The 56,780-nt window shown below is 47.9% G+C and carries 59 protein-coding genes (2 of these 59 cut by a window edge); 19 read left to right on the top strand and 40 right to left on the bottom strand.

Annotated features, from left to right (window positions below; genetic code table 11):
• The 3 genes from BM318_RS12970 to rho all read right to left on the bottom strand — a co-directional run.
• Positions 1-272, bottom strand: the 5' portion of a protein-coding gene (locus BM318_RS12970) for a hypothetical protein (RefSeq protein WP_092983006.1). The gene continues 451 nt to the left of window position 1, outside the view; the window shows 272 of its 723 coding nt (coding positions 1-272); its start codon is at positions 270-272; its stop codon lies beyond the left edge, outside the window.
• Between the two features lie 4 nt (positions 273-276).
• Positions 277-921: a hypothetical protein gene (locus tag BM318_RS12965; protein ID WP_092983005.1), complete on the bottom strand. Its 645-nt coding sequence runs from the start codon at positions 919-921 to the stop codon at positions 277-279.
• Between the two features lie 140 nt (positions 922-1,061).
• Positions 1,062-2,708 carry a transcription termination factor Rho gene (gene rho, locus BM318_RS12960; RefSeq protein WP_092983004.1) on the bottom strand — a complete coding sequence of 549 codons (1,647 nt, stop codon included), beginning with the start codon at positions 2,706-2,708 and terminating at the stop codon, positions 1,062-1,064.
• Positions 2,709-2,936: 228 nt separating this feature from the next.
• Between rho and BM318_RS12955 the strand changes: the two genes are divergently transcribed.
• The 4 genes from BM318_RS12955 to BM318_RS12940 all read left to right on the top strand — a co-directional run bounded on the left by BM318_RS12955 (position 2,937) and on the right by BM318_RS12940 (position 6,459).
• Positions 2,937-3,347: a DUF4293 domain-containing protein gene (locus BM318_RS12955; protein ID WP_092983003.1), complete on the top strand. Its 411-nt coding sequence runs from the start codon at positions 2,937-2,939 to the stop codon at positions 3,345-3,347.
• Between the two features lie 71 nt (positions 3,348-3,418).
• A complete protein-coding gene (locus BM318_RS12950) occupies positions 3,419-3,916 on the top strand; it encodes a metallophosphoesterase family protein (RefSeq protein WP_092983002.1) in 498 nt (165 codons plus the stop codon).
• Positions 3,917-3,950: 34 nt separating this feature from the next.
• Positions 3,951-4,700 (top strand): tRNA pseudouridine(38-40) synthase TruA, encoded by a 750-nt coding sequence (truA, locus tag BM318_RS12945; protein WP_092983001.1) that lies wholly within the window; start codon positions 3,951-3,953, stop codon positions 4,698-4,700.
• On the top strand, positions 4,693-6,459 hold the full coding sequence (locus tag BM318_RS12940; protein WP_092983000.1) for an ABC transporter ATP-binding protein: 1,767 nt from the start codon (positions 4,693-4,695) through the stop codon (positions 6,457-6,459). Before truA ends, BM318_RS12940 begins: the two co-directional genes overlap by 8 nt.
• Before the next feature lie 2 nt (positions 6,460-6,461).
• Here BM318_RS12940 and BM318_RS12935 read toward each other — a convergent pair whose 3' ends face one another.
• Genes BM318_RS12935 through folP form a run of 3 tightly spaced genes read right to left on the bottom strand, consistent with a single transcriptional unit; the run spans position 6,462 to position 8,992 of the window.
• Entirely contained in the window at positions 6,462-7,295 is an 834-nt protein-coding gene (locus BM318_RS12935) for a DUF3667 domain-containing protein (RefSeq protein ID WP_092982999.1), read from the bottom strand.
• 30 nt (positions 7,296-7,325) lie between these two features.
• Positions 7,326-8,111 carry a diadenylate cyclase gene (locus BM318_RS12930; RefSeq protein ID WP_092983539.1) on the bottom strand — a complete coding sequence of 262 codons (786 nt, stop codon included), beginning with the start codon at positions 8,109-8,111 and terminating at the stop codon, positions 7,326-7,328.
• 53 nt (positions 8,112-8,164) lie between these two features.
• On the bottom strand, positions 8,165-8,992 hold the full coding sequence (gene folP, locus BM318_RS12925; protein ID WP_092982998.1) for a dihydropteroate synthase: 828 nt from the start codon (positions 8,990-8,992) through the stop codon (positions 8,165-8,167).
• A gap of 62 nt (positions 8,993-9,054) precedes the next feature.
• Between folP and BM318_RS12920 the strand changes: the two genes are divergently transcribed.
• The 8 genes from BM318_RS12920 (at position 9,055) to bglX (ending at position 18,699) form a co-directional block, all read left to right on the top strand.
• Positions 9,055-9,603 (top strand): DUF1599 domain-containing protein, encoded by a 549-nt coding sequence (locus BM318_RS12920; RefSeq protein WP_092982997.1) that lies wholly within the window; start codon positions 9,055-9,057, stop codon positions 9,601-9,603.
• Positions 9,600-11,285, top strand: coding sequence for a BT_3928 family protein (locus tag BM318_RS12915; RefSeq protein WP_092982996.1), 1,686 nt, complete (start codon positions 9,600-9,602; stop codon positions 11,283-11,285). The genes BM318_RS12920 and BM318_RS12915 overlap by 4 nt, the downstream gene beginning before the upstream one ends.
• Positions 11,286-11,314: 29 nt before the next feature.
• A complete protein-coding gene (tpiA, locus tag BM318_RS12910; protein WP_092982995.1) occupies positions 11,315-12,067 on the top strand; it encodes a triose-phosphate isomerase in 753 nt (250 codons plus the stop codon).
• A 4-nt stretch (positions 12,068-12,071) separates the two neighbouring features.
• Positions 12,072-12,917 (top strand): 50S ribosomal protein L11 methyltransferase, encoded by an 846-nt coding sequence (gene prmA, locus BM318_RS12905; RefSeq protein WP_092982994.1) that lies wholly within the window; start codon positions 12,072-12,074, stop codon positions 12,915-12,917.
• A 39-nt stretch (positions 12,918-12,956) separates the two neighbouring features.
• Positions 12,957-13,235: an ATP-dependent Clp protease adaptor ClpS gene (locus BM318_RS12900; RefSeq protein WP_092982993.1), complete on the top strand. Its 279-nt coding sequence runs from the start codon at positions 12,957-12,959 to the stop codon at positions 13,233-13,235.
• A 126-nt stretch (positions 13,236-13,361) separates the two neighbouring features.
• Positions 13,362-14,918 carry a sugar porter family MFS transporter gene (locus BM318_RS12895; RefSeq protein WP_092982992.1) on the top strand — a complete coding sequence of 519 codons (1,557 nt, stop codon included), beginning with the start codon at positions 13,362-13,364 and terminating at the stop codon, positions 14,916-14,918.
• 25 nt (positions 14,919-14,943) lie between these two features.
• Entirely contained in the window at positions 14,944-16,263 is a 1,320-nt protein-coding gene (locus BM318_RS12890; protein WP_092982991.1) for a glycoside hydrolase family 2 TIM barrel-domain containing protein, read from the top strand.
• 42 nt (positions 16,264-16,305) lie between these two features.
• Positions 16,306-18,699: a beta-glucosidase BglX gene (gene bglX / locus BM318_RS12885; RefSeq protein WP_092982990.1), complete on the top strand. Its 2,394-nt coding sequence runs from the start codon at positions 16,306-16,308 to the stop codon at positions 18,697-18,699.
• Between the two features lie 17 nt (positions 18,700-18,716).
• On the opposite strand, the gene BM318_RS12880 is transcribed toward bglX, so the two are convergent.
• The gene (locus BM318_RS12880) at positions 18,717-19,187 is read right to left on the bottom strand and encodes a lipocalin family protein (RefSeq protein ID WP_092982989.1); all 471 of its coding nucleotides are present in this window, start codon (positions 19,185-19,187) and stop codon (positions 18,717-18,719) included.
• Positions 19,188-19,317: 130 nt separating this feature from the next.
• On the opposite strand from BM318_RS12880, the gene BM318_RS12875 reads away from it, so the two are divergent.
• Together BM318_RS12875 and BM318_RS12870 are read left to right on the top strand one after the other, a co-directional pair.
• The gene (locus BM318_RS12875; protein ID WP_092982988.1) at positions 19,318-19,836 is read left to right on the top strand and encodes a 5' nucleotidase, NT5C type; all 519 of its coding nucleotides are present in this window, start codon (positions 19,318-19,320) and stop codon (positions 19,834-19,836) included.
• A 51-nt stretch (positions 19,837-19,887) separates the two neighbouring features.
• The gene (locus BM318_RS12870; RefSeq protein ID WP_092983538.1) at positions 19,888-21,222 is read left to right on the top strand and encodes a YfcC family protein; all 1,335 of its coding nucleotides are present in this window, start codon (positions 19,888-19,890) and stop codon (positions 21,220-21,222) included.
• Here BM318_RS12870 and BM318_RS12865 read toward each other — a convergent pair.
• From BM318_RS12865 to BM318_RS12850, 4 genes are all read right to left on the bottom strand, one after another.
• Positions 21,219-21,683: a hypothetical protein gene (locus BM318_RS12865; protein ID WP_092982987.1), complete on the bottom strand. Its 465-nt coding sequence runs from the start codon at positions 21,681-21,683 to the stop codon at positions 21,219-21,221. The two genes, BM318_RS12870 and BM318_RS12865, sit on opposite strands and share 4 nt — an antisense overlap.
• A gap of 59 nt (positions 21,684-21,742) precedes the next feature.
• Positions 21,743-23,248, bottom strand: coding sequence for an alpha/beta fold hydrolase (locus BM318_RS12860; protein ID WP_092982986.1), 1,506 nt, complete (start codon positions 23,246-23,248; stop codon positions 21,743-21,745).
• The gene (locus BM318_RS12855) at positions 23,241-23,642 is read right to left on the bottom strand and encodes a hypothetical protein (RefSeq protein ID WP_092982985.1); all 402 of its coding nucleotides are present in this window, start codon (positions 23,640-23,642) and stop codon (positions 23,241-23,243) included. Before BM318_RS12855 ends, BM318_RS12860 begins: the two co-directional genes overlap by 8 nt.
• Before the next feature lie 88 nt (positions 23,643-23,730).
• The gene (locus BM318_RS12850) at positions 23,731-24,846 is read right to left on the bottom strand and encodes a helix-turn-helix domain-containing protein (RefSeq protein WP_092982984.1); all 1,116 of its coding nucleotides are present in this window, start codon (positions 24,844-24,846) and stop codon (positions 23,731-23,733) included.
• A gap of 123 nt (positions 24,847-24,969) precedes the next feature.
• On the opposite strand from BM318_RS12850, the gene BM318_RS12845 reads away from it, so the two are divergent.
• On the top strand, positions 24,970-25,731 hold the full coding sequence (locus tag BM318_RS12845) for a hypothetical protein (protein ID WP_092982983.1): 762 nt from the start codon (positions 24,970-24,972) through the stop codon (positions 25,729-25,731).
• Here BM318_RS12845 and BM318_RS12840 read toward each other — a convergent pair.
• From BM318_RS12840 to BM318_RS12815, 6 genes are all read right to left on the bottom strand, one after another.
• The gene (locus BM318_RS12840) at positions 25,718-26,266 is read right to left on the bottom strand and encodes a DUF3124 domain-containing protein (protein ID WP_092982982.1); all 549 of its coding nucleotides are present in this window, start codon (positions 26,264-26,266) and stop codon (positions 25,718-25,720) included. The two genes, BM318_RS12845 and BM318_RS12840, sit on opposite strands and share 14 nt — an antisense overlap.
• 37 nt (positions 26,267-26,303) lie before the next feature.
• Positions 26,304-27,584: a TrkH family potassium uptake protein gene (locus tag BM318_RS12835; protein WP_245759833.1), complete on the bottom strand. Its 1,281-nt coding sequence runs from the start codon at positions 27,582-27,584 to the stop codon at positions 26,304-26,306.
• 197 nt (positions 27,585-27,781) lie between these two features.
• Positions 27,782-29,179 carry an alpha/beta hydrolase family protein gene (locus BM318_RS12830; protein WP_092982980.1) on the bottom strand — a complete coding sequence of 466 codons (1,398 nt, stop codon included), beginning with the start codon at positions 29,177-29,179 and terminating at the stop codon, positions 27,782-27,784.
• A 75-nt stretch (positions 29,180-29,254) separates the two neighbouring features.
• A complete protein-coding gene (locus BM318_RS12825) occupies positions 29,255-30,127 on the bottom strand; it encodes an aminotransferase class IV (RefSeq protein WP_092982979.1) in 873 nt (290 codons plus the stop codon).
• A 45-nt stretch (positions 30,128-30,172) separates the two neighbouring features.
• A complete protein-coding gene (locus tag BM318_RS12820; RefSeq protein ID WP_218155005.1) occupies positions 30,173-31,438 on the bottom strand; it encodes an MFS transporter in 1,266 nt (421 codons plus the stop codon).
• A gap of 63 nt (positions 31,439-31,501) precedes the next feature.
• Entirely contained in the window at positions 31,502-32,098 is a 597-nt protein-coding gene (locus BM318_RS12815) for a TetR/AcrR family transcriptional regulator (RefSeq protein ID WP_092982977.1), read from the bottom strand.
• A gap of 100 nt (positions 32,099-32,198) precedes the next feature.
• Between BM318_RS12815 and BM318_RS12810 the strand changes: the two genes are divergently transcribed.
• Entirely contained in the window at positions 32,199-32,624 is a 426-nt protein-coding gene (locus tag BM318_RS12810; protein ID WP_245759832.1) for a cupin domain-containing protein, read from the top strand.
• Between the two features lie 8 nt (positions 32,625-32,632).
• On the opposite strand, the gene BM318_RS12805 is transcribed toward BM318_RS12810, so the two are convergent.
• Genes BM318_RS12805 through BM318_RS12790 form a run of 4 tightly spaced genes read right to left on the bottom strand, consistent with a single transcriptional unit; the run spans position 32,633 to position 35,390 of the window.
• Positions 32,633-33,583 (bottom strand): endonuclease/exonuclease/phosphatase family protein, encoded by a 951-nt coding sequence (locus tag BM318_RS12805; RefSeq protein WP_092982976.1) that lies wholly within the window; start codon positions 33,581-33,583, stop codon positions 32,633-32,635.
• A gap of 14 nt (positions 33,584-33,597) precedes the next feature.
• Entirely contained in the window at positions 33,598-34,140 is a 543-nt protein-coding gene (locus BM318_RS12800; protein ID WP_092983536.1) for a DUF4287 domain-containing protein, read from the bottom strand.
• Between the two features lie 53 nt (positions 34,141-34,193).
• On the bottom strand, positions 34,194-35,021 hold the full coding sequence (locus tag BM318_RS12795; RefSeq protein WP_092982975.1) for an MBL fold metallo-hydrolase: 828 nt from the start codon (positions 35,019-35,021) through the stop codon (positions 34,194-34,196).
• A 9-nt stretch (positions 35,022-35,030) separates the two neighbouring features.
• The gene (locus tag BM318_RS12790; protein WP_092982974.1) at positions 35,031-35,390 is read right to left on the bottom strand and encodes a bleomycin resistance protein; all 360 of its coding nucleotides are present in this window, start codon (positions 35,388-35,390) and stop codon (positions 35,031-35,033) included.
• A gap of 124 nt (positions 35,391-35,514) precedes the next feature.
• On the opposite strand from BM318_RS12790, the gene BM318_RS12785 reads away from it, so the two are divergent.
• Complete coding sequence (locus BM318_RS12785) at positions 35,515-35,952, top strand: hypothetical protein (protein WP_092982973.1); 438 nt, start codon at positions 35,515-35,517, stop codon at positions 35,950-35,952.
• Here BM318_RS12785 and BM318_RS12780 read toward each other — a convergent pair.
• Both BM318_RS12780 and BM318_RS12775 read right to left on the bottom strand, forming a co-directional pair.
• Entirely contained in the window at positions 35,949-36,920 is a 972-nt protein-coding gene (locus BM318_RS12780) for a DUF3179 domain-containing (seleno)protein (protein WP_092982972.1), read from the bottom strand. The two genes, BM318_RS12785 and BM318_RS12780, sit on opposite strands and share 4 nt — an antisense overlap.
• Position 36,921: 1 nt before the next feature.
• The gene (locus BM318_RS12775) at positions 36,922-38,451 is read right to left on the bottom strand and encodes a carbon-nitrogen hydrolase family protein (protein WP_092982971.1); all 1,530 of its coding nucleotides are present in this window, start codon (positions 38,449-38,451) and stop codon (positions 36,922-36,924) included.
• A gap of 219 nt (positions 38,452-38,670) precedes the next feature.
• Here BM318_RS12775 and BM318_RS12770 point away from each other — a divergent pair, with 219 nt between their 5' ends.
• A complete protein-coding gene (locus tag BM318_RS12770) occupies positions 38,671-39,225 on the top strand; it encodes a fasciclin domain-containing protein (protein WP_092983535.1) in 555 nt (184 codons plus the stop codon).
• A 95-nt stretch (positions 39,226-39,320) separates the two neighbouring features.
• Here the strand turns inward: BM318_RS12770 and BM318_RS12765 are convergent, their stop codons facing one another.
• From BM318_RS12765 to BM318_RS12695, 15 genes are all read right to left on the bottom strand, one after another.
• Positions 39,321-41,420, bottom strand: coding sequence for an acylase (locus BM318_RS12765; protein WP_177218315.1), 2,100 nt, complete (start codon positions 41,418-41,420; stop codon positions 39,321-39,323).
• A gap of 45 nt (positions 41,421-41,465) precedes the next feature.
• Positions 41,466-43,181, bottom strand: a complete 1,716-nt coding sequence (locus tag BM318_RS12760) for an amidohydrolase (RefSeq protein ID WP_092982970.1) — start codon at positions 43,179-43,181, stop codon at positions 41,466-41,468.
• 2 nt (positions 43,182-43,183) lie between these two features.
• Positions 43,184-44,851, bottom strand: coding sequence for a SulP family inorganic anion transporter (locus BM318_RS12755; protein WP_092982969.1), 1,668 nt, complete (start codon positions 44,849-44,851; stop codon positions 43,184-43,186).
• Between the two features lie 43 nt (positions 44,852-44,894).
• A complete protein-coding gene (locus tag BM318_RS12750; protein ID WP_177218314.1) occupies positions 44,895-45,803 on the bottom strand; it encodes a sugar phosphate isomerase/epimerase family protein in 909 nt (302 codons plus the stop codon).
• Between the two features lie 36 nt (positions 45,804-45,839).
• The gene (locus tag BM318_RS12745; RefSeq protein ID WP_092982968.1) at positions 45,840-46,493 is read right to left on the bottom strand and encodes a DUF6090 family protein; all 654 of its coding nucleotides are present in this window, start codon (positions 46,491-46,493) and stop codon (positions 45,840-45,842) included.
• An 11-nt stretch (positions 46,494-46,504) separates the two neighbouring features.
• The gene (locus BM318_RS12740) at positions 46,505-46,870 is read right to left on the bottom strand and encodes a DUF2200 domain-containing protein (RefSeq protein WP_092982967.1); all 366 of its coding nucleotides are present in this window, start codon (positions 46,868-46,870) and stop codon (positions 46,505-46,507) included.
• A gap of 6 nt (positions 46,871-46,876) precedes the next feature.
• Positions 46,877-47,314, bottom strand: coding sequence for a hypothetical protein (locus BM318_RS12735; protein ID WP_143099985.1), 438 nt, complete (start codon positions 47,312-47,314; stop codon positions 46,877-46,879).
• 29 nt (positions 47,315-47,343) lie between these two features.
• Positions 47,344-47,778 (bottom strand): hypothetical protein, encoded by a 435-nt coding sequence (locus BM318_RS12730; RefSeq protein ID WP_092982965.1) that lies wholly within the window; start codon positions 47,776-47,778, stop codon positions 47,344-47,346.
• 86 nt (positions 47,779-47,864) lie between these two features.
• Positions 47,865-48,500 (bottom strand): hypothetical protein, encoded by a 636-nt coding sequence (locus BM318_RS12725; RefSeq protein WP_092982964.1) that lies wholly within the window; start codon positions 48,498-48,500, stop codon positions 47,865-47,867.
• A gap of 7 nt (positions 48,501-48,507) precedes the next feature.
• Complete coding sequence (locus BM318_RS12720; protein WP_092982963.1) at positions 48,508-49,359, bottom strand: DUF2911 domain-containing protein; 852 nt, start codon at positions 49,357-49,359, stop codon at positions 48,508-48,510.
• A 19-nt stretch (positions 49,360-49,378) separates the two neighbouring features.
• Positions 49,379-50,569, bottom strand: coding sequence for an MFS transporter (locus BM318_RS12715; RefSeq protein WP_092982962.1), 1,191 nt, complete (start codon positions 50,567-50,569; stop codon positions 49,379-49,381).
• A gap of 45 nt (positions 50,570-50,614) precedes the next feature.
• Positions 50,615-51,067: a hypothetical protein gene (locus BM318_RS12710; protein WP_143099984.1), complete on the bottom strand. Its 453-nt coding sequence runs from the start codon at positions 51,065-51,067 to the stop codon at positions 50,615-50,617.
• 38 nt (positions 51,068-51,105) lie between these two features.
• Positions 51,106-51,666 carry a hypothetical protein gene (locus BM318_RS12705; RefSeq protein ID WP_092982960.1) on the bottom strand — a complete coding sequence of 187 codons (561 nt, stop codon included), beginning with the start codon at positions 51,664-51,666 and terminating at the stop codon, positions 51,106-51,108.
• Positions 51,667-51,726: 60 nt separating this feature from the next.
• Positions 51,727-52,167: a Dabb family protein gene (locus BM318_RS12700; RefSeq protein ID WP_092982959.1), complete on the bottom strand. Its 441-nt coding sequence runs from the start codon at positions 52,165-52,167 to the stop codon at positions 51,727-51,729.
• A 63-nt stretch (positions 52,168-52,230) separates the two neighbouring features.
• A complete protein-coding gene (locus BM318_RS12695; RefSeq protein ID WP_092982958.1) occupies positions 52,231-52,674 on the bottom strand; it encodes a DUF1572 family protein in 444 nt (147 codons plus the stop codon).
• Between the two features lie 64 nt (positions 52,675-52,738).
• Here BM318_RS12695 and BM318_RS12690 point away from each other — a divergent pair, with 64 nt between their 5' ends.
• Positions 52,739-53,887 carry a DUF819 family protein gene (locus tag BM318_RS12690; RefSeq protein ID WP_092982957.1) on the top strand — a complete coding sequence of 383 codons (1,149 nt, stop codon included), beginning with the start codon at positions 52,739-52,741 and terminating at the stop codon, positions 53,885-53,887.
• An 8-nt stretch (positions 53,888-53,895) separates the two neighbouring features.
• On the opposite strand, the gene BM318_RS12685 is transcribed toward BM318_RS12690, so the two are convergent.
• Positions 53,896-56,376 carry an alpha/beta hydrolase family protein gene (locus BM318_RS12685; RefSeq protein WP_092982956.1) on the bottom strand — a complete coding sequence of 827 codons (2,481 nt, stop codon included), beginning with the start codon at positions 56,374-56,376 and terminating at the stop codon, positions 53,896-53,898.
• 72 nt (positions 56,377-56,448) lie between these two features.
• Positions 56,449-56,780, bottom strand: partial view of a helix-turn-helix domain-containing protein gene (locus BM318_RS12680; RefSeq protein ID WP_092982955.1) — the final stretch only. Its footprint extends 505 nt past the window's final position; only the last 332 of its 837 coding nucleotides appear in the window; its start codon lies beyond the right edge, outside the window; it ends in the stop codon at positions 56,449-56,451.

The raw sequence follows: 56,780 nt of genomic DNA, 5'->3' as shown, positions 1-56,780 counted from the left end.
ACATAGAACCAATAGAGGTAAAAAATGATGTTGTAAATATTGTAAATGAGTACGTTGTACGTGGCATAAATTTCACTGAGGAATAAATCGTACTCATCGTACTTCCGAATAAAGTAACCGAGCATCTCAGTTACCAGGGTGTAGCATACAATTACCGGAAAGTACTTCAAAGGGGTATCAAAATATTTCGGAAACCGGAATACGGCCAGCAAAAGCGTAATACCGTAGGCCGGGATAAAACTATATTCCAATACCCCCAGAAGTAGCTCCATATAATTAGTTATTATAGGGCGGGGGAACTATCTGTGATTCGTTGAGAATCAGGCTTCCGCCTTGAAAGGGGGCAGCCAGTAATTCGGGAAGAATTCCCGCCTGTTCCGCTGGCCCGATAATACTTAGACTATCTCCCAGAAGGATCACTTCCGGCGGTGTTGCGTCCGTGAGCCGGAAGGCATAATCCCTGCCTTTTACTTTTATTGTCGGCATTATCATAAACGTGTTCTGCTTGGGCATGTGGTCCGGCATGCCTTTCTGCCCGTAATTGGCAAAATATATCCGAAGGGTAGAAATGTCCACGTTGGCACGGGCGGCCTCTGACTCGATGTAGTTGATATAATCCTTTATGGTCTGATAATCGTAATAGCCATAACGCGCTACGTCAAAGGGCTTGAATTCTGTGGAGTCTTCCATCTTGGTCCGCCGGTCTTCGTAGTTTTTGATAATGGGGGAGCGGCGCTCACTGTAATTCTTATACAGCACCTGAGCTTCCTCGAGGGAAATGATTTGCTTTGGTGGGGTAATCATTTGGTCGCTTTCCGCCGCAGCTTGGGTTTGATCCTGGCCGCTTTGCTCCCCGCATGCAGCGGCGAGTAATAAAACGGCAAATAGCGCTGAGACGCTAATTTTCTTGAAGTTGGTCATCGCATAGGTTTTTTAATGGAACATTATTGATTGGGGGAATTCTTCTTAAATGTACTACAAAAAAACCCGGCACTGGGCCGGGCTTTTATTTAATGTCCTGAAAAGGACGCTTGATTTTGGTATTCAGGCTTTAAGAAACCTTACTCACTCATTGTCATCAGGAACTCTTCGTTACTTCGGGTAGATTTAATGCGCCCTTCGAGGAACTCCATAGCCTCAATAGGATTCATATCCGCCAGATATTTTCTCAGAATCCACATGCGCTGCAGGGTAGTTTCATCGAGTAACAAGTCGTCGCGACGGGTACTAGAAGCCACCAGATCGATAGCCGGGAAGATACGACGGTTCGAAATACGACGATCCAGTTGCAGTTCCATGTTTCCTGTTCCTTTGAATTCTTCAAAGATCACCTCGTCCATTTTGGAGCCGGTTTCGGTCAGTGCCGTGGCAATGATAGAAAGGGACCCTCCTTTTTCAATATTCCGGGCCGCTCCGAAGAAGCGTTTTGGCTTGTGCAATGCATTGGCATCCACACCCCCGCTCAAGACCTTACCAGAAGCCGGTTGGACCGTGTTGTAGGCGCGGGCCAGTCGCGTAATGGAATCCAGCAGGATAACCACATCGTGACCACATTCTACCAGGCGCTTGGCTTTTTCCAATACGATATTCGCCACGCGAACGTGCTCGGTAGCCTCCTTATCAAAGGTAGAAGCGACCACTTCCCCGCGTACATTGCGCTGCATATCCGTTACTTCTTCAGGACGCTCGTCGATCAACAGAATAATCTGGTAAACTTCAGGGTGATTGGCTGCAATAGCGTTGGCAATATCCTTGAGAAGCATGGTTTTACCGGTCTTAGGCTGCGCCACAATCATTCCGCGCTGTCCCTTCCCGATCGGGGAGAACAGGTCAATAATACGGGTGGAAATATTGCTTTGTTTTTCTGCCAGGGTAAACTTTTCTTTCGGGAAAAGCGGCGTCAGGTGTTCAAATGCAACCCGATCACGAACAACCTGAGGATCCAGACCGTTGATCTTATTTACCTTAATCAGAGGGAAATACTTTTCTCCTTCTTTAGGAGGACGGACATTCCCCAGAACGGTATCCCCTGTTTTCAACCCGAAGAGTTTTATCTGGGATTGGGAGACGTAGATGTCGTCGGGAGAGCTGAGGTAGTTGTAATCGGAGGACCGCAGGAAGCCGTAGCCGTCTGACATGATATCCAGAACTCCTTCACTCTCAATAATGCTGTCAAATTCGTACTCCGGGCGCTTGTATTTATTTTTCTGCGAAGCGTCGTAGTTGCCGTTGTTCCGCTTGTCGTGCCCGCCTTGTTTGTCGTTGCCGTCTTTAGAGCGTCCGCGCTTGTTCTGATTTTGCGAATTGTCTTTTTTCTGGGAGCGGTTGTCGCGTCCTTTGGTATTATCCTTCCCACCAGACTGCTGTTCTTTGCTGGCGGAATTGTCTTCCTTGCCTTTATCAGAACTGTCTTTTTGCTGACGTGTGGATTGGCCGTTATTTTGATGACGACGTTGGTTACTTCCTCCTGAATCTTTGGAGGACCGTTGATTACGGTTACCGGAGGATGGCTTGTCTTCCTTCTCGGAAGAAGTGCTGCTGCTGGCTTTCTGATCGCGAACAGCTGCTGGGTTGCTGGCCTGCAGATCCAGGATTTGGTAGACCAGGTCTAGTTTTTTGAGGCTGCGAAACTTGGGAACGTTCAGGTTTTTTGCAATGTCCTGAAGCTCAGGAAGCTTCTTAGCTTTCAACTCGGAAATTTCAAACATGAAATGGGTAAATGATTAAACGATATAACCTTGTAAGTAATAAAAAAGAAGAAATGTTATTGGGATAGTTCCAGGAAAAGAGATTTCCCGTGGTAAGTGCTAAATCTAATAACGATACAAGTATACGAAATATTTTGAAATATCAGACGCACAGGGGTTTAAAATAGTTGTGATATCCGGTGATTTCTGATTACTTTTGGGGCCTGAATGTAAGTTTCAGTTTTAGCAATGATTCAACGTATCCAAACGGTTTATTTATTGATCGCGGCGATTTTGTCCGGGATTTTGCCTTTTTGGTTGAATTTGTGGACCTCCGCTTCGGGCGAACCGGTTTACGCCAGTGCTGAGCTTCCTGTTTCTATTGCCTTTTACGCGTCGGCCCTGCTGTCGGTTATTGCCATCTTGAGATTCAAGGATCGCAAATCGCAGTTTGTGCTGAATCGTCTGAATATCCTATTACACCTTTTTTTACTAGGATTTTTCGTTTATCGTTCCCTAAATCTATCCGGAGAAACCGAGGTTTCAGAGAAGGGTATTGGGATGATCATTCCTATTTTTTCTATCGTTTTTTTAGTGCTGGCCAATAAGGCCATTAAGAGGGATGAAGATCTCGTAAAATCTGTGGACCGATTGCGATAAGCCTTATATCTTAGTAGTATTAGTGCGAGGAACCCCGGCTTTTGGCCGGGGTTCTTGCTTATTTTTGTTTTATGACTCGAATCCTCCTGCTCTCCGATACCCATGGCCATATGGACGACCGCATTCTTGAATATGCCGCTCAGGCCGACGAGATCTGGCATGCCGGAGATATAGGTACCCTGACCGTTGCCGATAAGCTTGCTGCGATACGTCCGCTGCGGGCGGTATTCGGGAATATCGACGGCCACAAGATCCGGGGGGAATATCCCCTGGATAATCGCTTTGAAGTCGAAGGCCTGCAGGTCTGGATAACCCATATCGGGGGATACCCGGGCCGATACGAAGCCAGGGTCCGCCATGGACTTGCAGATTCCGGGGTAGGCCTTTTTATATCCGGCCATTCCCATATCCTGAAGGTGATGTACGACAAGAAGCATGGCCTGATGCATATGAATCCGGGTGCGGCAGGCAAGCAGGGCTTTCATAAGGTGCGTACCATGCTGCGGTTTGGAATTGATCAGGGGGAACTCAAAGACCTGGAAGTTATTGAACTCGGGAAACGGGGATGAGGATATTATCTTTACAGCCATAAATCGTCCTGCCATGCGCTACTTTCTGGAATTTGCTTACGATGGCACCGCCTATCATGGTTGGCAGCGACAACCCAATGCTATTTCCGTGCAACAGGTAATGGAGGAGTGCATGAGCACACTTTTGGGAAGCCCACTGGAATTAGTTGCGGCGGGCCGGACGGATGCCGGTGTGCACGCGCGTAAAATGGTCGCTCACTTTGATTGGGAGGAAGTACTACCCCAAGAAGATATCATTCACCGATTGAATTCCTTCCTCCCGGAAGATATCGCCATCTCAGCGATTCGGCCCGTACAGCCAGAGGCCCATGCCCGATTCGATGCGACCAGCCGAACTTACGAGTATCTGCTTACTCAGGAGAAAGATCCCTTTTTGCATCGGGGGACCCACCGGGTACATCACCCGTTGGATTTTGATGCGATGAATACAGCGGCCAGTCTTTTACTGGAATTTGAGGATTTCAAGTGTTTTTCCAGGACCCATACCGATGTCAAGACCTTCCTCTGTGATATTCGGGAGGCTCATTGGAGTCAAAAGGGGGAAACCTGGGTATTTACCATTACTGCAGACCGCTTTTTGCGCAATATGGTCCGGGCCATCGTGGGTACTTTATTACTGGTTGGAAAAGGCAGCCTGGAACCCGAAGGTGTTAAGACTATTATAAAAAGCAGGGATCGCTCCCAGGCCGGGGCCTCTGTCCCTGCAAAAGGCCTATATTTGATCGATATTCAATATCCTCAGACCACCTATCCAGATGGCTAAAGACAGTGGCTCAGCTTTTGATTTATTTCTGTTTAAAAGGGTGCTGGCCCATACGCGACCCTATCGGGTGACCTTCTATGGAACGGCCCTGGCCGCGATTGCACTTACCGCCTTTTCCGTCCTTACTCCAATGATCCTGCGGAGTATTGTGGACGATGCCATACAGCAGAAAAACGAAGAACTGCTCTGGGAACTCTCCCTGATGATGCTCGCGGTGCTTATCGGTCAGGTAGTCTTTCAACTGGTGTTTACGTATTATGCCAACTGGTTGGGGGAATCGGTAATTCGCGATCTACGAAAGAAGTTATTTGCCCGAATGCTCGGTTTTCGGATGCAGTATTACAACAAATCGTCTATCGGACTATTAGTTACCCGCGCTGTTGCCGATATGCAGCGTATTGGGGAGATCTTTTCCCAGGGTTTCTTCATGATCGTAGCCGACTTGCTTAAGATGCTGGCGGCTTCGGTAATTATGCTGGTCTGGAATTGGCGCCTGGCCCTGATCGTATTTGCCATCCTCCCGCTTATTCTCTATGCCACGCGGGTATTTCAGCAAAAAATGAAGGTGGCCTTTACCGAGGTTCGCGCCCAGGTTTCCAACCTGAATTCCTTTGTGCAGGAACGCCTGACCGGGATGAAGATCGTGCAATTATTTACCCGGGAATCGGCCGAAAGCAAGCAATTCCGGGAAATTAATGAGAAGCACCAGAATGCCTGGCTTAAAACCGTCTGGTATAACTCCTTCTTCTTTCCCATTGCAGATATTGTATCGTCTATTGCCATTGGACTCGTAGTCTGGTATGGAGGCCTGCAGGACATTACCAACCTGGGTGTCGACAACAAAGGGATCATTTTCGGATTCATACTCTTGATTGAGATGTTATTCCGCCCATTGCGTCAGATTGCCGACAAGTTCAATACCCTTCAGATGGGAATGGTTGCGGCCGGTCGTGTCTTCAAAATCCTAGATACGGAAAGTCGTATTGAGGATGCCGGGGAGTATGATCCGGAACGGATCGATGGGGGAATCGCCTTTGAAAAGGTTCATTTCAGTTATGAGCCCGGGGAAGAAGTATTACACGGAATTTCCTTTACCCTGGAGCCCGGTGAGAAAGTGGCCATTGTGGGCGCTACCGGAGCCGGGAAATCCACCATCATTAATCTGCTCAATCGATTCTACGATATCGATTCCGGCACCATTCGCCTCGATGGACGGGATATCCGGGATTATAAATTGGCCAGTTTGCGATCCAATATCGCCGTCGTGCTTCAGGATGTGTTCCTCTTTGCCGATACCATCGGGAATAATATTACCCTTCAGGATTTCAGCATGGGTAAAGCCGAAATTGAGGAGGCCGCCCGGGCCATCGGGGTACACGAGTTTATCAGCAGCCTCCCCGGGGGTTATGCCTACAATGTAAAAGAACGCGGAAGCATGCTCTCCAGCGGACAACGACAACTCATTGCCTTCCTCCGGGCCTACATGAGGAACCCGAGTATTTTGGTTCTCGATGAAGCCACTTCCTCGGTGGATACCTATACCGAGCAACTCATCCAGCAGGCAACGGAAAAGGTTACCGAAAACCGGACTTCAATCATTATCGCCCACCGCCTGGCAACGATTAAAAAGGTGGATAAGATTCTGGTCATGGAAGCCGGTAATATCGTAGAAAGCGGATCGCACGAAGAACTTCTTAAGCAAAAAGGGTACTATCACAAGCTCTACGAAGCCCAGTTTATGGCGGAGGAAGTGCTTTAGACCTAGGCGAGCATCATACTCATTTCCCCTATCCAGAGTAGTGCCGATTCCGCAGCGGGTTCCACCGGTCGGAAATCCTCCAGGGAAAAATAATCGGTTACTATTAGCAGGATCAACAAACCTATGATCAGCATAAAGAATAGGATCACCACAAGTAGTATATAGAGTAACGACCTCCAGATAAATGAAAAGGCTTTATATCGGTTTAATCTCCAATAGATATAAAGCGTAAAAATCATCATCACGGCAAGAGACCACTGGCTGCTGGCCAGGTACGTATCCGGGCCAGTGATTAGTAAAACCATGGAAATAGGGAAGGAAATGATGCTGTATGTAGACAGGCAGTAAATCAGTGCTACATGGTGCTCGGCCAGGTTGTACTTTCTTCTATTGAATAAGAAAAATGCAGGGAGGGCCAGAATAGGGATGTTCATGACATAGAAGACCGCATTGAAATCGAACATAATATCCCCCCATTTGCGGGAAAACTCCGGGTTTACGTTCTGAGCACCTCCGGTAAAATCGATTTCTCCTCCGTACATTTTCTGCATCACAAAAATCATTAGACCAGCCAGGGTAAGGGAAATTCCCAGAACGCTTACAGGATTAAGATAGCGTTTCCGCAATCCGGACAGATACCCGTCGATAACCGCTTCTGGGCGGAGTATCATCCCTTTGATGGTGCGAAACAGCGAATTATCAAGGTCAAATACACGATCTAAAAAGTCTTTGATCAGGGTCTTGAAGGTAACCCTGCGTACTTCGGTTTTAGCCCCACAGTTCGGGCAAAAACGATACTCGTGCTGGATATAGTCGTTGCAGTTTTTGCAGTTCATGCCAGGTTGGTTTTAGTTGGCTATCTGGATTTAACTCAAGTCCTTTCGTATCATCTTACCCAGTTCTTCCAGGTCTTTGTATAAGATAAACTCTCCGTCTTTGATATAGGATACCAGCCCGGTTTCTTCACTAACTACCAGCGCCAGGGCATCGGTGCGTTCTGTTATCCCGACAGCGGCCCGGTGCCGCAGTCCAAAACGGGCAGGGATGGACCGTTCCTGGGAAACCGGAAGGATTACCCGTGTGGCCACAATGGTATTGCCTTTTATAATTGCAGCACCATCGTGCAGGGGGCTGTTTTTGTAAAATATACTCTCCAGGATAGGCTGGTTGAGCTCTATATGCATTTCATCCCCGCTGGAACGAATAAAATCCAGGGAGGTATTCCGCTCGATAACCAAAATGGCACCGGTCCCGGTTTTTCCCATGCGTTGCAGGGCAGCGAGCAAGGCATCTACCTCCAGGGCCAGGGATATCCCTTCCTGCTTGAGAAAGCGAAAATGCTTGACAAATTTTCTCTTGTTTGCAAAATTGGTCGATCCGATCAGCAGGAGGAACTTTCGAATTTCCTGCTGGAATACAATGATCAATGCGATGAGCCCTACTTGCATAAAGCCGCCGACCATGCTACTGGTTAACCGCATATCCAACAACTGGGTCAGCTTCCAGAAAGCCCAGATAATGACAATCCCGATAAAGATGTTGATGGCCACGGTACCGCGGACCAGCCGGTAGAAATAATAAAGCAGAATAGCCACCAGGAGTATATCGATGAGGTCGGTGACACCGAAGTCCAGAAAATTCAGAAATTCCAAGTCTGCGTGGCTTTTTGTAAAAGTAGAAAAATTAACAAGAAAGGAAGGCCGATTTACCGGGCGAGTTCCTTCCAAAGTTGAATACACTGCGAAGCTTCCCGCGGATCGTGGACCCTGAGGATGCGGGCCCCGCGCTCCAGGGCTGCCATATGTAATGCGGTGGTGCCGTTCAGGGCTTCTTCGGGAGCTATCTCCAGGGTTTTGTAGATCATGGATTTCCGACTCACCCCGGCCAGGACGGGAACCCCGAGGATTTTTAATTGATCGAGCTTCGCGAGGAGTTCAAAATTCTGCTCCCGGGTTTTGGCAAAACCGAAGCCAGGGTCCACAATACAATCGTTCACTCCCGCTTTTTTTGCCCGGTCCAACAGACCAGAAAAGTATTGCAATACTTCGCCGATTAAATCCTGATAATCGGTTAGTTGTTGCATGTTGCGCGGGGTACCCCGCATGTGCATCAGAATTATGGGGACGTTCTTCTTGCCCGCCAACTCCAACATGTCCGGGGAGGCAGCGGCTCCACTGATATCGTTGATCAGCGCAGCTCCGGCTTCCAGGGCCTGCCGGGCTACTGAGCTTCTGAAAGTATCAATGGAAATGGGAACTTCCGGATGGGCTTTTGTGATGGCTTCAATGGCCGGCAGTACCCGGTCGGCCTCCTCCTGCTGGGAGATGTCCTGAGCCCCGGGACGCGAACTGTATCCGCCAATATCCAGGAAATCTGCCCCTTCGGAAATAAATTGGCCAGCTTGCTCCAGGGCACTGCCAGCCGAGTTGTGCCGACTTCCGGGATAAAAAGAATCCGGGGTAAGATTAAGAATACCCATGACCCGGGGAATTTCCAGATCAATAAGTTTTCCAAGGCAATTGATAGTCGACATAAAACAGTACTTTTGAAAGCGGCCAAAATGGCTGGTAAATTACGCAAAAAGCAGGTAGAACCATGGAGACCTCTGAGGCCTACGACACGATAATCGCCCAATGCCGGGACCTCTTCAGTAGAAAAATGAAGGATTACGGCGCCGCCTGGCGTATTCTTCGCCTTCCATCACTCACAGATCAGATATATATCAAGGCGCAGCGCATCCGGAGTTTGCAGGAGCAACAGGAACGCAAAATCGATGAAAGCGAGCATGGTGAATTCATCGGGATTATCAATTACTCCATTATGGCACTGATCCAATTGGAACTCGGAGTTAGTGAAATGCCGGATATGGCTTTGCAGGCAGCGCTGGAACATTACGATAAGGAGGCCGCGGAAACCAAATCCCTGATGGAGGCTAAGAATCACGATTACGGTGAGGCCTGGCGCGATATGCGCGTGGCGTCCCTTACGGATCTCATACTGCAAAAACTACTTCGGGTCAAACAGATCGAAGACAATGACGGACAGGTTGAGGTGAGCGAAGGGGTCGATGCCAACTACCGGGATATGATCAATTACGCCGTATTTGCCTTGATACTAATGGAGGAAAAAGAAAGCGAGGCATGAAACTGCTTATAACCAATCTCTCACGCATTGTTGTAGGCGTACTCTTTATTATCAGCGGCTTTATCAAGCTCAACGATCCAGTAGGTTTTTCCTTTAAACTCGAGGAATACTTTAGTGAGCCGGTACTGAATTTGCCCTGGTTGGAACCACACGCATTGGGGATAGCCCTTTTTGTAGTAATCCTGGAAGTACTGCTCGGAGTGGCACTCCTGGTAGGATTTCGATTGAAATTGACGCGCTGGATCTTACTGGGGATGATCGTCTTTTTTACTTTTTTGACCCTGTATTCCGCTGTTACCGGCAAAGTGACCGATTGCGGTTGCTTTGGGGACGCCCTGAAACTTACTCCCTGGCAGTCCTTTTATAAAGATGTGGCGCTGCTCGTGCTAATCCTGATCTTGTTCTGGGGGAAGGATTTGCTGAAACCATTGGGCGGTAAAACATTCCGGTCGGGGATTACAGCGGCCGCCTTGGTGGCCTGCGTCGGTTTTGCCTATCACGTTCTGAATCATTTACCTGCTATAGATTTCAGGGCGTATCATATCGGGACAAATATCCCGGAAGATAAGTCCGTTCCTGAGGATGCCCCCAAACCCGTTATTGAGTACGATTGGAAATTCCGAATCGATGGGGAGGAAAAAATAATTACCACACTGGGGGCTTTTCCGGAAGTCCAGGGGGAATTCATTGAGGTGGCGGAAACCCGCGAAATTGAACCGGGTTACGAACCGCCCATCCACGACTTTACCTTGGAACGGGGAGATACCGACTACGCCGATGCCTTATTGGCCCGGAAAAACCTGCTCATGATCATTTCTTATGATTTGGACCGAAGCCATCGGGAGGCCTTTGCTTCCCTGGCCAGGATTGCCGATTCCGCAACCTCCCTGGGGTATTCCGTTATCGGGATGTCGGCTTCCTCTCAGGCTCAGGTCGACGCGATCAAGGAGGAATACAACCTGAATATCCCCTTCTATTTTAGTGATCAGACTACCTTAAAGACCATTGTACGCTCTAATCCCGGAGTGGTTCGGCTGGAAGCAGGTACTATTGTTCAGAAACTGCATTACAATGATTTAGACCAGCTGCAATTAAGAGAATTGACGGAGGCAGAGCGCTATGATTTGCCCTTGAAAAAAGCCCTGGATAGTGTGTTGGTTCTGGATCAGAAGTATCGCAGTACAGGCAATTTTGGGGATTGGGGAAAACAGATGCAAATAGATAGCTCCAACATACACTTTGTCGATTCCTTGATTGCCGAGCGTGGCTATCCGGGTAAAAGTCTGGTCGGAGATAAGGCAGGAGTGGCCGCCTGGTACGTTATTCAGCATTCCACCAGAATCGACAATTTCCTCCCGGCCATTAAAGAAGCTGCAGAAACTGGAGAATTACCCTATCGTTTGTATGCAATGATGTTGGATCGTTCCCTGATGGACCGGGGTCTACATCAACGATATGGTACCCAGGCTATGTCCTTTGGCATAGGAAGCCCGCAAGAAATCAATGTGATTTGGCCCATTGAAGATTTGGAAGGGGTCGATGAGCGCAGAAAAGCTGCGGGCTTTGAACAAACCCTGGAGGAACAAGTAAAAGGGATGTTTGGAGAAGCCTACGAATTAAAATATTACACCCTGGAGGAGGCTCAGGAAATGAGAGATTTGCTAATGGGAGGTACCAAATAATTAATACAATAATAAATCGCAGAACCACTATGAGAACGAAAATAGTAGCCGGTAACTGGAAAATGAATAAAACCGCGACAGAAACAGCCAGTTTGCTCACTGAATTATCCGGGATGCTGCCCGACACCGGGGCCCGGGTCATGGTCGCACCCACTTTTGTGAATTTGGCCGAAGCGGTGCGCCTGATGGTAAATTCTAAAATCGAAGTTGTTGGACAAAACATGCATTTTGAAGAAAGCGGCGCCTTTACCGGGGAAATTTCCGCAGCAATGCTCAAAGATATCGGGGTGGAAGCTGTAATTCTCGGACATTCTGAACGCCGTGCCTATTTCGGGGAAGACGATGCGTTGCTGGCGAAAAAAGTTGCCCAAGCCATTGCCCAGGGCATGGAAGTAATTTTCTGCTTTGGGGAGGAATTGGAAGAGCGGAAGTCCGGAAAGCATTTTGAAGTGGTAAGCGCACAATTGAAAAATGCCCTGTTCGCGCTTCCCGGCGAAGCCTGGAAACAGATTATTCTGGCCTATGAACCCGTTTGGGCTATTGGTACCGGAGAAACAGCCAGTCCGGAACAGGCTCAGGAAATGCATGCACATATCCGTGCCGTAATCACTGAGAAATACGGGGATGACATAGCAGCAAACTGTTCTGTCCTTTATGGCGGAAGCGTTAAGCCCGGAAATGCCGCGGAGATATTCTCCAAGCCCGATGTCGATGGCGGACTAATCGGAGGTGCCTCCCTGAAGGCCGACGACTTTATGGCTATCGTGGAAGCCGCTTCCTAACGCCATGTATATCGGCTGTACCCTTGAACTCATACCCCGGGAACCGGCTGCTGGAATCTTTACAGCTGTCTTGGCCGAACTGGGCTTTGAGAGCTTTGAGGATACCGAAACCGGTCTGATAGCCTATATCAAGGAGGCTGATTTTGACGAAGCGTCGCTACGGCAGATTCCCTATTGGAAGTCCGATGCCTGGCAGGCCTCTTACACCCTGGAACGCATCCCCGTGCAAAATTGGAATGCCGTTTGGGAAGCGGATTATCATCCCATTCAGGTATCTGATTTATGTGTTGTACGGGCTCCCTTCCACAATCCTCCTGAACCGCCCGTTACCTATGATTTGGTGATTGCCCCGAAAATGAGTTTTGGTACCGGGCATCATGAAACCACCTGGCTCATGCTAAGTGCCCTGCTGGAAAAGACTGTTTCCGGGAAAAGAGTTCTGGATATGGGCTGCGGAACCGGCGTGCTTGGAATCCTTGCACATCGGATGGGCGCACAACAGGTTATTGGAATAGATATCGATGCCTGGAGTGTGGAAAACGCCCGGGAAAATGCCGACAGAAACCAGGGGGAAAGTATCGAATTCCGGCTGGGGGAAGCCGATAGTATCGGAGAGGATCACTTTGATCTTATCCTTGCGAATATTAATAAGAATATCCTCCTGGATCAACTCCCGCGTTATGCCAAGGCTTTAGAGCCCGGAGGGGTCTTATTGTTAAGCGGTTTTTATCCCGCCGATATACAAGACTTAACCGATGCCGCTACTGCCCTTGGCCTTAAGCATGAGAATACCCTGCAGCAGGGCGCCTGGTGCGCGCTGGAACTTAGTAGGTCAACGCACCGCAGCTGAGAACAAAAAATTATTATATTCGTAGCAAACCCTTTGGATATGAGTACCAGGGAACGCTTACAGGAAGAACTTCTCGTAGCTGAGCAGCAGAAGAATCTCAGCGAAATTGTCCTCTTTAACGATGAGGTCAACACCTTTGACCACGTAATTCAAACCCTTATCGATGTATGCGAGCACAGCCCGGAACAAGCCGAGCAATGTTCGCTTATTGTTCACTATAATGGGAAATGCACGGTCAAAACCGGGGAATACACAGATCTTAAACCGCGATGTACCCGCTTGTTACAAGCAGGCTTGAGCGCTGAGATCGTTTCTTAATCGCAACGCCGAGAACTATGGATTGCAACGGATAATCCACGCGCCCTGGTCAATCCTTTACCGAACTTTGTGGAAGCCTAATTGCCTCTCACTGGATAGGTGTTTTTCCAAACCAAACTAAAAACAATGACCAACGAGCAACCGAACGGGACTACCCAGGTAGTCAAAATGAATAAGTCGTATACCGTTTTAATTAGCCTTGTAGTAGCCCTTGGTGGTTTTCTGCTGGGTTTTGACAGTGCAGTAATATCCGGTGCTGTCAAGGGGATTACCACCTATTTTGAAATGACCGACGCCATGCTTGGTTTTGCCGTAGGCTGTGTCATTTTTGGTGCTATGGCGGGGAATTTAATGGCCGGCCCGTTAAGCGATAGATTCGGACGTAAAAGCGTATTGATCATTGTGGCCGCACTTTTTGCCGTTTCCGCAAGCTGGTCGGCCCTGGCAACCGGCTACACGGAATTCATTATTGCCCGTATTATCGGTGGTGTGGGTATTGGTGGAGCCATCCTCATTGCCCCTATTTACATTGCTGAAATTGCTCCCCCCAAACTACGGGGAAGCCTGGTGAGTTTTAATCAACTGAATATTGTTATTGGCATCTCGGTTGCCTATTTCTCCAATTACTTTTTGGTGAATATTGAAGGCGAAGCCTGGCGCTGGATGCTGGGAGTTGAGGCGATTCCGGCTATCATTTATTTTTTAGCACTGTTCACGGTTCCTAAAAGCCCCCGCTGGCTCATTCAGCAGCTCAATAAAATTGAACTGGCCCGTAAGATCTTGGTCAAGATTGGGGGAGAGGCCTATGCCGAAGCCACCATTGTTGAAATTCAAAAGGGTATGGAACGGGAAGATTCCAAAGGGCGTCTCGCGGATTTGTTCCAAAGTAAGTACGGAACCATCATGATCATTGCCCTGGGGATTGCTTTTTTTCAACAAATTACAGGGATCAATGCTATTTTCTATTATGCTCCGACCATCTTTGAACAAGCAGGAGGAAGCACGGATTCCTCTTTCTTGCAAGCCATCGTAGTAGGCCTGACAAACCTTGTTTTTACCCTGGTAGCCATATGGCTGATCGACAAATTGGGACGTAAGCCCCTGTTGATTATTGGTACTTCGGCCATGACGATTGCCCTGCTAATGGCCACCCTTGCCTTTAATAATGCCACCTACCGTTTTGATCAGGAATCCCTGTCAAAAATCAGCAACACAGAAACTCAGGTGGCCCTCGCAGCATTGGAAGGACAGGAATTCGACGGACAAAAAGTCCTGTTCGAAGCTATCGAAGGCCGGCTCACTGCCGATCAGTTTCTGGACTTTAAACGCAACCAAATAACCAATTTTATTCAAATCAATGCCACCCTGGTCCTGATTGCCATCCTCCTATATGTAGCGGCTTTCGCAATATCCCTCGGACCTGTGATGTGGACATTGATATCGGAGGTGTTCCCGACTAAAATTAAGGGAATTGCCATATCTGTAGTTGGCTTTTTCAATTCCCTGGTGAGTTTCTCAGTAACCCAGATTTTTCCCTGGGAACTTTCTAACCTGGGCCCGACAGCAACCTTTGCTATCTATGCCGGACTTTCACTCCTCGCCCTGCTATTTGTGAAGCGATTTGTGATAGAAACCAAGGGCAGGAGCCTGGAGGAAGTCGAAGAACTCTTAATTCGTAAATAAGATTCAATTAAAACGTAAAAAAGCTATGAAGCGTTTCAGTTTATTCCTTTTGGTGATCCTGCTCGGTTTGTCCTGCAAGCAGGCTCCTGAAAACAGCGATGCTTCCTCGGAAGAGGAAATGGCCGGACCGGCTAAGGTTACCCTTAGTGAAGAAAATGGGAAATTCCAATTGAAGGTCAATGGAGAACTCTTTTATATCAAAGGGGCAGGCCTCGAATTCGGGGATGTCCCCGCATTGGCCAGCCATAATGCCAACTCCTTCCGAACCTGGCGTACCGAAAACGGCCAAAAATCCGGGAAAGAAGTCCTCGATGAGGCCTATGCCAATGGACTGATGGTTTCTATGGGCATCGAGGTAGCCCGGGAACGCCACGGATTTGACTATAACGATGAGGAAGCCGTACAGGCACAACTCGAAGAAATTAAGCAGCAAGTGCTTGCGCTAAAGGATCACCCCGCCCTGTTGATTTGGGGAATTGGGAATGAGCTCAATCTCCACTACGAGAATCCAAAAGTATGGGATGCGGTAAACGACATTTCCAAAATGATTCACGAAGTTGATCCAAATCACCTGACCACCACTAGTCTGGCAGGGATCTCACAGAAAGAAATCGCGTATATAAAAGAACGTTGCCCAGATCTGGATCTGTTGGCCGTTCAGATGTATGGGGATCTTCCTGACCTCCCGCGATTGGTGAAAGAATTTGGCTGGGATGGAGCGTATATGGTCACCGAATGGGGGGCCACTGGCCATTGGGAAGTACCGAAAACATCCTGGGGTGCGCCAATCGAAGAGCACAGTTCCCTAAAAGCCGCTAATTATATGAAACGTTACCAGGGAGGTATTGAAGCCGATAGTATGCAATGCATCGGCTCCTATGTATTCCTTTGGGGTAATAAACAAGAACGCACGCCAACCTGGTATGGGATCTTCTTAGAAGACGGACAGGAAACGGAATCCGTAGACGTGATGCACAAAATCTGGAATGGAACCTGGCCAGAGAATCGCACGCCACAGATTGTAGCTTATACCATAGAAGGAGAATCGGCCTATGACAATGTAAAGCTGAGTGCAGGGACTACCTACAACGCGGTTGCCGAAATAACCGATCCCGAAAGGGATGCCCTGACGTATCGCTGGGAGGTATTACCAGAGGCCACTGATCTTGGGGATGGAGGCGATTACGAGGAACGACCTCAGGCCGTAACTGGATTATTTGTTGGACAGACGGGTGGAACTCTGGAATTTACAGCCCCGGAACCCGGACCATATCGCTTGTTTGTCTACGCTACTGATGGTAATGGACATTCGGCGACGGCTAATATTCCATTCCTGGTCGAATAATATAGAAATACTGCCAAGTGCTGATTTATCGCCTCTTCGGTAATGGGTACTGAAGAGGCGTCAGTGTTTCCAAATACCCATTTTTTTAAGATTTCTGCTGTGAGCGCTACCTCTACTTCAAATTCCGATAATTCCAAGTATCTTGTAGACTTCAGAACCTTTGTTTTACTCGTCCTTGCAAACCTGCCTTTTATTGGGTTGTCGCAGGATTTTAGTCTTTCTCAAGAAGTGGAAAACCTTTCAAAACACGATTTTATCGAAAGCCTTCTCAAGGAGATGACCCTTGAGGAAAAGGTGGGCCAAATGAATCAATATAATGGATTTTGGGATGCAACAGGACCAGTGCCCGAAGGAGGTGATGCCGAAGTGAAATATGACGACTTGGCCAATGGGCGGGTGGGATCCATGCTAAATATCACGACCGCAAAGGAAACCCGGAGGATACAGGAAATCGTCGTAGAGGAATCGAGGCTGGGAATTCCACTAATATTCGGTCAGGACGTGATCCATGGTCTAAGGACTATCAGTCCAATTCCACTGGCCGAATCCGCAAGCTGGGATTTGGAAGCCATCCGCGCATCGGCTGCTCTGGCTGCAAAAGAAACGGCGGCTGTTGGAGTTCACTGGACATTTGCTCCCATGGTAGACATTTCCAGAGACCCGCGATGGGGACGCGTAATGGAAGGTGGAGGGGAGGATCCTTATCTTGGGAGTAAGATTGCAGAAGCCAGAGTACGCGGATTTCAAGGTGATGATTTAAGTGACTTACATACCGTCGCAGCCTGCGTGAAACACTTTGCTGCCTACGGATTCGCTGAGGGCGGTAAAGACTACAACACTACAGATATTGGACTTTCCACGCTTTACAATGTAGTATTGCCACCGTTCAAGGCAGCTGTGGACGCCGGGGCTGCAACCTTCATGAATTCATTTAATATCCTGAATGGAATACCGGCAACCGGCGATAAATTCCTTCAGCGGGATTTGCTGAAAGGAGAATGGGGATTCCAGGGTATGGTGGTTTCTGATTGGGGTTCGATAGGGGAAATGATAGATCACGGGTATGCTGAAGATCGGCCAACGGCGGGTCTCTTGGCGGCACAGGCGGGTTCTGATATGGATATGGAAAGTCGCATTTACCTGGAAGAGCTGGCCGAACTTGTACGTACTGGAAAGTTAACGGAGGAAGTGATCGACGATGCGGTACGTCGGATCCTCGGGGTTAAGTATGATCTTGGACTATTTGAGGACCCTTATCGCTATAGCGATGAGGCACGGGAAAAAGCCGTTCTCAATGACCCAGGACGCCTGGCTATTGTCAGAGACATGGCTAGAAAATCAATTGTACTGCTGAAAAACGAAGGCAACTTACTTCCCTTACCCAAATCCGGCAAGCGAATTGCCCTAATTGGCCCGCTGGCAGATGAGAAGGATAGTCCTTTGGGGAGTTGGAGACTTACCGCTGAACCTGGTAGTGCGGTTTCCGTCTTAGAAGGGATGTCCGCTTATTCAGGTAACGTTCTGGATTTTCAAAAGGGAGTCCAGCTAACCCAGGGTCAGCCGCTATTTGTTTTTGAAACCCAAATCAACGAGTCCGACCGCACCGGTATGGATGATGCCGTTGCTCTTGCAAAGGAATCGGATATTGTTGTAATGGTCTTGGGTGAGCACGGATTTCAATCGGGTGAAGGCCGAAGCCGCACCGAACTCGACTTACCTGGATTGCAACAGGAACTACTCGAAAAAGTATACGCCGTAAACCCCAATATGGTATTGGTATTGATGAACGGGCGACCACTAACCATTAACTGGGCGGCCGACAATGTTCCTGCCATAGTAGAGGCATGGCACCTTGGAAGTGAGAGCGGAAATGCGATTGCAGAAGTTCTTTTTGGGGATTACAATCCTTCAGGAAAACTTCCGATGACCTTCCCACGCCGCGTGGGTCAGATCCCGGTATACCACAACAGTTTTTCAACAGGTCGTCCAACCAATCCCGGAAATAATCTGGTATTCTGGGCGCATTACATGGATGAAAGCAATTTGCCCCTCTATCCATTTGGACATGGGTTGAGTTATACCACATTCACCTACAGCGACTTCGAACTGTCTTCCACTAGCATAAACAAAGACGAAAATCTGGAAGTTAAGGTTCAGATTACAAATTCTGGAGACGTGACTGGGAAAGAAGTAGTGCAGCTGTACGTTAAAGATCATTTTGGTTCTCGTGCCAGACCAGTAAGAGAACTAAAAGGTTTTAAATTGGTAGAATTAGATCCAGGCGCCACCAGGGAACTGAGATTTAGCCTAAGTCAGGAAGATCTTGCATTTTACACGGCTTCAGGAGAATGGAAAGCCGAACCTGGAGTATTCAGTGTATTTGTTGGAACCGATTCCACTACCCAGATGGGAAGTGAATTCACCCTAAACGAATAGGTGTACCTAAAGATTGGCTATTGCTTGGTGTAAACTTCCGCCTGTAAACCGGGAAGGGTTTCTCCTATTATATTGCTAATAGTCAGGTCATTCGCGTTCAGGGAAAATTGGGTCAGGACTCCCGTGCTATTTACCAACCGTACGTTATTGCCCTGGACATCCCAGTTGCCCCCTTCAGAAAGCGCATCGCCACAGAAAAATTTAAACAATCCTCCTGTAATGGTGGTGATTACCAGGTCGGTGCCCTGGAAGCTCCAGGTATTATCGGCCCGGAAGGTAATCTGCCCATTCATGCAGGGAAGCTCATCCAGCACATTCGTTGTGGTGTTCCCATCTTCATTGACATCCTGAGCCGGATTAATTTGAAGTTGGGTCAGGTTCCATGTTCCGACCATCAGGTCGATATTTGGATTGGTAGTTCCCCCTCCGTCGTCGTCTGAACAGGCGAACATCAAAAGGAGTATCAAAGGATAAATCAGTTTTTTCATAGCTAGGTGTTGTGGTTAAAAGAACCGCTATCCAAGATACATATTTTTCACAATACCATTTTTCCCCAGGGGAAGCCTCCCTTTCCCCCTGGTATAAATTTCCCGATCTTTGCCGCAAAAAGCTGGCACTATGACCCTATTTGTGGATATGGATGAAGTGATCGCCGATACCTATGGCGCTCATATTAAACGTGTGAACGAACGCTACAATATGAACCTGACCAAGGAAGCTTGCCGGGGTGGGGAGGTATGGCAACAATTACCGGATCACCGGGAGGCCATATGGAGGCACTACTTTGAGCCGGGATTTTTCAGGGAGCTCGATCCCATAGCTGGGAGCCAAGAGGTTTTACGGGAACTATCTGAGAAGTACGAAGTATATATCGCTTCAGCTGCCATGCAGTTTCCCGATTCCCTAAAGGAAAAGCACGAATGGCTCGACGAATATTTTCCATTTATACACTGGAGCAAACGAATACTATGCGGGGACAAACACATCCTGCGTGGAGACGTACTGATCGACGACCGCAGCCATAATTTGGAACATTTTGTAGGTCGCAGTCTCATATTCACTTCACCGCATAATGTAAACACCACTGCATTCGAACGTGTGAATTCCTGGGAAGAAGTTTGTAGTAAATTGCTGTAAGTCCCTAATTTTAGGACAGCAAACCTATACTTGCCGACCAAACCAACCCAGATGAAAAAATTTCCGAATGCTTTTTCCATCATGCTGCTCGTTATTCTGCTGGCATGGGGACTTACCTTTCTTATCCCCTCAGGCAGTTATCAGCGCATTACTGATCCGGAAACAGAGCGCACAACGGTAGTTCCCGGATCCTTTGAATATCAGGAAACAGCGCCTCTGGATTTACTCGATTTATTTGTAGCTATTCCGAAAGGGATAATCGACCGTGCCGATGTGATCGTTTTGATACTTCTAATCGGCGGTTGTTTTTATCTGATCGAAAAGACCGGAGTATTGGGTCAAAGCCTGGAAGCCCTTGTCCGACGCCTAAAGGGCCGGGAATCTCTGGCTATTGTCCTGTTATCACTGTTATTTGCTACAGCAGGGGCAACTATAGGCCTGCAGGAGGAAGTTATCGCGCTTACGCCAATCCTCCTTTTGTTCGGAAAATCCATGGGTTACCGAATTCCGCTGACCATTGCGATGAGTTTCGGTACGGCAATTATTGCGGCTGCCTTTAGTCCCTTGAATCCCTTTGCCGTTTTAATTGCTCAAAAGGAGGCTGGCTTACCGCTATTGTCGGCTGCCGGATTTCGAACAGCGGCACTCTTTGCGGTGCTGACACTTTGGATCCTTTATTTGCTGTATATGGCCCGTAAATACCCTGCGGAGAAAGTTGCCATGACGTCCGGTGGCGAACCTTTGGGAGCCCGGGGATATACCATTTTGGGCCTTACAGCCGGAGTTTTCGTCTGGGTTACTATCGGAATTTTAAAATGGGATTGGGGCTTTAATCAATTATCGGGGTGCTTTTTCGCACTGGGGATTATTTCGGGTTTTATCGCTGGAATGTCCCTGAATCGAATCGGTTCGGTTTTTATTGAAGGGTTTAAGGAAATGATTTTTGCCGGGATAATTATCGGCCTTGCCGGCGCCATCACCCGTATCCTTCAGGATGCTGTGGTTATTGACACCCTGGTACAGGGATTGTTTTATCCGGTGGAATCTCTGCCTAAAAGTCTATCTGTGGTAGGTATGTTATTTTCCCAGGCGATTCTTCATTTACCAGTGCCGAGTTATTCCGGGCAAGCCGTCCTAACCATGCCTATACTGTCACCATTATCAGACCTGGTGGGCATCCCGCGGCAGATTACTGTTCTTGCCTATCAGTATGGAGCCGTACTTATGGATATGATCACGCCGACCAATGGAGCCCTGATGGCCATCCTGGCGGTGAGTGGTTTAAACTACAAAGACTGGCTTAAATTTTTATGGAAACCCTTTGTAGGGCTAATGCTATTGGCTGCCGCCGTCGTGCTAATCGGATTATTCTCCGGAGTAAATTAAAAGCGGCTGATCAGGCGAAGGAATTTACCGCTTTCCTCCTGAGCGGCCCAAAGCGTATCTATAAGGGTACTATCGCGCTCGGAGGGTCGAAGCCTTTGAGTATAGGATTGTAATACCGAATCCCGGTTTTTCTCCGGCGTCATTTCGTTTTCCAGAATTACTGTGAGGGTGGAATCCCCATTATACCAACGTCCTCTTCGGATTGCTTCCAATTGATAATCCGACCAACGACTATCCCGTTCCAGGGTATGTTGTTCGGCCTTGCCATCGGGGGTAAGTAAATAACGGATAGAGGTCAGGCGATTACGCTCTCCGTCTACTCCCTCTACGTAATGTCCCGCATTTTTGGGATCAACAGTACCGGACTTCTGGTACACTTCGGCCTCCTTGCAACTCTGCAGTGGCGATAGCAGGAGGCATAAGAGTAAAGCGATATACAAAGGGGAAAGCCTTTGCTCCATTGTACGATAGATAGAAATACTCCGCCCAAAGATAACCCAAGTGATACGAAATGGATGGTTTAGTTGCTTTTGAAGTTGATCCCTCCAATTTCCTCAAAACAGGGATTATTTGGAATTTTCGAAGGATCATTGAAAAAGGCTCGCGCAGCTTCCATGGCACAGGGTTGTCCCCAATTGGTCGTAGGGCCGTGTTTCCACCCTTTAAAAACAAGATGGTAGCTATTTGAGAGGTTGGATTGCATCGCTGCGGCCCATTTCACCGGGGTTTCAATATCGTATTCCCCGCTGATCAGTAATACGGGGATATCGCTGGATACCGCTTTATTCTCATGGGAGTCCTCAGGGGTAACCCCCCAACAATCACAGACCGCTTTGGGGATGAATTCCGGATCAATACCAGCGGCTTCCGGATACTTCTCAGCTTGTGCAGCCAATGCGTCCCGGTCGATAAATGGTTTCTCCTCAGCACACCAGACCGAAATTCGCATTCCCATCCCATTACCCGGACCGGTGGTCCATTGCTGATTCGCGGCATCTGCTTCAAGGAATGAATTATCCCCATTCAGGAGTTGCTCAATAAGAGCGGGGACCTGGGCCATTTCCTCCGTAGAACCGTTTGCAATCAGACTTAAGATGTCTCCGCCCTGATAGGTCACTGTATCTCGGCTAGCTGCGCTGTCTACAGGCAGCGGGACGGATACGGGATTTGCCTCAAGCTCCTTCAAAAATGAAAAGAACCGACTCTTAAGTTGCGGGTGGGCCGCATTGCATTCGGGATCATCGGCACACTGATCCAACAACCGCCCGGCGAGTTCAACCAGATTAGCCAGCGTTTCTTCTTCATAATTTACCTCCAGGGGTAGGGGGGAATCCATGACAACCGACCGGATCCCGTCGGGATAATCCCGAAGCATTACCTGCGCAATTTTTGTGCTGTAGGATAGGGTCAACAAATTGTACTGGTCAATACCCAAGGCGAGTACCAGGTCGCGGAGGTCTGCCGCGATTTCAGTGGTGCGATAGGTGTCCAAATTTATTTCCTTGGCAACCAGTCGCTTCTTACACTTGAGTGCTGCTTCGGCCAGGATACTATCCGGGTTGATGGGACTATCGCCATCCCCATAAATCTCGGCCAAAGCTGCCGACCATTCCGGGCAGGCCAGGTTGGGTTGTGCGTATTGGGTTCCGCGTTGTTCAAAAAGGATAAAATCCCGATCCTCCCGATATTGATAGGCCCTGATGTATTGGGCAGCCCGCATGCTGGTATATCCCGGTCCACCTACGGTGTAAATCACCGGGTCTTTAGCTTTTTGCGGATTCTTACTCGGGAAGATATATACCGGGAGCTTGATCCATTTTCCACCGGGCTCCTGGCGATTTTCGGGTACCTGCAGGTATCCAAAGGTGTAGTCTTCTCCCTTCGGTACTTTAACAACTGGCTTCTTCGCTTCCTCAAACTTTGGGGTATAACTGCGATTACTTTGCTGGGCCCAACCTTGAAGTGTAACAAAGCCGATAGCTATCAGGAGGAAGAATCGGGAATATAGGGAAGTAGGCTTATTCATCCTCCACCTTGTTTGCGATCCAGGTAGAAAGGAAGTTGCGCCCGGGGGCGTGGGTAGTCCCTACTAACCGACCATCCTCCAGGTAAAAACTGGTGTAATATTCGCCGGTACCATCCCCTGAGATTAGAGCCCCATAGACCTTGCCTGTTTGTGTGTTGATCAGGCCGCTCCGGATGGCTACTCCTTCGCGATAAAAGGTTCCGGAAAAAGACCGCCCTTTAACTGCTGTAATTTCCATCATGGCAAAGTTGTTGTCCTCCGAGTTTTCCGGACTCATGTCCAGGCGCCAAGTGCCAATAAGGGATTCCGGGGAGTCTTGTGCCCGACTGATGTTAGGTGTGGCCAGCGTGATCAATAATGCCAGGGCCAGTAGGTAATCGATAAATTTAAACATGATGTGGTTTTTTGATTCGGGACCAAAGTATGGGCAAAAGCTACCATAAGTCGCTTCAATTTGGAAATTGACACCTATTTTTTCGGGATTAATTAGACCGGAGTTGATTTGGTGTAACCCCTAAATGCTTTCGGATGGCCCGGTTAAAGGAGGACTTGGAATTAAAACCGGCTTCATAGGCCAGTGAAAGCAAGGTGAATTTATCCTTTTCAGGATCCTGCAGCAAGCGTTGCAATTCCTGCGTGCGGAATGTGTTTACGTAGTCTGTAAAGCTTTCAGAACGATATTCGTTAAGGCATCTTGAGAGCAAATAGGACTTAATGCCGAGATGTTCGGCCAGCCGACTCAGGGATAATTCCGGGTCCTTGAATAATTGCTCTTCTCGCATAGCTGCATTCAGCTTTTTCTCCAAGTCGGCAAATAGTTTTTGTTCTTCTGCGGAGTGGGTTATACTCTTGATTTTTTGATTCCTCCTATTAAACCCGGATAATCCCAACCAGTATGTCAATACCGACAAGCCAATGAAGAAGGGATAGTAATAGAACCTGGTGAAGTAGAAATAAGATTCCCCTGTCGCCACTTTGAAAATAAGCAAGTCCCAGATAAGGATCAGCAATACCAATACGAAGTACCATTTGAAGACATCGAGGATGCGCAGGAGCCAACGGAATTGATCGGAGTTTTTGGATTCCAGGTTCGCTTTCAGAAGATTTTTGGCTTTTTGGGCGTAGCCTATGATAAGTATACTGGCAACAATATAAATGGTCGGGTTATTCATCCAAACCACGTATCCCCAATATCCCAGCCAGGAAAGACTCTCCCGACTTCCGTCCCAATACAGGTTTTGCAAGCGGACAAAAATGCTGCAGGCCACCTGGATCACCAAAGGCACAAAATGGATCCAGTCCCTGGATCGTAATTTGAATTCCTTCTGAATGAGGGCCCGCACATAGAAGTAAAGCAAGGCGCCCGTTACCCAGCTCAAATCCAGCATAATGTAATACCACCCGTCGTAGTATCCCAGACCAAACAAGCGCATGATCTGCACCAGGAGGCGATACGAAAGCAATAATAACAAGAGGGCAAGAAACCGATTGGCCAATCGGTTTCCTTTTTTACCGGTAAGGAGAATCACGCCAAAGACAATGCCTTGCAAAGCACCTGCAAAAAGCAATACACTCACCAGAGCTGAAGGAGTATCCATAGCTATAGCAATTTGCTAAAATTTACCTTCTTGAGCAAAACAGTAGGATCGCGATACTTAAGCCTCCTTTAATGCAATAATATTCAGTGGTTTACGTTCTATTTTGACCAAATCTTTGAATCCATGAATTTCCAGAAAAACCTACTAATCGTTACGCTAATGCTCCTGGTACTTCCCGGAGTCAGTGCATCCCCCCTGACGGCTGATCAGTGTTCAGGCTATGAAAAGGGAACCATAACTTTCAAAAATGGGAAAACCCGGGAAGCTTATATCTATGTGGATTATTGCAACCCGCACCTCTTCCAGTCGGCCCTAAGAACCATAGACGAAAAGGCATTTATTCGTTATTCCAAGGGTAAAAAAATCAAGAAAAAGGCCATTGAAAAGTATAAAGTAAAGCAGATAGAAGGCTTTACCTTAGAAAGCGGAAAAGAGTTCCGCCGCGTGAAGTATGCCAACCTGTTCTCCCCGAAGAATACCGACAAGCTCCCGAAAAGCCAACTCCTGGAGGTGGTGGCATCTGGCCCCATCACCATTTTTAGAAGGGGTTACCGCACCCGCAATGGGTTTATCTACAAACCGGTAATGGATGCCGTTTTAGCCGGAGGGGATACCCACAGTGATTTCATGTTTAACAACTTTGAAATCCTCTATCAAAAAGACACAGGAAAGAACCCGAAAAACATCCGCAACGCCAACTTAAAAAGTCTCTTTGGAGATAATCCGGAGATCCTGGCGAAATTCCAGAATGGGGATTACAGTTTCCGCATTGAATTTCAACGGCCAGCGAGTTTTTCAGCAAATTGCGATCAACGGTTCCTGGATTCCCTGCTGGAAATGGTTAATGACTATAACCAGGCCGGGTTAACGGCTACTTCAAAATAACACCCTGTGTGGTAAAGGAAAGGCCCTGCTGTCCGTAGGTAGAAATCATTACCGCTTCGAAATGTGGCGGTAGGGCGCCCTCGGGGACTTGCCAGTCGAAAATAAAGTTCGCGCCGGTTCCCCCATCCTTATCGACCTCGTCAATAATAATTTCAACGGTCTCCATTGGCCGGATGAAAATCCGCTTGGAGAAATAAGATCTGATTAACGTGCCGTGGGTATCAAAGTAATCGGCACTGCTCAGATAAATCGTGTCCTGGCGGTTGGTGTTGCGCATACTCACCGTCGCGGTAAGGTCGTGCGTCCGATTTTCGTCCTGACTGTAAATTTGAGAATACACCGAGAGATAGGTGGAACCCTCAATCAGGGAATCTGCAATGGCGTGTTTGACCATCCGCTTATCCCAATTTACCGGATCGATCGAACTTCGTTGTTCGGATTCTCCGCAGGAAACTAAAATGGTCAGTAAAAACCCCGTTAAGCATTGGGTGCAGAAATTCAACACTCCTCTGAGGCTGTTTCCAGTACTTGGCATGGAATAGGCATTTGATATAAAGATACTACTTCCTCGTCTACACAGCGAGATCGTCCGATTTAATCGAAAGTTCCTCTGAAGAACTTCTGGCTAAGAGGGCAAATCCAAATGTAAGCACCCCAACGCGCCCGGTAAACATCAAGATTATGATCAAAAGTTTGCCACCTACGGACAAATCTCCGGTAATTCCTGTGCTTAATCCTACCGTCCCAAGGGAAGAAGCAACTTCGAACAGAATTTTATCCATCGGGAAACTTTCCGTAAAACTCAACAGGAATGTGAATAGAAATATGATTCCGGTATATAATATAAAAGTTGAGGTGGCCACATAGAGCCTTTCAAATGGGATCTTCCTGCCCAAAAAAGATATCTGCTGTTGGCCAAATAACCGACTCTTTAACACAGATATTAAAGCAGTCAGCGTGGTTATCTTAAGTCCGCCGGCCGTTCCCGAAGGCGAAGCACCTATGTACATTAGAAAAGTCACCAGCAATAATATGGGCAGGCCTAATTCTCCAATCGGTACGGTATTGAATCCTACCGTGGTCATAGCCGTCATGGCCTGAAAAAAGGACAACAACCAGGGTGAATTGCTTTCTGCTGTTAGCGGTTCCCCAAAATAAAAAAATAGGGTGCCTATTCCCAGGAGCGCAAGAAATCCATAGGAAATGATCTTAGTGGTAAAGGATAGCCTTTTGGTCCGCCCGCGTAATCGATACCAAAGATCCGTAATTACGATAAAGCCCAGTGACCCCGCTATGGCAAGTATTGAAATAATGGTATTGATCCAAACGTCAGTGCTGAAAGATTCAAAACTATTATCGAATAAGGCAAATCCAGCGGTACAGAATGCGGATACACTGTGGAAGATAGAAAACCAGATGGCCCTTAATCCGGTCATTCCATGTTGGGCAAACGCGAAGTAGAATCCAATGGCTCCTAGTACCTCCATGATTATTGTAAAGGTGATTACACTGCGAATAAAGTCGCGAATTTTAATGGTGTTGGGCAGCGTGAATTCCGCTCCGATAACGCGCTGATGCCAATGTGTTATGCGTTTCGTGGTAAAAAGTAAATAGTAGGTTGTAAGGGTCATATAGCCAATACCTCCAATTTGTATTAATACCATGATTATGAACTGCCCAAAAAAATTGTAGCTCTCAAAAATGTTGACGGTAACCAGACCTGTGGTCGAAACAGCGGAAGTTGAGGTAAATAGGCTATCTAAAATTGAAAGTTCTCCTTTGTGGAAGATGGGCAAGGCTAGCAAAAGGAAACCTATTAGGGTGTAAAGGAAAAATCCCCATACCAAATTCATCTGTGGGGATTTGCTAATCTGGAACCGGGTGTACCAGGACTTAATTTTCTTAATTGGTGTTTTGTTCATCCTGCCTAAGATAGTACTAAAAGAAACGAAACAAGCCCCTTAAGATTCAGCGCTCCGGATTTTCCGGAAGGTAATCCGTGCGCCCTCTGCTAATCAGTTCAAGAAGTTTTTTAAGACTCATCGAAGACTTAATTCACCTGTGCCAGAATCCAATCGGAGATCAGATCCATGGCTGCCGGGGAAAAGGTTTGTTCAATTTCCGCGTATTCCGTCGGGGAACCGGTGGTACTTTCCTGAAATAAATGATTCAGGTTGGGGAGCTCGGCAATCTGAAATCGCGTATTACCGGCCTCTTTCAAATACATTTCTATAGCCGGTAGGTTTTGGCCCGGTGGCACCTGCAGGTCTTTCTCCCCATTTATGGCCAGTACCGGGCAGGTTACCTTGCGTAAACTCTCCGCCGGGTCGTAGATAAGGAAATACCGCATCCATGGAGTAATCAGGACATTTAACTGATTATTGATGAACTCCTCATTGGGCATGCCTTCAGGGAGTAGCAAAGTGTCGTTTTCGAGCGTGGATTGTAAAAAACTAGTGGCCTCACTGCGGGCAATTTCCAGGTCTTCATTAACCATCAGGGCATTGAGGGTGCCTTTAAGTACTTCGCGATTCTTGGCGGAAACCAAGGGGTCTACGCCATCGGCATCGTTAATAAGGCGGGTTTGCTCCAGGATTATGTCGTAGCCGCTGACCCCCGGACCGGCGAGCATAATAATAAATGCGGTTTCCGGATTGGATGCGGCAACCATAGGGGCAATTAAGCCTCCTTCGCTATGCCCTATTAGTCCAATTTGATTACTATCTATTTCCCTTCTTTGGGTAAGGTATTCAATCGCGCTGGCGACATCTGCGGCAAAGTCGCGGGAGGTGGCGCTGGCAAAATCTCCGGTAGATTGGGCAGTGCCCCGGTCATCAAATCGAAGCACTCCGATTCCCTGTCGTACCAGGTAATCCGATAGCACCAGGAAGGGCTTATGTCCGAGGAGTTCCTCGTCCCGGTTCTGCGGTCCACTTCCGCTAATTAATACCACGGCAGGGTATACCCCGGTGGTATCCGGCAGGGATAGGGTACCCGCTAATTCTATTCCGGCTGTATTGTTCGGAAAGCGCAATTCTTCAGTGTAGTAGGGGAGTGGCAACTCAGGTTCCTGTGGCCGGTTCTTAACGACCTTTTCGATAGCTTCCCGCTGCAGATTCAGGGGGAATGAACTCCCCATTTGAGAGAAAGTTCCGCGGATCACACCATCGGAACTCAAATTCCCGGAATAACTTAATTTGAGCCTTTCTACTTCAAAGTGGAGAATATCGTTTTCAAACAGCGTACGATCTACCAGTATTCCTTTGGTACCCTGGTCCGGGCTGTCCAGGGTTGAAACATAGCCATCTTCTCCTGGGGCAACGTTCAGCACCAGCCTAAGGGACATACCCTGAATTTCTAATAAGCCATTCCACGTACCTTGAATGTCCTGTGCCAGCAAGTTTCCGCGGCAAAGGAAAAGCAGTACGAGAAGTCCAATTCGCTTCATTTGCGGAAAATAATGAAAACTTTTGATTTTCAGTTGGATGGCTTGGACGCCAAATGGAGTGCCCAAACGGGATGTTTACTGACCAGCCTGACTATCCCGGATTTTCAGTTCCAGGAATCCCTCTTGTAATTTACGGGTTACAGGACCCGGTTCAGATGCAAAATATTCATGATTTCCCAGGGTTTTCAACGCCATGATCTGTGTGCTGGTTCCAGTGAGAAAGGCTTCGTCCATGGCGGTTATTTGAGAAAGTGCAATAGCTTCCTCCTTTAACGGAATCCCCATCGTTTCGCATAGTTCAACCACCACCTGCCGGGTTATTCCCCATAAAATATGGTTGTTCGCCGGATGGGTGTATACAACGCCGTCGCGCACAAAGAATATATTACTATGCGAGGCCTCAGTAACAATTCCGTCACGGTAAAACACGGTTTCGTACGCGTCCTGCGAACTGGCCCATTGATTGGCCATTACATTGCCCAGAAGGGAGGTGCTCTTAATATCACAACGGGACCAGCGAAATTCCTCCTTTATCACGGCGTGCGCATGGCGTGGTTCGATCTCAGGCAGCGACTTTTCCCAGGCGTACATCATGGCTGTCGGGGGTACATTAGCGGGGAAGGAATGCTGGCGCGGAGCTGCACCGCGACTTACCTGCATATACAGGAGTGAATCCTTGTCTTCCAGGTCGGATACCCGTAATAATTCCGGGATATGTTCCTCAAATACCGCCACATCAAAATCGATTGCAATTTCCTTAAGGCCTCGTCTTAACCGGTTCAGATGGGCCTCCCGGTAAAAGTAGTTTCCTCCTATTCGAGCCATGACCTCGTAAAGTCCATCTCCGAAAATAAACCCCCGGTCAAAAACCGAAATATTGGCGTCGGCACTGGGTACAATTTTTCCGTTCAGGAATACTTTATGGGGATATCCGGGATTGGCGGCCATGTTTTGAGAAATTTGCCTTCAAGTTAATCCGAATTCGGGAATTTTTCAGGGGGAATGCCGGTAGCGGCGATAGTAGGCCAGTGCCGCTATGGCCCCAACGGCGGCAAAAGCGGTTAACATCCAGAATACGTTCCGGTGTCCAACGACGCCATTTCCATCTAAAAGATAGCCCATGGCAGGTCCGGCAAAAATATCTGGGGTGTATCCAATAACCGAGATGAGACCGACAGCTGTTCCGGTTAGCAATAAAGGGATACGCCCCTGCTTCATAACGGCAAAATACAGGGATCGTGCGGCGTATACCCCGGTAGCTACAATCAGGGTACTGACGAAGAATAGCGCCGTTATGGAAGATTCCACCAAGCCCGTGGCGAAAAGTACAGCGCCGCCTATGGAGATCAGGAAGCTAATGAACAACCATAGTGCCGTATTCGTGCGATCGGCCAGAATACCGATGGCCACACCCACAACCGGCCGGATAAATAACAAAAAGGTGCCTACACTTGCGGAATCCACTGCATCGTACCTCAAGACATCACTGGCATAAAGGGAAAACACGTCCGTTATCTTATAGCCCACATAGGCGCATAATATCATGATCATAAGCAGCCAGACCGATCGCAACCGGAGCACTTCACGGATCTGCCACCACTCAATTTTCTGTAAAAGGATTTCCTCCTCCTTTACATGGGGAAGTTTTAGAAAACGCCATACCAAAAGCCCCACCAGTGCCACAATAACAGCGCAGGTATAAATAACCGGCCTGAAGGCAGCGCGAACGGCATCATCGTTTCCGCCGATGTCTGCTGCCCCCATTACCAGGGAGAACAGCAATACCCCCAAGAGCCCAAAAAGAGCTCCAACCAGGCCACGCCCTCCATCAAGGAATCCAAAAGCCTTACCCTGAGCTCTGGCTCCTCCCCAAACGCGCGTTGCTTTGATCATAGGAGCCCAAAAAATAAAGATGGTGGTGACGCCCCAATAGGCATACAGGATTCTAAGGGTAAACAGGCTAGGGTAGGAGGCGAATACGATTCCACCTGCGGCCGTGGCAATCAAGGCAAGACCCATAAGTTTGCGGGGAGGATACTTATCGGCTAGCGGGCCACCGAAAATATAGGAAATAAGGGCAGCGATACCGTAAGCCGAAAAACAAAACCCCAATTGCGTATTATCTACTTCAAATGCCTGAAGCACAGTGGGCCGGAAAACCCTGGGTAGAACAAAGGGCAGGATAAATACAGATTCCCCCGCAAGGATCAGGAGGCTGAGGTAGTACCAGGGGGCTGTAGAAATTTTTTGGGAATCCAGGGAGAAAGGTTTACGATAAAAATAAGGAATTAGCGGTTAGTCCTTGTTGAGTAGGAATTTGTGTTAGACTTTTTTAGAAGCAAGGAACCCTTTGAGGAGCATTTCGGAACCCAAGCGCAGGAGCCTGCGGGATTCCTCCACGTCCAGGCCGCATACATCGCGCATAACAATTAATGGTTCTACACCCATAAGTACTGTGAAAATGTTGACCAATTCCTGTCTTTCCGCTTTGGTGAAGTCCGAATCCTGCAATACCAGTTCCAGGGTTTTGACCCGGCGCGCTCCGCGATCTACCTTACCCGGTTCGCTGCTCAGGGTGGTTGCGAGGTATTTGCGAAAGGCATTTTCATTGGCAATGGCGAATCCATTATAATAATCGTGAATACTAAGAATCTGGTCTTCCAATTTTCGATCCTTAACCTCCTCTGCGAGCAACTGCGGCTTTTTAGTTTTGATATCCAGTACGGCTTCCCCGGCAAGCAATTCTGCATTGGAATAGTAGCGGTAAACGGTTGCCCGTGAAATTCCGGACTGGCGTGCAACGTCCTCCAGGCTAAAGTCAATACCCTGATCCAGAAAGTGCTGGGCGGCACGCAGAATTTTATCCCGGGTTTCCTGCTTCTGGTTAGTCCTGCCCGTGTTGAGGTATGCGTTGTCCATGGAGGATATTGTATTTTATGAGACAAATATCTCATAAAATTTGGAGAATAAAAAGCAATCCTGTAAGTTTGTGAGACAACAATCTCATAAAATAGCAAAAATGAACACGAAATGGGTATTGGGGCACAAGGTTACCCCTCACGATACAAGTGGTGATTATGACTTGATGATGGCCGAAACTCCTCCACATGTTCAAGGTCCTCCCCCGCACAAACACAATAGTTATAAGGAATCATTTCTAATCGTTGAGGGTGAAATGGACTTTATGATCAACGGGGAAATGAGAAAAGTTCGTGCCGGTGAGTCTGTGGATATACCACCGAATACGGTGCACACCTTTGGGAATAGCAGTGACGTTCCCTGTAAATGGATCAATATCCATAGTCCAAAAGGATTCCGGAAGTTTTTTGAGACCCTTGGGGTAGCTGCCGAAGAGGAAAATGCCCAGGAGCGTTCCGTGGCTCCTGAAATTATTCAACAGGTAATCGGCACTGCGGCAGACTACGACATGCTTATTGGGGGATAGCTAGATGTTTATTGGGGGATAGCTACCTGAATGATTATTGGCAGATGGTCCGATCCGATATTCGGACCAACCCTGCGATCAATTACTTTCAGGTTACCAGCGACCAGGGCATGATCTATAGTGGTACCCAGCCAGGTATAATTTGCCGGCCAGGTAGGAAGTACCCCAAAACCCTTTCGCGAATCCCGAAATCCCCCTGTTTCCAAGACTTCAAAATGACTGGAAAATGAGGACAGGTTGAGGTCTCCCAAAACCATTACCCGACCCCCCAATTCGCCCAACCTTCGGGCAATGAAGGACAACTGTTTATTCCTTAGCTCAAATTGATTCTGGCTTAACGGTGGCAACGGATGAGTCGCAATCAGGGTAAGGGGGCCTGAAGGGGTTCGGATTTCAGCTTCTATAGACGGGATATCTGGGTAACCAAAATGCGTTTGAATCGCCTGCATTTCGTATTTGCTCCAAACGGCTATCCCAAAATGTCCGTCTTGTGGGATAAGCTTTTGATAGGGATAGGTTGTTTTAATCCCATCCAGTAAATGATCCCACTGGGGAGTGTATTCCAACAGGACCAGAACCTCCGGCTTTTCTTCGTTGAGAAAGGCGACTACGCGTTCCGCTTCTGTATTTTCGGATAAGAGATTCATGCTCACCAGGGAAAGCGAGCCTGCAGATTTCTCTGCAATTTGAGTTGGATGCGCAAGATAGTAAGGCAGGACAAACGATAGGTTCCATAGTAAACAGGCCACACAAAAAGCAGCAGACAGCCATTTCCATTTGATGTATTTCAAGCAGAATTGAAAGAGTACCAATCCTCCAAAAGCCAGCTGTACTTTGAAGTTTGAAAACAAATCAAATACCCAGTAATTGGGGAATAGATGCGGCAGTATACTGGCGCCGCCATAGAGGAACAAAGCGAGGACGATTACCCACTTTAAAAAAGGGCTATTCCATCTCATTGACCAAGCGGAAATTACACCGATTGTTCATATGCCTCTGTTATCCAACCTTTAAGTTCGCTATCGACCTGGCTGGTATCGGTAAGCTGAACCCGGTGCGTGCACATGGTGCCAAAAGGCCCCGATACTTCGAGCCGCGAGCCTACTTGTTTGTCCTTTAGTTTAAATCCCAGATCTATACGGGTTTTGGTTGCGGGCTTTATCAGGATAAACTGGCGTTTCCGAATAACGCTGACAGTAGTTTTCTTTGGGGTAATGGTGACATCGTTGCCCAGTGAACTGGCAAAAGCTATGAGGGCTTCATAAATGGGCTTCAGGTTTTCTTTCCCTTTGTATTGGGCTTCCACCAAGTCTACCGGAGCCGCATCGTCCTGTTTGGAAAGACTAACAATGGTATTGGCAAAGCCATGGGTTACGCCATGTTCTTTCTTGAGGTAGTTAACCGCTTCGGAATGCTTTTGGATCCCTTTGGTTTTTAAGAGGCCTTTCCATTCATTTAGTGACTTGCCTGTCTTCTCAGGCATGTTGTCAATCATCGTTTGCAGGGCTTTGTCCATAATACTTCTGAATTTACTCAATTAGGAAGGTAGTGATTTCAAAGATAAATGGGCTATTCCCCGGATGCTTTAAGATCCCGTAAAATAGCGCGGATCATGTTTTTTCGCGAAAGCTGCCCCTTGGAAGCCAGGCGAACCAGCCACATTTCCTTCCAGTTGAGGGCTTTGATAATACTGTGTTCGTCCAGACCCTTTTCGTAGAGTTGACGCACCTGTTCGTAGGACGACTCCAGGTAATTCAGTTTCTTTTCAAGGGAAGCCCTGGGGGTTTCCAGTTTTGGATTATGCGCGCAAAACATGACCTTGAAATCGAGCGAGAGTACTCGTCGCAGTGATTCCATTTGGGCGATAATACTCTCGTTGTAAATAAAGTAACTGATATAGGAATTTATAAACAAGTCCGCGGAAAATAACCACTTGCGCTCCGGTTCGTGCAAGGCGATCATATCTGCGGCATGACCAGGGACTGGTATAATGGTAAAGGTGTGGTTTGGCGTTTTGATTTCGTTCTTTTCCAGCGCAATGAGCTCCTTATTGGCGGGGCGATCCCCCCAGGTTAGTCGTTGTACAGGACTAATTTTTGGAGGTGCTTTCATCAACTCAACGCAAGGTTTCGAGGCATAAATCGGACAAGTATGCTGGTCTTTGATAAAGGGGGCATTCCCGCTATGGTCCTCGTGGTGGTGGGTGATAATGACCTGATCAATATCGAGTTTGGAAGTTTCCTGCAATACGGATTGCCGGGCTTTTGGCTGTCCGGTATCGATCAGCAGGCCGTCTACGTAATACATATAGACTTCCATATTGGCCAGGCCGCGGACTCCGCTTTGAAATTGCAGGCCCAGTACCTCTTCGTAGTTAAGGGTATTGATCAGGGACATGATTACAGGCTACTCGGCGTTGGCTCCAAAAGTAAGCAGGTTATTATCCGGGTCTAGCAGCGAGAACTCTGATTGCCCCCAAGGCTTTGTTTCCAGTCGACCATTCGGATGAATCGCCACCCCTCGTGTTTTCAGGTCTTCATAAACAGTTTCTATGTGTTCTACCCGAATATAGATTTGACCATAATTAATTCTTGGGTTTAACTTAGTAAATCTGAAAAAGTGTATTTCGATGTCATCTCTTTTGAGCATCAGATAATCATCATAGTCAGGACTTCCTGCTATTTCAAACTGCAATTGGTCCCGGTAATAATTGATTGTGGCCTGTTTATTGCGCATAGGAAGTTTAGGGTGGACAGCTCGTAACATAATTCAAGGGTTAGCTCGTAAGTTGGTATTTCTCCTGAGAGTTTTCATGTATATACAGGATTAAATTAAGCATTCTGAGCAACCCAAAGGACTTTAAAGTATCTTTAGAATACAATCTAATGCCATGAAGTACTTATTGCTGATTCTCTCCTTTTTATTGGTGATGTCCTGTGAGAATTCCAAGGAAGATGATCTTGGGTTTAGCGCTGATGAATTGCCACAACGGTGGAAGCTGGTTCGGATGACAGGAAGCTTTGCCGGTTCTGAAAGTGAAGGTACAGCTATGGAATGGCAGGAATCGTATGTTTTTGAACGGGGAAATACGTTTACAAAAACAAGGCTTCGCGACGATCAGGTCGAAACCGCTTCCGGAAGTTTTTTCCTCATAGAAGCCGGGGAAGAAGTAGGCTTTAAACTAGTGTTTAACCAGGATTCAGAGATTATAGCGAATTGCACTTCGGACAATGTAGAATTCCTTTATTTCGACAATTCGCGCACATCACTCAGGGGAAGTTGGTGGGCCTGCGATGGCCCCGGACTCTTTTACAGTCGAACGGACTAATCCTTATACACTACAGTTGCCGGGTAAAATGTTTTCCAGGCCCAGTCGTAAGCAATGGATCCGGGAAGGACTTGCCCGTCCAGATTTTCGGCCCAGGCGGTCATCCCTTCTTTAGAATAATGTATGATCATGGTAGATTCCCCCAGGGTGTATTCCAAAGGGGAATCCTGAGATTGCAATTTAGCCAGGGGGAAGAATACGGATTTACCCTTCAGGCTTATCCCGAATCCCAGGTTTCCGGTATTGTGCCGGGTATATGACCCTGGGGGACCATCCCCGGGTTCCCAGGTGTTATAATAAGGGACCTCTTCAATAAACATGGGCCATACCGGATTGCTGTTGTCCCGGTTAATAAGCAACCGCGTATCGGGATGTTGTTGTTCCCAGTGATCCCAAGTGCTCTGGATGCTCGGCACGATTGTGAGTTCCTTGCCTTCTAGCTGTCCGGCTATACCCTCTCCTGAGAGTTGGTTCCAAACCGTGTTGGTGTTACGGTCTACAAACAGTAAGTTGTTTCCGCGCATGGCCCGGCCAAAATCAAAGAAGGTAGTTTTCCCTTCCACTTCCCGATCAAATACCCTTGCGGTTCCCACTATAGGACACCAGGTGACCAGTAAGGCTTCCTCCTCAACTTTGATATTTGCGACTTCATGCGCTGAGAGATATTTAATAGGGATAGCTACCGGCCCGTTTTCACCATTCAGACCGATAACCAGATCAGTGCCTCGGACCAAACTGGTGTCCGGCTCAACGAATTCCAAACGTTCCAGGGCTTGATTTACCTCCATTTCCAAATTCGCCGGCAGTGCCCCGGGACGGATTTGACCAAAGAGGCTGATTTTCCTTGCCTTGAACTCCTGCGAAACTCCCGCGGTCGATTCAGGGGCATTATTTACGGAGCTTTCCGACTGGACCTCTTTACAATTCAAAAACAGGATGCCGAGAAATACGAAAATCACTAATCGCATACTACTTACGCATTTTAAGTTCAAACAAATCCTTGCGTCTGTCTTTCAGGTTCTTTACACTTCCGAATTCATGGAGCTCCCGGAGCAGGTCTATATCACAGTCTGCAATGAGGATCATTTCGGTATTGGGTGTTGCTTCCGCCTTGATTCCGCTTGAGGGAAATGAAAAATCACATGGCGTGAATACCGCGGATTGGGCATATTGGATATCCATATTGTGGACATTGGGCAGGTTGCCAACACTTCCCGCTATAGCGACATAGCATTCGTTTTCAATAGCCCGGGCCCGGGCGCAATTCCGGACTCGGGAGTATCCGTTCTGGGTATCGGTAAGAAAAGGCACGAAAAGAATATCCATTCCCTGATCGGCTAATAAGCGACTGAGTTCGGGGAATTCAGAATCGTAGCATATCAATACGCCAACCTTTCCGCAGTCGGTATCGAACACCTTGAGTTCATTCCCGCCCTGCAACCCCCAAACCTTGGCTTCATCCGGGGTTACATGTAATTTTTCATAGCGCTCCACGGTACCATCCCTTCTGCATAAATACCCAACGTTGTACAGGGCACCATCGATGATTTCAGGCATACTGCCGGCAACGATATTGATATTATAGGAGATCGAAAATTCCGAGAACTTCTGGATAATTTCCTGGGTATGCTTGGCCAGTTCCCGTATGGCATGAGCCTCGCTCAGGTGGTTGTGTTCGGCCATAAGCGGGGCGTTAAAGAATTCCGGAAACAACGCAAAGTCGGAACGGTATACGGAAACCGAATCAATAAAGTATTCCGCCTGTTGCAAAAGCGCCTTAATGTCGGAATACGGACGCATTTGCCACTGAATGAGCCCCAGGCGAACTACCTTTTTTTGAGTAGCCGCCTTTTTACTCTCCTTTTCGTAATAGATGTTGTCCCACTCCATCAAAACAGCGAATTCCTGGCTAAGGGTATCGCCTTCCAGGTAATTCTTCAGGATACGGGTTGGGTGGAAATCGTTTGAAATCTGAAAGTTGAGCACAGGGTCTGAAATTTCCTTTAAGCGCACTTTCTCGATGTACTCTTTCGGGCTGAGTTCGGATGCATATTTATGGTAATTCGGAATCCTTCCTCCGAAGACGATACTCTTAAGGTTTAATTTCTCGCATAGCTCTTTGCGGTAATCATAGAGCCTGCGGCCCAGACGAAGGCCACGGAATCCCGGTGTAATAAAGACATCGATCCCGTATAGCACATCGCCATCCGGGGTATGGGAGTCAAAACTGTAATCGGCGGTAACCTCTTTATAGGTATGGTGATCCTCGAACTGGGAAAAGTCGACAATTATCGAGAGGGCACAGCCTGCAATTTGTCCGTTAACCTTAATAACAACCTGCCCCTCGGGAAATTTTTCCAACAGGGTTTGTATGTGGTGTTCCTTCCAGTAGGATTCAGGCATGGAAGCATATGCCTTTTGCATGGCTTCCTTTATTTCCAGGTAGTCCTCAAACCGGAGGTATTGCAGGTCAATATTGTCTATTTCGCTGATTTTCATGACATGAGAATTCGTAAATCGAAAGTAGTTGATAATTCGATTGGTTGCTACGCGGCTTTATAAATAATTATTTGCTTTCGGAGGATATTGTAAAGGAGGCTGTGTTAAACCCGCGATTGTGAAATGTTTAACTAAAATGAAAAATAATTAAACAAAAATTAGTATTTGGGGGCTTATCCAATCCTTAGTTTTGAGGGAATCAAAAAAAAATTGAATACTATGAAATTCTTCAAAGCAACTTTACTCCTGGCCGCAATCGGAAGCATGAATGTGGCTATGGCCCAACCAAAGGCTAACCATTCCAAAATGGAGTCTCATTCCGAAGTATCTTCGGAGCAAACAATTGTCGGAGTAGCGGCAAGCAACGATGCATTCTCTACGCTGGTAGCAGCTGTAAAAGCAGCTAATCTGGTAGAAACCCTGAATTCAGATGGTCCATTTACGGTATTTGCCCCGACCAACGATGCTTTTAACAAGCTTCCTGAAGGAACGATTCCTGCCCTGTTGAAAGACACGCCAACCTTGACCAAAATCCTGACCTATCACGTAGTAGCTGGAGAATTCAAGGCGGCGGATGTGATTGAGGCAATCAAAACCAACGGTAATGCCTTTAAGGTAGAGACTGTTGCCGGAGAGTGGTTAACCCTTAGCCTCAAGGATGGATCTGTAGTCCTTACCGATGTAGCTGGAAACACAAGCACGGTAACTGCAACCGATGTAGATGCCTCTAACGGAGTAATCCACGTAATTGACACGGTAGTAATGCCTAACTAAGCCAAGAGGTTTAGCTAAAATTAGCGGAGTAAAATCCCCCGATTTAAAAACCGCCCATTCCGGGCGGTTTTTTTATTGATCTGTAAATCCGTCTGCTATTGATCTGTAAATCCGTCTGCGCTGCGAACCTGAACTTTAGCGGTGTTCGCTTTAATCTGGGCTTCCGTAAACCAGGCATCCCTTAGCTCCTTTTTAGAAAAAAGCTCCAATTGGTCCCCGAAGTGTGGGGATTCGGGTTGGGTAGCATTGCCGTAACTCAACAAGACCTTGGCATTTACCTGTTCCCCGAATTCAATCACGCCTACCCAGGAATCTCCACCTCCTATGTACATGTTGTTCTCATCTGCACTCGCTGGCCAGGCAACACGGAATACCCCCATAGATCCATCGATCCCGTTGCCTGGGAGGTTTTTTCCATTATACGCGATACGGTAATACTCGCCCCAGGGTTTATCGAGGCTTCCGAACTTTCCTTCGACCTCAAGTGCGGTTTGCGCCAGGAGTTCTACCGCTGCCGAAGGGTTGGCGAGCCCATCCGGAGTGGTGTTTGGTTTTTCTGCACTCCATCCCTCAGCGTAATTGGAGTTTCGCCAAACATTAAACTTTCGTGCCCAGGCATAAAACAATAGCATGCCCTGACTGTCTGCATCGGCCTCGCGGTCCCAGGCGTCCAGAACTGCCATAGCGCGTTTGGCATCTTCGGAATCAGACGCAGCTACCGCTGCCCCTAAATCGTCCAGGATGCGATCTGCAAATTCCAAACGGGTCGACAGCTTGTATTCCACGAGTTCATCATGGGTAATGGATTCATCTTCCAGCAGCATCCGGGCAGATCGCTGTGGTCTGAAGCCCATGTATTGCGGAGCCATGTATCCCGGATAGTTATCTGGATTCAGGGTCATGGGAATAGTACTGGTCCATGGCGGATCGTTGGCATTTTGCAACCAGCCAATTTCCGGATTTTTTACTTTAGGCAAGTCGGCATATGGATGTACCTCGGTCCAGACATCTGCCGATTTTCCTCCGGGAACAACGCGATCCCAATAGTCCCAGGAATCTTCCGTGCGTTTGGGAACCAGGCCGTTGAACAGATAAAAGATATTTCCGGCCTTATCGGCATACATGACATTCCAAAAGGGTATTTGCGCCATTTTCAAAGCCGATTCAAATTCTTCAAAGGAGGTGCTGTTGATCATGCGCCACCATTGCAGGAACATATCGGGTCGGTCAAATCCAACCATTCGGATGGCCAGAACTTTTCCATCCTGTTGCTTGACAACCGGACCGTGAACGGTTTTCATCAGGGGGATTTCCTGAGTGGCCAGGCTGCCGTCTTCCTGCTTCACTTTTATAGTCGCTGCACTTACCTCAAACTCTTGTCGCTCCCCATCGAGCAGGTAGCCGCCATCGGCCAATTCCAATTCGTAGGTATCGGCATTATCTATGGTATTGTCTGTATGGCTCCAGCCCAGGTGTTCGTTGAAACCGATGGCAATGCCCGGAAAACCTACCAAATTAGCTCCATACATATTCTTGCCCGCCAGGTTCAGGTGCGATTCAAAAAACAAAAATTCGTTCCACCAGGGCAGGTGAGGATTTTGGACCAACATTGCATTGCCAGAGGCCGAACGGGAAGGCCCGATGGCGTAGGTATTGGATCCCATATCCGGCCATTGCTGGATGCGCCCGAGGTCACTTCCTCCTATGAACCGAGTGAAAATTACATACATCGCATGCATGTTCAGGTCCTTGGTCGTAAGGGGGAGTATCTGTTTATTCTCCGCTGCGATAGCTTCGGGATGGGCCGTAGCATAGGCATTTAATCCGTTGACAAAGTTTTCGATGTTGGTGCGTACTTCCGGACTTTGATCGGCTTCCCATTGGTCGGCTAATTCGCCAAAGCCCAGGGTATGGATGATCATATCGTTTTCCAGGTTGTCGGCCCCCCAGTATTCCGCGCCCCGACCTCGTGAGGCACCATACAACTTCAAGATCAGGTTGGCGTGATTGTGCATTTGTGCCCACCCCTGGGCATAGAATAGTTCTGCCGGCGTATCGGCACTAATATGGGGTACTCCCCAGGTATCCCAGACTATTTGGGTTTGCATTTCCTGGGCCTGTGTGGTCCCGCTCCAAAGCAGGAGGAATAGCCCGCAGGATGTAAAAAGTTTAATTGGTTTTCCGAGTATTTTCATAACTGGCGTTTATGTGGTTTTTATGAAAGTATTTCGAGGGATTTTTTATTGCTGTTCGGTTGAGCGTTGGTAAACTGTTTCTCCTTCCTTTATGGTTTCCATGACCTGGATGTTCTTGATTTCGGCTGCAGGGACTTTCAAAGGATTGTTATCTAAGATTACCAGATCTGCCAATTTTCCAGGCTCCAGGGTTCCTTTTTGGTCCTCTTCGAAATGCTGAAATGCGGACCAGCTGGTTATGGATTGCAAGGCTTCATAAGGAGTAATGCGTTCTTCTGCACCGATGGTTTCCCCACTTCGCGACGTCCGAGCTACTGCTGTCCACACCACCCGCATTAAATTGGGCAAGGCAACAGGAGCATCGGTGTGCAGGGTAATTTTCAGGCCTTTGTCCAAAGCTGATCGAACCGGGCTAATTTTGTTGCCCAGGGAATCACCAATAAGTTGTTTGTGCCAATCCCCCCAGTAAAAAGTATGCATGGGGAAAAGGGAGCCGATTAAGTTCAATGATACAGCTTTGTTGAGCTGATCTTCGCGGATATACTGCCCGTGTATAATCACATCTCTTCTTCCAGACGGTTTGTATTGCTGGTGGAGGGACTCCATAGTACTCAGGAGCTGATCAATGGCGGCATCCCCATTCGCGTGTGCCAGGATTTGCCAATCGTTTTGAAAACCCCGTTCAAGAATTGAACGCACCGTACTGTCGTCCGGAATGGCCGGGTAGCCACTATACTCGGAACCCATGCCATCCGGCGGAATCAGGTACGGCTTTGTACGCCAGGCGGTCCGACCCTGAGGTGAGCCATCGAGGGTAATCTTCATGCCCCCGATCCGATAGTGGTTAGTGTAGGCTTTGCTATTCCATTCCGCACCCATATACTGATCGGTGAACATATAGTCTATGTAGCTAACCACATCGATCTTGAGTTTATTCTGAGAGGCCATTGCCGTTAATAATTCGTGGTTTTGCATGGCACGCCCTTCCTGGGCTGTGGTATACCCATAAGACAACGCCATTTCTTGTCCGGCATCGAAGAACATTTGATTGGCTTCAGGGGTCTTGGGCATCATTGCGGCAATCATATTAGGAATCGCGGCTAATTCTTCCAACACCCCGTTGGGCTCGCGGCTATTGGCTTCCCGGCGAATAATCCCTCCCTCGGGATCCGGAGTTTCGGCAGTAATTCCCAGAACTTCAAGGCCTTTGCTGTTTACCACGGCAAAATGCCCCGAAATGTGCATGATCATAATCGGGAATTCCTCGGTAACCTGATCCAAATCGTGACGGGTAGGGAATCTTTTTTCCTCCAGCACGGAATCATCGAACCCGGTACCAAAAATCCAACCGGTAAGCGATCGGTTTTCAGGAGTATTCCAGGCCTTTAAAACTTCGATCAATTTGGGGATGTTTGCCACGTCGGCGTCTGGAGGAGCCAGCAGTTGGGCACCTACCGCCTGAAGGCCAAAATTGGCAAAATGGGCATGACCGTCGATGAGTCCGGGTAGCATTGTGGCCCCTTGCAGATTTTTCATTATGTGGCCTTTCCCGGCAATTTGCATGGCCTTATTGGTGTCCCCGACAAATAGTATTTTGCCATCCCGCTCTACCAGGGCCTCCACGTATTCAGGGGTTGCTCCAACCATGGTCAGGATATCCCCATTAAAATACATGGTTGCCGGAGATTCAGTTTCTTGTTCTCCCTGACACGCCAGGAAAACCGCACTTGCAACTAACAGGGTTAACCGAAAGAGCCTCATAATTATGCTTTTGTAGTTTCTTTTAGTTTTTTTCTGAGGAAGTCAAAACTGCCTGCGATATTCTCAAATATGTCCTCCTCCGGAACCAGGTCCGGAATAATATCCACCGCTTGTAACATATCCCGGGGTTGCTCCTGCAAGCCCACCAGTAAGACTTCGATGTTTTGCTTTTCCAGATCAAAGATTATATCCTCCAGGGTATACAATCCGGATTGATCGATATAGGGAACGCGATCCATCCTCAGGATTAATGCGCTTACGGACTTCGGCAGGGCGCTGATCTGGTCTTTGAAATAAGAAGTAAACCCAAAAAATAACGGTCCGTATAAGTGTTTGATGATCACCCGATCCTTATACTGTTCGTAAAATTCAATTTCGTCCTGCCAGGGTTTGGAATCGTCCAGGTCGGCTACGGCCCCGACTTCCAGGCCTTGCTCACTCAGATCTCCCGCTTTTTTCATAAAGAGGAGACAGGCAAGCGCAACGCCGATTCCAACCGCCTGAATCAGGCTACCAAAAGTGGTGATCAGCAGCACGATAATCAATACCGCCGCATCGGAACGCGGAACCTTCGCCAGGTGTTTCAAGCCTTTGAAATCGATGATTTTAAAGCCAATGGGAATTAGTAATCCAGCCAGGACGCAAAGCGGTATATGGGCAGCCAATTGTCCAAGTCCCAGTAAAACAGCCAGTAGAAAGATGCCATGCAATGCACCGGAGACCCTTGTCCTTCCCCCTGCATTGATATTCACCACCGTTCCTTTGGTCGCGCCAGCCCCGGGAATTCCCCCTATAGCCGCAGCCAACATATTTCCGATGCCCTGTCCGATAAGTTCCCGGTTACTGTTGTGTTTGGTTTTGGTCATGTTATCGGCAATCACAGAAGTCAGCAGCGAGTCAATACTACCCAATACGGCAAGGACCACCGCATACTCCAGGATTATACCGTAAGCACTGGGATCGACCTCCAGGATCCCACCGAGTTGAAAGGATGGCAATCCAGATGGGATTTCCCCAATAAGCGGAACTTCCATCTTCGTAAAAAACGCAACGAGGGTTGCTATAACGAGCGCTGCCAGCGCACTGGGGATGGCCTTGGTAATCTTGGGGAAGAGATAATAAACCGCGACGGTAATCCCACCCAGGAGTAAAGCTTGCATATTGGCTTCCGCGAAGAGCCTGGGCAGATCCTGTACCACGCTCAGGGTAGATTTGGCTGAGCTCAAGCCCGCAAAAGGAAAGATCTGCAGGATGATAATGATCAGACCCACGCCGCTCATAAATCCGGAGACCACGGGATACGGGAAATATTTGACGTACCCGGCAATATTGAGAAAGCCAAAGACCATTTGGAACAACCCCCCTAGGAGGAAGGTGAGCAGAATAATGCTCATTCCATTTTCCAAACTCCCGGTCATCTCAATGGCTGCTGCTACCAGAGCCGCAGAAACTACGGTCATAGGCCCGGTTGGCCCGCTGGCCTGGGTAGCGGTTCCGCCAAAAATGGCAGCAAAAATACCCACGGCTATCGCGCCGTAGAGTCCGGCTGTAGCCCCCATCCCGGATTGCACTCCGAAGGCCAGGGCAAGCGGTAGGGCCACAACCCCGGCAACTAATCCGCCATAAAAATCACCTTTGAGATTTTTGAGGTCGTAGAATTTTGAAATCATAAATAATGGATAATGTTAGCGTTTAGGGAATTTGAGCAGGGTGTTAAAGGAATTGCTGAAGATGTTCCTTGAGATAGGCCGCGCTCACGCGAGCGCTGGTCATGGAATCGACAGTGAAATTCCCCCCTTGTTCGATATAGTAGTATTCCAGCCCGGAGGATTTCGGGTCGGGCAGGAGCTGGGTATAGTCAATGCTTCCGTTTCCCAATTCGGTATAATCGTCGGTTTCCTTATGCATATCCTTAATATGCCACATCACAAAGCGACCTCGGTGTTTATCGATGATTTCTTGCGGGGTATAATCCGAAGACCGGGCCAGCCAATACATGTCGAGCTGCAATTTTACCACACGCTCATCTGTTTCGCTGGTGATGATATCATATCCTGTGGTTCCTCCTAGGTCTTCAAATTCATAACCGTGGTTGTGATAGGCGAGCACCAATCCGGCAGCACGAATCTGTTCGCCCATCATGTTCAGGAATTGGGCGCAGCGTTTAAACCCGTCCGCATTTCGCAGATCCTCGGCGAGCCAGGGCCAGGTTATGTATTTGCTGCCAACTGCCAAGGCACCCTCAATACATCGGGAGGTGTAATCCCTGATATTATCGAGCGGCTGTGCCAGGAAATCGGAAAAAGGATAGTGGCCACTGCTTACTGAAAGCCCAAGATCATCCAGGATGGTTTTGAACTCTGAAGCCGCATAGCCGTAATAGGTGCCGTTTTCTGCATCGAAGCCGTAGTGCTCGAAATCTTCATAACCCATAGCCTGTAACGCTTTCAGGGTTGCTAATGGGTCTTTTGCCATCTCGTCCCGTATGGAAAATAACTGATACCCCATTTTGAATTTGGGCTCAGGTCGGGTGAATGATTCTTGCAGGGGGAAGGCTGAAAATGGCAGGCAGGCTGCTGCCCCGGCTTTACCGCTCAGGGACAGAAATTCTCGGCGTATCATAGGTAGCTTTAATTATCCCTTTTAAAGGTAGGGAAATTATCGAAGGGCACCTAGGGAATCCAATTGCTCTAGGAGCATTTCGGCTTCCTCCCGGATATATTTATAGCTATCCACCTTCTGATCGACCAGAAGCTTGTAAATGATCACGCGATTCTTCAGGGGCGTAAGCTCCGTCGCGGATTGAATATCCATGTTGGAAATGTCTGCATTATCGGCAACCCAGGGTAGCATTTCTTCCATGAGATAGTCTACCTGTGCCTGGCTTTTTAATGAGCTTTCCAGCACCATCCCGTCGAAGTAATCGCTGAGGTGTTTCTGGAGCTTAAGATTGTCTACTAATCCCAATTTCCCTGAAGCTTTCATTGAATTATAGGAGGAAGCGGTAGGTACGTAGTTCTGCACTTGAAAAATTGAGGGAAGAAATTTATTAACGCGTTCGATATTTTCTGAATCCATTGCGCTGATTAACGAATCCAGTTGTTGTTGATGCTGCTGATTTACCGGGATTTGATATTCCTCATAAGACTGAACATCCTCTCGTAAATCATTCGCAAGTGCTTGCATTAACTCCCTGGCTTCTCCACGCTCACGGTTGGCAATGGATTTTTCGTTAATCCAAAACGCCAGCAACACCCCGAGGATAACACCCACGAAATTAAACAGCTGGTTAACGAGATCCTTTTTTTTCATTGTTCTGGCGATTAAGCCGTTCTGAGAATTTTTTCCATTTTTCGTCCTTTGGCTAGTTCGTCTACCAGCTTGTCCAGGTAGCGGACCTGACGGGTCAATGGCGTTTCGATTTCCTCAATACGGTAACCGCAGATTACCCCTTTGATCAAATGGGCATTCGGATTCAGTTTGGCCTGATCAAACACTTCCTCGAATGTTGCCCCGCTGGAATTAAAGGCTTCAATTTTCGCAGCATCAAAACCGGTGAGCCATTGTATGACCTGGTGCAACTCTTCTACGGTCCTTCCTTTCTTTTCCACCTTGGTGACATAGTGGGGATAAACCGACCCGAATTTCATGCTTGCGATACGCTGATCGTGCTCCGGTGTAGTGCTCATGACGCTTTACTTTTTCCTGAAAATAGTATAAATCCAGTGGCTCAGCAAAATAAGTACGGGCAAGATAACCGTGGTATAGGACAACCTCCAGAACCAAATGCTGGCGCGATCACTGCCTCGGAATTCCTCCTGACCTCTGAAACTGAAAGAGAGGTTTCCAGCCAGCAAATAAGCAAGGGGAACCCAAAGGATAGCGAGTACAATTGCGAATTTCAACAGGCGGGAAAACCATATTTCCGCTGGTTTTTCCGGCTTGCGGAACGATTGGTTACCCCAGTAAATGGCCAGTGGCACAGCAATTAACCCCAGCCATGTCAACAAGGTACCCAGGGGTAAACTACCCGCTTCATCTAAAGCGATCATCAAAACAGAAGAACCTGTGATAAGGAAGAAAAGCACTATGGCTATTATCAAGAGGCATGTAAAGAGGTAAATTTTTCTCATTGTCATTATTGTGTTACTATTCGATGGTATTAGGCACCCAATTCCCGTTTCAATTCTTCCGCTGAGGGTCTCAGAAATGCCATATAGAGGATAAGCAATATTCCAAATACGATGAATTCGGGTTTCAGGAAGAGCAGGATAAATGCGGCGCCTTCCAGAACAGCCCAGCGAACCAAACAGGCCGTTTGGTAGGCAGCAAAGTGATTTTCCAACTTGATCGGCTTCCTAACATCGGCCAATTCATTTCCCTTGAGAAGAATTTGCTTAAAAAGCATGCGACTGGCTAAAAAAGCAAATAGCGGAATAAGGATAAATACCAATGACTCGGATGCTACCTCCGGAAAATCAAAGAGGTTTGCGAATTGTTCATTGCCCATGAAATAGTATGCCAGGGACACCCCCAGCACCAAGGCACCATGAATTATTTTTAGCGGTTTGAACTTTTCGTAGAGCTGGGTTTCCATTAACGGAGGATTGGTTTAGCCCCCAATTTAGATAATCCCAGCAAAATAGAAAGAACTACAAGTTCAGCGAATATGCCTCGCTGAAGTTAGTTTACCGAAAAGAAAAATTCCCGTTGCCGTTGCCGCACATTCGGAATGGTAGCGATAATTCCACATGATTCCAGGCCAACTCGAAAGGGATTATTCTCAATGGGATAGTTTGCAAGGATCGGGTAATTGAGATCACTGTTTCGGAATTCTATGAAGTCATCCCAGCTGATCATATAATCACCCGTGCGAGAGGGCACCAATCCTATCCGATAGCGAAATGCGGATTCCCCCTGGTTTAAATCCCCGCCGAAGATCACACTGGCTTCAGGGCAAGCGCCCAGAAAATCGATGCTTCCGGTTTCGGGGACTATCACGAACTCCTCTACGGCTTGAATGGTGTTGCTTTGACCTATAGCTTCCTGCAATCTCATAATAGTGATAACATCGGCGGGTGGATTTTCAAGGAATTCTATGGAGTCCCCGCTAATTCGATCAAAATAGTTGGTACTGGCCCGCGCACTGATCCAAAGGGTATCTGTCAAACCAATCTGAGGACCTTCGGTAAGACTTATTCGGAAGTTTTTGGGCGCCAGGTCAATGTCCGTGGGCTCATCTATGGGGTCGCAAAAGGCAGCTAAAAGAAGTGAGGCCAGGCAGCATAGCGCGAGTAATTTTCGAGTATTCATTTTCATAGTAAAACTATTGTTGTGAAATAAGCTGCTCCAAGCGGGCTATGTCGTTTCTCCAGTATTGTTTTTCTTCTTGCCTCTCCTCCTCTTCCAAGGCTATTTTGGCGATTTCAAGGGCCTTATCCAGCATCCCCTTGTCTTCATAAAGGCCTATTTGAATACTCCGTGAATAGCCGCGATTACCATTGCGTTCCAGCGCCATGGTTGTCAGTGTATAGGCATCGTCCCACCGCAAATCCATCATTCGCAAATGATCGGCCGCATCATTATACTGATCGGGAATTGTCTCTATGCCGGTAAGTAGCTGGGTGTCGATATAGGCCATCATTTCCGGATTGGTGCTGGTTTCTACAGGGAAAGCCACCAATGTATTTTCCCAGGAAATAGCCACTATCCCATTATTGGAAGTCACATCAACGTCCAAAGACATGGATTCGTAATAGCGTTGGGTGGTTTGCGGAACTACCTCAAATCGAATCATATCCTTCTGGGAATCATAATCGTACGCGCCGTACAAAGTGGTGTCGCGGTTCAGGATTACGGTCCACCGATCTGGATTTGGGATGGTAAACAGGGAGTATTTACCCGCAGGTACTTGGGAGCCATTGATCCGGACATCTCTATCAAAAGCAATGGTGGTGTTTTCGCCGGCTCCGGTACGCCAAACTTCATCCCAGGGGACCAGTCCACCGAATATTTTCCTCCCCCGAACGGCTGGCCTTTCGTAAGAAATGGAAAATTTCGTGTTTCCCACCTGCTGGGTCACGGTACCGAGAGGGCTTAGGGAAGGAAATTTATGTTGGGCTTTAAGGGATACTGTACCCAGTAAAATCATAAAGGTGAAACCGAAGAATACTTTCATCTGTGAGTTTTTAATGCTACTATTTTTTTGAAGTTTTCATGGCGAGTAAGCCAAAGAGGGGACCCAACCCTAAGATAAGATAAATGGCCGTTGAATCCGATCGGGTATGTAATGCCGTCAGGAGTTGTATACTGACTATGGTGATGGCAAACCCAATACAATTTACAATCGTCAAGGCGGTTCCCCTATTGGCGGCCGCTGCATTACCTGCGACCAGGGTGGAAAACAACGGAGAATCTGCAATGACTACCATGCCCCAAATAAGTAAGAAAAGCAGTAAGAGCAAATAAGAGGATTGTGATAGTATCCAAGGGGAAAGCAAACAGCAAATCCCAGAGGATAAGAGCGCCAGGAAGGCAATGCGCCGTGGACCGAATTTCAGTGATAAGTAGCCGCCCAATACACAGGCAATTCCCCCGATTCCGATAATAATGTACGCAAGTACGGGGATAGTAAGCGAAGGTTGCTGCCCCCCGGGCCAGCCCAAATCCCGGCCTGCGCTAAAGTCGGTCAGGATCACCGGGACAAATGTCCAGAAGGCATAGAGTTCCCACATGTGACCGAAATATCCAAAAGCTGCCTTGCGAAATTCAGGTTTTTTGAACACCCTGGAAATCGTATTGAGTTGCAAGCCCTGGCTGGCCTTTCGAAAGGGTCCGTCCGGAATGAGTGTTAAAATTAAGGTGCCACCGAGTACCGCTAGCCCAGAGATCGTGAAAATCACTGTTTGCCAGCCGATCGCAGTGGTCAGGTCTTTGAGTAAATGGGGCAGGGCCGTCCCCAGGACAAGGGCTCCCACCAGGTAACCCAGGGATTTTCCCAGGCCTTTATCAAAGTAATCCGCGGCGATTTTCATTCCTACGGGATAGATGCCCGCGAGAAAGAAGCCCGTTAAAAAGCGAAATACTAATAAAGACCCCAATGTGTTTCCATCCCACAGTACCCCAAGGTTGGCGCCCGCTCCCAGCAAGGCGCTTAAGATAAACAATCGCGAAGGAGAAAAGCGATCGGCCAGGGTAAGGATCGCCGTTACCAGGGTACCGGCTATAAATCCAAACTGTACGGCTGAGGTAAGATGCCCCAAAGCATTGGGAGCAAGTCCAAATTGATTAATCAGATCGCCGATTACCCCATTTCCAGCGAACCATAGGGAGGTACACAGAAATTGTGAAACTACAATTACAGGCAGGATATGTTTTGCGGGCTTCACCGCATCTAAGCTAGTAATTATCCTGCTTAAGGTGGTAAATCGGCCTTATGGAAAAGCCTTCTCCAGTGCATGGGCCAAATCCTCCGGGGCGGCAGTACCGAGCATTACCGATTTTTTTTGTCCACCAACTTCATAATACACCCGGACCGCTTGTAGTCCCTGAATATTGTACAAAACACCCTCAGGAGTATAGCGTATCCCTAAGCCCCAGTACCATTTGGTACTGATGGATTCTGTTCGATGCACCTTATCAATCGGAAGAAAAATTCGGATTATTCCGATACCGTAGGTAATGCGCACGCCTTCGGGTGTAAGTTCCAACTGCATGCGAAAGAATAGCAACAGGATAATGAAGATCAGACCATAGGAAACTAGAAAGGGGGTGGAAGTAAGTACTTGTACTCCTTTACCCAAAAATGCCGGTATACTGATTAGCGCGACAAAAACACACATGAATACTATAAATAAGGTGCCTATCTGCGTTTTTTTATATCCCATATTCAGCGTTGGTTTTGATCGATTTATGCTATTTCCTGCTATTCCTCACTTCCCGATAACCTTCCTTTACCGAAATAGATCAGGGCAAAGGCCACCAAAGTTAACCCATATCCGGAAACCAGTCGGTTTGGTACCGGGATGAGGTTCCATAAAATTAGGCTGGCAAATACCAGTACGGCAATGCCCACTTTACGTGTTTTAATGTAATCCAGTGCAATCAACAACAGCCCTACATTGAAAACCTTGGAACTTGACCCGTAGATCATGAAGGTATCCCAAATCGACGGGGCCTTGGATATATGTTCATAAAATGCGTTGCGACCTTCCTGATCCGGATAGCTCCAGAAAATAAAATCGAGTACGCACATTCCGATAATTCCGACAATTCCTACAATAGTTAGCGGAACACCCACATACCCAAAATTTTTCTTGGTATGCGTAATGACCTGCGGAATCAGTAGGACGGCCCCGACCAGGAGAAACCAATGTGCAAAGTCAATAGGTTCCTGAGCATTGACGTAGGCCTGGCCTTTGGCCAGAAGGGTTTGTCCAATAAGGAAAAATAAGATGCCGAGTAAAAAAAGGATTCGGTTAAGCATGGGAAGGTTTGATTGATGATTCCTATCTGTCAAAGAATCGCCCTGATTGTTACATCGTATTTAATTATTCCAGTAATCCACCACAAGAACATCTTCGATATGCGGACCGGCTATGTCGCCGAAGGCCTTGTGATCAGGGTGGGGGAGGTAGGTATCCCTGGCCGCTTCACTTTCAAAAGTGAGGAAGAAGCAGTGCGTAAAACCTTTATCCAAACCTTCCGGACTATTGTTGGTTCCCCATTCAAAACCTACGATTTCAGGGATTTTGTTGGGTAGGTCAGCGAAGGCAGCCTCCACGGCTTGGATATCCTCAGGGGTGCTGGAGTCTTTAAACTTAAAAAGGACAACATGGCGGAGCATTTTTTCAGGGGCTTTGGTTTCTGTTTGCGTCATATCTGAATCAGCCGATATGGGGTCTTCCGATTCTTTGACGTTGGTATTACTTTCCCCGCAAGATGCCAGCAGGCAAATCGCGAATAGTACTAAAATGTTAGTTTTCATTGGATTGTAATTGTAAGTGGGGTAGCAACGGAGATAAGATACGCAAATTTGGCGGCAGGGGAATCAGTCCAACAATCTCCTGTGGTAATTGATCTGACCCAAATGATAATTGAGATGAGTCGCCAAATGAATCAGCGTAAATTCCATTGGGGTAGGTTCTTTCCAAATCTGAATAGGGAAATCACCTTTCATCTGCTCCTCGGTCACTGCGCGCAGCCCGGCCTGAACTACAGGAATGGTATCGTCGATCTGCCTGAGAAGTGTCTCACGCGGGACGTGCTTATCGGCGAATTCCCGATCTCTTTGACGAACGTATCCCGACCTGGCCAGGCCTTCACCGATATACGCGTTGAGGTTTCCCACCAAATGCAAGCATAGGTTACCGGCGGAATTGGAAATGGATTGTTCTACGATCCATAGGTTTTCTTCCTCCTTGTAGCTTTCAATTTCGGTCTTTAAACGGAGTAGATCCCGGGTGAAGATTTTTTCTAAGGCGTGGGTGACCATATGATTTTTTTGATTTTGGAGCTACACTTAACAATTTACAAAATCCTTTAACTACCTTGTCCCCATGGGTGACCAAGGTTTGCTTTTGGTGGCATGCGGGGTGACAATAACTACCCTGGCTTTTGTTCTCTGGATCGGCAAGGTAAACCGACGCTGGGTGAAAGTAGTTCTGGATTGGTTCCCGGCTATCCTTTTTGCCTATGTTATCCCCGCCGGATTTACCCATCTTTTTCAAATCGATTTGAGCCAGGTAGCCCTGCACGATTTCAGTCGCAACTGGATTATTCCACTTACCATTCTCACCGTGATGAGCGCGCTTTCGCTACGCCAGCTTCGAATCGTGGGGATGAAACCCATTATTGTATTTGGAGTTGGTTCCCTGGTGATTGCCACCCTGCCGGTACTCCTTGTGCTGCTTTTTGGGTGGATGGATGGAGCGCAGAAAGAGTTGTTTTTAACCGATGCCTATTGGAAAGGATTGGTCCCGATTGTAGGGGGTTGGATTGGAGGAAGTACCAGTCAGCTAGTGCTGAAAGAGCTGGCGGAAACCCCGGAATCGCTGTTCCTGTCGATCCTTGTTCTGGATAATATCCTGGTAAACATCTGGACCATCCTGATGTTTCAGTTTATCAAGCGATCAGAGGCTTTGAACAGGGCCTGGGGTATCGATTCGGAAATACCAACTGTTGAGCCTCCGCCAAAATCAGAAGCCAGCCTCAGGAAAACCAATACCATTACCCTTGGGGTAATCGTAGCGGTAATGGTAGGGTGTTATTTTATCCCAATGTCCTTCCTGATGAGCGTGGTGGTGCTCTCAATCCTTGGTTTATTGCTGGGGAACCTGATCCCCGATTGGAATCACAAGCTCGTCCTGCGTATTGCTGGTATAACCATCGTTTTGATCATGGCAATCCTGGGGCTGAAACTCAACTTTTCCAACTTGTCCCTACCCGGAAGTTTAGTGGTTTTGGTGATTATCTGGCTAATCCTGCATTTCTTATTCATGTTGGGGACCGCCTGGCTGCTGCGGACGAATATAGCCTGGGTCGCTATTGGGAGTATGGCCAACCTTGGGGGAATTTCCACAGCTCCGGCCGTAACTTCGGCCTATAAGCAAGAGCTTATGCCACATGCCATAGTATTGGCTATTCTAAGCATGGTAACCGGAACCAGCTGGGGCATGCTTACCATTTACCTGTTCAACTTGCTGTAGTCTCGCAACTATTCGGTCGATAAGGCTTTGGTAAACCCGACGTGATCAATGATTATTACCCCTTTAGGACTTCGATCAAAAACGAACTCTATTCGGCGGATAGCAGTGGGATCAAAATCCGGGTTGGAGGCCGAGAGGATCGCCAACGGGAAATAATAGCTCTGAAATACCTTCTCAGACTGTTTCCGCTTAAAAGCAAAATCAACCTTAGCAATTACTACCTCTACCTGCCGTTTCAGGGGCGTAAACCGACTTAAGGGGAAGGAAAGGCGTTGTCCGGTGCTGTCCGTTAATTGTATTGTCAGGTCTAGCGGAGGCGCTGCTTTCTCGGTTTTGTCGCCTGCGTCTTTCTCTTCTGCATCATCTTCTCCTTCTTCTTCCTCAGCGGCTTCCTCTTCACTCACATTGGCATTACCCGATTCTGAATTCTCATTGTTGGCTTCCTCCGCGTCTGTGTCTTCGCTTTCATTTTCTTGATTCGCCACCCATTTCCCCTGGGATTTGGGATTGGAGGATTCCTTGGATTCTGCCAGGGAGAACACCAAGGCAGCTGTAGAATCGAGTTGCTGAAGGGGTAAATCCAGGGTATACCGGGCAATAGCACTATCCGCAACAATGCCACTGAGGGTCTCGGCTGTGGAATCCTGTTCGGCTTCCTCAAGGTCATAATGCCATCCCACAAAGGCCGCACGACTCCCTTTTTTGTTCCATTTCAGGCGTATTTCTTCCTCCCGCCATACCGTCAGGTTCTCCGAGCTTATGCTGCCCGAAGGAATGGAGGTGGAACTCAAGTCAAAATCCTCATCAAACGAGCTTACCAGCCGGGTTTCCGAATCTTCGAATTGATTGAAATAGTGGGTATCGGGAAGCCAATCCGCCAGTAGTCGCGCATCCATAAAGAGGGGCAGGTACTCCTTTTTTGCATTCAGGGAAGCTTCGAGGAACCCACTGATGTACACTTCTGCAATTTGGCGTTGTTCTTCTGCCGGCAGGAGCTGTTTAAAATTCAATAGTCCTTCAAAGGGGCCGACCAGGTCGTTCTTCCCCCAGCTGGTATTGAACTGTCCGTGATTCGCCCCTACAACATATAGCCCGGATTTGAAATGGTAACTGCTATCTGTGAATTTTATTCGCTCGTATTGCTGAGATCCGGCAAAGGAGCTTACATCGGCATCCTGGGCACCATGCATTACCAAATAATCGACATTTTCAAAGGCTGTACCCGCTTTACCAGGTTCGTACTGTCCGTCTACGGGTGCTATGGCTACAACCCCTTTGAGGTTAAAATTGTAATCAAAGCGCTGAGCCGCATCGTCCGGGTAATAGGGCAGGGCATTGAACATGGCAGCAATAGCCACAGCTTCGCCACCTCTGGAATGCCCAATGAGCGCCAGTTTATCCGTATCAATTTTCCCCTGGAAAATATGGCCATCGGTCTGATTCCAGGTGTGCCATTGCTTGAGATGTTCCAGAAGTAACCAGGCCCGGGCATCATTTTCTTCCTCCAGCCCGCCAAAAATGTCCAGTAGGGTGGAATTAATAAAATTTTCATCTACCGAGGCGAGAATAATTCCCCTTGAGGCAAGCAGCTCCCCCAGATACGCATAGCCGGGATCTGAAAAGTCCTGCATATGGTGGTTCCCATGGACAATGAGGGCCAGGGGGAAGGGTCCATCGCCTTCCGGGTACCAGACCCGTGCATTTAAGGGAAGTGCCCGGGAATCGAAGCCCCAGTATTTGGTACGCCACCAACCCGTAAATCCACTCCAATCATCAATAAAGGCCAGCCCATTGACCGAATCGGTGATGATGTCGGCCGCTTCCCCGAATTCCGGACGGCGCAGGTCCTTTCCACTACCATAGGTCAGGGTCTTTACTGTGTAGGGGCCTTTTAATGCGGGCGAGGCCGTGGGTAAGTCAAAAAAGTCTGTTGCCGCTGGCTCTTCTATAGCGCTTATGGGTTTGACATCAAATCCGGATTTACTGTAGAAAATCCCCAGGGTTATAAATCCTCCCAGTCCAATGACAAGACCCAATAAGGTGATGATTTTTTTGGGTATCGAAAGGTTGCGGAATCCCGTTTTGCGCAAAACCCAGAATGCTGCTCCCAGAAGGGCGCTTAATCCTAACAACACCAGACCGATGGGCCTGCTTATGGCAGCCAGGGAAAACATAAAACCGGCAAGACTTATCCCAACCAAGAAAAAGCGAGGGAGTTTGGCGATACGAACCAATAGCCAGTGTCCTGCCCAAAATGCCAGGAGGGCTGCCAGTAAAAATCCGACGAAAAAAGCAACGAGCCAGGGATCCCCCACATTGAGGAATAAGAGGAAGTAGAATAATAACCAAAACAGGCCGCCAAGGACCAGGCCGCCGATTGCTGCTCCTTTGAGGGCATTACTGCCGGGGGTAATCCGTGTTATTTGTTTTTGAAGCCAGCGATAAATGCGCTGATAAAGCGATACTATTCTATTCTTAATGGAGGGCATTGGTTGGGTTGGATTGCTATTAAAGGAATGCCGGGGGACTGCACGAGAAAAGATACGTAAAATTCCCTGGGATTACCGTTTTCGAAATTCGCTTGGATTCTCGCCGGAAATCTTCTTGAACACCCGGTTAAAGTACGACAAGCTTTGAAAGCCGGAAGCATAGCAGGCATCGCTTATGGAGTTTCCGGCCATCAAGTGCCGTTTGGCGTGACTTACTCGGTAACGATTCAGAAATTCGACAAAGGTATAGGTGGTCATTTTTTTGAAATATCGGCAGAACGCCTCTCGGGTCAACGCGCATTCTGAAGCGATCTCCTCCAAATCAATTTTGCGATGGTAATTGTTATCGATAAAGGCATGTACGAGGTGTAGTCTTTCCTGTTCCCGTGAGCTGATCGTATTGC

The organism is Robiginitalea myxolifaciens (genome assembly GCF_900115205.1).
Lineage (GTDB): Bacteria > Bacteroidota > Bacteroidia > Flavobacteriales > Flavobacteriaceae > Robiginitalea > Robiginitalea myxolifaciens.
The sequence above is the reverse complement of the archived record's forward strand: the minus strand, read 5'-3'. Positions and strand labels throughout refer to the sequence as shown.

Excerpts from the sequence above, each read along its gene's own strand:
- BM318_RS12965 (WP_092983005.1), bottom strand. The coding sequence starts at position 921 with ATGACCAACTTCAAGAAAATTAGCGTCTCAGCGCTATTTGCCGTTTTA.
- rho (WP_092983004.1), bottom strand. The coding sequence starts at position 2,708 with ATGTTTGAAATTTCCGAGTTGAAAGCTAAGAAGCTTCCTGAGCTTCAG.
- BM318_RS12955 (WP_092983003.1), top strand. The coding sequence starts at position 2,937 with ATGATTCAACGTATCCAAACGGTTTATTTATTGATCGCGGCGATTTTG.
- BM318_RS12950 (WP_092983002.1), top strand. The coding sequence starts at position 3,419 with ATGACTCGAATCCTCCTGCTCTCCGATACCCATGGCCATATGGACGAC.
- truA (WP_092983001.1), top strand. The coding sequence starts at position 3,951 with ATGCGCTACTTTCTGGAATTTGCTTACGATGGCACCGCCTATCATGGT.
- BM318_RS12940 (WP_092983000.1), top strand. The coding sequence starts at position 4,693 with ATGGCTAAAGACAGTGGCTCAGCTTTTGATTTATTTCTGTTTAAAAGG.
- BM318_RS12935 (WP_092982999.1), bottom strand. The coding sequence starts at position 7,295 with ATGAACTGCAAAAACTGCAACGACTATATCCAGCACGAGTATCGTTTT.
- folP (WP_092982998.1), bottom strand. The coding sequence starts at position 8,992 with ATGTCGACTATCAATTGCCTTGGAAAACTTATTGATCTGGAAATTCCC.
- BM318_RS12920 (WP_092982997.1), top strand. The coding sequence starts at position 9,055 with ATGGAGACCTCTGAGGCCTACGACACGATAATCGCCCAATGCCGGGAC.
- BM318_RS12915 (WP_092982996.1), top strand. The coding sequence starts at position 9,600 with ATGAAACTGCTTATAACCAATCTCTCACGCATTGTTGTAGGCGTACTC.
- tpiA (WP_092982995.1), top strand. The coding sequence starts at position 11,315 with ATGAGAACGAAAATAGTAGCCGGTAACTGGAAAATGAATAAAACCGCG.
- prmA (WP_092982994.1), top strand. The coding sequence starts at position 12,072 with ATGTATATCGGCTGTACCCTTGAACTCATACCCCGGGAACCGGCTGCT.
- BM318_RS12900 (WP_092982993.1), top strand. The coding sequence starts at position 12,957 with ATGAGTACCAGGGAACGCTTACAGGAAGAACTTCTCGTAGCTGAGCAG.
- BM318_RS12895 (WP_092982992.1), top strand. The coding sequence starts at position 13,362 with ATGACCAACGAGCAACCGAACGGGACTACCCAGGTAGTCAAAATGAAT.
- BM318_RS12890 (WP_092982991.1), top strand. The coding sequence starts at position 14,944 with ATGAAGCGTTTCAGTTTATTCCTTTTGGTGATCCTGCTCGGTTTGTCC.
- bglX (WP_092982990.1), top strand. The coding sequence starts at position 16,306 with ATGGGTACTGAAGAGGCGTCAGTGTTTCCAAATACCCATTTTTTTAAG.
- BM318_RS12880 (WP_092982989.1), bottom strand. The coding sequence starts at position 19,187 with ATGAAAAAACTGATTTATCCTTTGATACTCCTTTTGATGTTCGCCTGT.
- BM318_RS12875 (WP_092982988.1), top strand. The coding sequence starts at position 19,318 with ATGACCCTATTTGTGGATATGGATGAAGTGATCGCCGATACCTATGGC.
- BM318_RS12870 (WP_092983538.1), top strand. The coding sequence starts at position 19,888 with ATGAAAAAATTTCCGAATGCTTTTTCCATCATGCTGCTCGTTATTCTG.
- BM318_RS12865 (WP_092982987.1), bottom strand. The coding sequence starts at position 21,683 with ATGGAGCAAAGGCTTTCCCCTTTGTATATCGCTTTACTCTTATGCCTC.
- BM318_RS12860 (WP_092982986.1), bottom strand. The coding sequence starts at position 23,248 with ATGAATAAGCCTACTTCCCTATATTCCCGATTCTTCCTCCTGATAGCT.
- BM318_RS12855 (WP_092982985.1), bottom strand. The coding sequence starts at position 23,642 with ATGTTTAAATTTATCGATTACCTACTGGCCCTGGCATTATTGATCACG.
- BM318_RS12850 (WP_092982984.1), bottom strand. The coding sequence starts at position 24,846 with ATGGATACTCCTTCAGCTCTGGTGAGTGTATTGCTTTTTGCAGGTGCT.
- BM318_RS12845 (WP_092982983.1), top strand. The coding sequence starts at position 24,970 with ATGAATTTCCAGAAAAACCTACTAATCGTTACGCTAATGCTCCTGGTA.
- BM318_RS12840 (WP_092982982.1), bottom strand. The coding sequence starts at position 26,266 with ATGCCAAGTACTGGAAACAGCCTCAGAGGAGTGTTGAATTTCTGCACC.
- BM318_RS12835 (WP_245759833.1), bottom strand. The coding sequence starts at position 27,584 with ATGAATTTGGTATGGGGATTTTTCCTTTACACCCTAATAGGTTTCCTT.
- BM318_RS12830 (WP_092982980.1), bottom strand. The coding sequence starts at position 29,179 with ATGAAGCGAATTGGACTTCTCGTACTGCTTTTCCTTTGCCGCGGAAAC.
- BM318_RS12825 (WP_092982979.1), bottom strand. The coding sequence starts at position 30,127 with ATGGCCGCCAATCCCGGATATCCCCATAAAGTATTCCTGAACGGAAAA.
- BM318_RS12815 (WP_092982977.1), bottom strand. The coding sequence starts at position 32,098 with ATGGACAACGCATACCTCAACACGGGCAGGACTAACCAGAAGCAGGAA.
- BM318_RS12810 (WP_245759832.1), top strand. The coding sequence starts at position 32,199 with ATGAACACGAAATGGGTATTGGGGCACAAGGTTACCCCTCACGATACA.
- BM318_RS12805 (WP_092982976.1), bottom strand. The coding sequence starts at position 33,583 with ATGAGATGGAATAGCCCTTTTTTAAAGTGGGTAATCGTCCTCGCTTTG.
- BM318_RS12800 (WP_092983536.1), bottom strand. The coding sequence starts at position 34,140 with ATGGACAAAGCCCTGCAAACGATGATTGACAACATGCCTGAGAAGACA.
- BM318_RS12795 (WP_092982975.1), bottom strand. The coding sequence starts at position 35,021 with ATGTCCCTGATCAATACCCTTAACTACGAAGAGGTACTGGGCCTGCAA.
- BM318_RS12790 (WP_092982974.1), bottom strand. The coding sequence starts at position 35,390 with ATGTTACGAGCTGTCCACCCTAAACTTCCTATGCGCAATAAACAGGCC.
- BM318_RS12785 (WP_092982973.1), top strand. The coding sequence starts at position 35,515 with ATGAAGTACTTATTGCTGATTCTCTCCTTTTTATTGGTGATGTCCTGT.
- BM318_RS12780 (WP_092982972.1), bottom strand. The coding sequence starts at position 36,920 with ATGCGATTAGTGATTTTCGTATTTCTCGGCATCCTGTTTTTGAATTGT.
- BM318_RS12775 (WP_092982971.1), bottom strand. The coding sequence starts at position 38,451 with ATGAAAATCAGCGAAATAGACAATATTGACCTGCAATACCTCCGGTTT.
- BM318_RS12770 (WP_092983535.1), top strand. The coding sequence starts at position 38,671 with ATGAAATTCTTCAAAGCAACTTTACTCCTGGCCGCAATCGGAAGCATG.
- BM318_RS12765 (WP_177218315.1), bottom strand. The coding sequence starts at position 41,420 with ATGAAAATACTCGGAAAACCAATTAAACTTTTTACATCCTGCGGGCTA.
- BM318_RS12760 (WP_092982970.1), bottom strand. The coding sequence starts at position 43,181 with ATGAGGCTCTTTCGGTTAACCCTGTTAGTTGCAAGTGCGGTTTTCCTG.
- BM318_RS12755 (WP_092982969.1), bottom strand. The coding sequence starts at position 44,851 with ATGATTTCAAAATTCTACGACCTCAAAAATCTCAAAGGTGATTTTTAT.
- BM318_RS12750 (WP_177218314.1), bottom strand. The coding sequence starts at position 45,803 with ATGATACGCCGAGAATTTCTGTCCCTGAGCGGTAAAGCCGGGGCAGCA.
- BM318_RS12745 (WP_092982968.1), bottom strand. The coding sequence starts at position 46,493 with ATGAAAAAAAAGGATCTCGTTAACCAGCTGTTTAATTTCGTGGGTGTT.
- BM318_RS12740 (WP_092982967.1), bottom strand. The coding sequence starts at position 46,870 with ATGAGCACTACACCGGAGCACGATCAGCGTATCGCAAGCATGAAATTC.
- BM318_RS12735 (WP_143099985.1), bottom strand. The coding sequence starts at position 47,314 with ATGAGAAAAATTTACCTCTTTACATGCCTCTTGATAATAGCCATAGTG.
- BM318_RS12730 (WP_092982965.1), bottom strand. The coding sequence starts at position 47,778 with ATGGAAACCCAGCTCTACGAAAAGTTCAAACCGCTAAAAATAATTCAT.
- BM318_RS12725 (WP_092982964.1), bottom strand. The coding sequence starts at position 48,500 with ATGAAAATGAATACTCGAAAATTACTCGCGCTATGCTGCCTGGCCTCA.
- BM318_RS12720 (WP_092982963.1), bottom strand. The coding sequence starts at position 49,359 with ATGAAAGTATTCTTCGGTTTCACCTTTATGATTTTACTGGGTACAGTA.
- BM318_RS12710 (WP_143099984.1), bottom strand. The coding sequence starts at position 51,067 with ATGGGATATAAAAAAACGCAGATAGGCACCTTATTTATAGTATTCATG.
- BM318_RS12705 (WP_092982960.1), bottom strand. The coding sequence starts at position 51,666 with ATGCTTAACCGAATCCTTTTTTTACTCGGCATCTTATTTTTCCTTATT.
- BM318_RS12700 (WP_092982959.1), bottom strand. The coding sequence starts at position 52,167 with ATGAAAACTAACATTTTAGTACTATTCGCGATTTGCCTGCTGGCATCT.
- BM318_RS12695 (WP_092982958.1), bottom strand. The coding sequence starts at position 52,674 with ATGGTCACCCACGCCTTAGAAAAAATCTTCACCCGGGATCTACTCCGT.
- BM318_RS12690 (WP_092982957.1), top strand. The coding sequence starts at position 52,739 with ATGGGTGACCAAGGTTTGCTTTTGGTGGCATGCGGGGTGACAATAACT.
- BM318_RS12685 (WP_092982956.1), bottom strand. The coding sequence starts at position 56,376 with ATGCCCTCCATTAAGAATAGAATAGTATCGCTTTATCAGCGCATTTAT.